This is a genomic window from Hymenobacter sp. HSC-4F20 (assembly GCF_019599275.1).
GTDB lineage: Bacteria > Bacteroidota > Bacteroidia > Cytophagales > Hymenobacteraceae > Hymenobacter.
Genome location: NZ_JAHZTD010000002.1, coordinates 173,015 through 230,209 on the forward strand (window position 1 = coordinate 173,015; position 57,195 = coordinate 230,209).

Sequence of the window (57,195 nt, forward strand, 5' to 3'; positions counted from 1 at the left end):
GCCGGCGGCAGTGCTGCCCGTCACGGTGGCCAGCTCCAGGCTTACCCCGTCGCTAAACACGTTGTCGGTGGCATTAGAAGTGTAACCCGACATGCCCTTGCTGTAGCCGTTGACGGCGGCTACGGCCGAGCCGCTGCCCTCAGGAAAGGCAATCTGGGTTACTTTCAGGGAAGTGCCCGTGGCCGAATACACGTGCACATGGATGTGAGTGGCCCGCCCCGAGTACCAGCCCGGGAAAATGGAGGTAAACGTTACTTGCCCGTTGGCGTCCGTGACCTGGCGCCCGCGCAAAAAGTGCACGCTCTGGTAGTTGGTCGACTGCATGCCGGTGCCGCCGTACTCAGAGTAGTTGCCCTGGGCGTCGCAGTGCCAGATGTCTACCAGGGCCCCGGCCAGGGCAGCGCAGCTGTTGTTGCTGTTGGTGATGGTAATTTTGGCCGTCAGCTTGTAGCCGGTGCGGCCGTCGGTAATATCGGAGCGCAGGTAGGAGGCCGGCACTTTCGTAGGGAAGGGGCCTTCGGTTTCAGTGGGGGCTACGGCGCAACTGCTGGAGCCCGTGGTGCCGCCTGTAGTGCCGCTGGTGCCGCTAGTGGCGGGCGTAACAGCATCAGCTTCCTCTTTGCTGCAAGCGGCCAGCACGGCCGGTGCAGAAATAGCTCCTACAAACAAGCTCTTGAGAAAATTCTTTCTTTCCATGGGACCAGACGGTTGAATCGAGTGAGTTAGTACCCGAATTTCCTCTGCCTCAGCCCGGTTACCAACCCCAATCGACTGTTTGCCCGCCTCAACCGACGAACTACTCGTTCCGGCAGCCCGGTCCGTTGTAAGGCCCCACTCCCACTTTTCTGCGTTAGCTAAAACTCCCCCGGCAACGCTGCTGGGGGAGTTTTTTCGTTCGCCATCAGGCCCCTTGGGGTGCTAGTTGCGCAGGCGCTTGAGCGTGAGGTAATCCAGGTAGTAAAGGATTTTGATGGATAGGTTATTGTTGTGCGGAGTGTTAATGGTATTGCTCAGATTGTTGAAGTAGAGCGGAGTGGCCTCGTTGGCTTCCAGGAACGTGGAGCCGGCATTCTTCCACACGATGCTTACCTGAGAGCCCGGGGCAAACCACCAGGAATACACCGCATCCACGTTGAAGGCATTAAAGGTATTGTCGCGGTTGCGGCGATAGTCCACCAGCGTTTCCTGGCCGTTTTTGCCGAGGCGGGCAAAGTCGCGGTAGTTCACGGTGCTGGTGTAGTGGCGCGTGCGAATGGTCAGGGACATGCGGTTGTTAAAGGTGTAGGCCCCCGACAGCGTATTCGTGACGGTCAGCACCCGGCGGCGGCCCAGCAGTACATCCACGGGCGGCATCCCCTTCGCCACATTGCCCCCCAGCACCCGAATCATAGTCGTATCCAGCGCCTGCCCGCCATCGAGCCCGCCGTTCACGTAGCCAATCTGGTTGTTGCTCAGGTTCCAGTCGAGCGAGTAGCGGAAGTTGAGTTGGTTATTCACGCGGTAGCGCGGCGAAATGCTCCAGCCATAGCCCATGCGGCGGGGGCGCACCAGCCGCTCGTCCTGGGCGTAGGTGCGCACGCCCCCGCTAATTTCCCCCGCCAGCTTCTTGCGGTAGTCCGACGAGAGGTAGCCGCTCGCGTTGACGTTGCCCGGCACCCGCACGTAGTAGTCGCCCAGCCGGTCTTGGCGCGGCTCGTAATAGTCGTGGGTGGCGGGGTTGGCCTCGAAGTTGGCTTCCACGGTCAGAAAATTCTTGGTAAACGTCGTATTAAAGCCCGCATTGAGGTTGACGTTTTGGTAGCGGGTAGGCTTGTACAGCAGCGAGTGGTTGATGTTATACCAGCTGTAAAAGTTATTGACCTTCCAGAAGGGCTTGTACTTATTGTAGCTGAGGTTGAGGCTCTGGCTGATGTTGTTGTTGCCGAACAGAATGCCCAGGTCGTTGGGGTTGTACTTATCCGACTCGATACCGTGATTCAGGCCCCAGGTGAAGTTGCCGCTGATTTTGCTGACTCCAAGCTGGTACTTGTAGCCGTCCTGGTCGTCGATCTGCTTATCGGTGCCGAATTCCCGGCCCCGCCGCCGCGAGTACACCAGCCGGCCATCGAGGGCGTAGGAGTTCTTTTTATTGGCAAAGCGAAACAACCCGCCCGTCACGTTGGCGTCGTAGGTGCTCCCCCAGCGCGTGACGTTGGTATTAATCAGCGAAACGTAGGAGTTGTTTTTCAGGCTCTGGTCCAGCACCACAATGTTGTAGTTGCTGAAGGGCTGGGTGAGTATCTGCCGCTCGCGCCCGTCTGCGGAGTCGCGCACGGTAGCATACACGTCGTTGCTAAGGGCGTTGAACACGCCCACGCCCAGCCCCTGCTTGGTGCGCCCCGAGACTTTGGTAGCGTTGAGCAGGCGCGTCACGCCGGGGTTGCTGACGATGACTTCCCCCGGCTGCCGCTGGCCGTCCGTACCCATTTTACTGGCGCGCAGCCGACGGGCCACGCTGCCAAACCCAATGGGCTGGGCCCCTACCCTGCGGGAATAGAACAGATTGCCTTTGTTGAACAGCTCGGTACCCTCGGTGAAAAACTGCCGGTTTTCCTGAAACTGCACTTCAAAGGGAGACAGGTTGAGCACCTGGTTATCGCTCTGCACCTGCCCGAAGTCGGGTACCAGCGTGGCGTCCAGGGTAAAGCTCTCATTGATGCCCCACTTTACATCGGCCCCGCCGTTGAAGCTGGTGTTGGCATTGCGCACGCCCTGCTCGTTGTAGGGGTAGTGATTCACGTAGCCCGAAACGTAGGGCGTGAGCGAGAGGCGGAGCGGGGGCTGAATGTCGCGCAGGCCGTGCAGCTCACCCCACTGGTTCACGAAGCCATCCACGGCGGGCTTTACCTCATTCCAGAAGAAGGCTTGGTTGTCGCGCTTGCGCTGGCGCATGAAGTTGAGGCCCCAGAGCTGCTCGGGCACCTTGCTGAAGCGAATGGCCGAGTAGGGAATCCGTAGCTCGGCAATCCAGTCGGTGCCGCGCAGGCTGGTGCGCGAGTCCCAGACGGCATTCCAGTTAAAATCTTCGCCCCCGGCCGGGGAGTAGCGCGAGTCCATCTGCACTCCGCCTGTCGTCACGATAAAGCCGTACCCGTTGATTTTGTCGTGGTAGGTATCCAGAAACACCCCGAAAAAATCGGTGTTGCCGGCATCATCCCGCGGCGAGAGTTCCCGCATAATGGAGTCCTGGGCCACGTCGTGCATCACGGCCCCGATGTAGAGGTTGGCGTCATCGTAGAGAATGCGCACCTCGGTCGGATGTTTTTCGTGCGGGCCAGGGTTAGGACGGTTCTGGATAAAGTCGGTGGCTACGGGAGCCTGCTGCCAGACAGCCTCATCCAGCACCCCGTCCAGCTTAATGGTTTCGGTGATGCGCACGGCTTGCAGGTGGCGCTTGGGGGCGGGCACGGCGGCTGCCGCAGCCGTTGTGCTTGGGGAAGGCGTCTGAGCGCGGGCCAGGCTGGCGCAGAGCGTGAGGCAAACCAGAAGGAGCGCACGGTAGCAGTTCACGACAAGAAGGCGGGAGTAGAGGTAGAGCAATCGGGTGGGAAACGAGGTGGGTAAAACACCCGACAATCAGCACGGGGTGAGGTACTGGCGTTGGGACGGGGGTAGCGCGGCCAGGCGGAGCGCCGGCGGAACGTAGCAATAGATGCGCTACTGCCTTCAACCGTTGCCTCATTGTATTCAGAAACTGCTATAAAAAAGCCGGCCGCCGTTGCAGCGGCGGCCGGCGAGGCAGAGCAACGCGTTACTCACTCACGGAAATCTGGATGTTGCTGCGGGTAGTACCCCCCTTCCCGTCGGGGGCTTCTAGCAGGCGGCGGTACTTTTCGGCTGTCTCGGCGGACTGTTTTTTCCCGTTTACCGTCAGGCCCGACTCATTTAACTGAAGCTGAAAGGCTTTGTCGGTGGCTCCAATCAGGCCATCCTTGCGCAATTCGGCCCGTACTTCATCCGAGTCTACGCGCGGTGCCCGGGGCGGGGCCGGGGGCAGCGGCACGCTCGGCGCACTCGGGGCGGGCGGCACTGGGGGCGCGGCCGGGGGTGCCGGCGCCAGCGGCGCGCGGGGTGGCCGGGGGGGCCGCCCCCCGCTAGTGTAGGTGGTGTTGCGCGAGGTTTGGGTGTTTAGTACGAAGGAGCTGCTGGCGCCCAGCTTCCGGCCGGTTTGCTTTTCCACCAGCCGCAGGTACTTGTCGCGCAGGGCCGTAGGCTGCTTCTTGCCGTTCACCGTCAGGGTGGTAGCCGTGAGGCTGAACTGGAAGTTATCCGAGTCTTTGATCAGGCCGTCCTTGCGCAGCTCCTGGCGCAGGGCATCTTCGGTAACGGAGCCGGGGCGGCGGGTAGAGCTGCTGGTGCCGGTGGCGCGCATGGTGCGCGCTACCCGCTCGGTTTCGCGGTGCGCGGCTTCCGTTTCGCGGTGGGCCGCCTCTGTGTCGCGGTGGGCCGCTTCCAGTTGCCGCTCCAGATCCTTCATTTCCAGCCCAAGCCGCGCAGCTTCGCGGGTGTCCTTGCGGCTTTCGGCAGCGGCTTGGCGGCGCGCCAGCTCCCCAATGCGGCGGGCAATATCGCCTTCCCGACGTGCCCGGTCGCCTTCCCGGCGGGCTACGTCGCCCTCGCGGCGGGCAGCTTCGCTGAGGCGGCGGGTGGCCTCCTCGTCCAAGCCGCCGTTCCAGCGGCCGTTGCCCAGGTGGCCCTCGGTAGCTTCCTCCCGGAGTCGCTCCCACTGGTCTTCCTGCTGTTCGCGCAGGGTTTCCTGCCGGTCGTGCAGGCGCTCCAAGGCTTCCTCCAGCTTCTCGCGCTCCTGGTCGGTGCGGGCGTTATTGGCAGCTTCCCGCAGGCTTTGCTCGGCGTGGCGCAAGGCTTCGGTGTGCTCATTGCGGAAGGTGAAGCCATTGCTGTGCCACTGTGGGTTTTCGCGCAGCTGGCGGCGGGCGTCGGCTACGGCCCGCTCGGCGTCGCGGCGGATACGGACGGTTTCGGCCTCGCTCAGCCCCCGGAACTGGAAGGAGCGGGCAAAGTTGTCATCGAAGTGGAAGTTGCTGTTCGACCAGCCGCTGGGGCTGGGTACCCGGATTACTTCTACCTGGCGCTCCGCCTTCTTGCTGTTCTTGCGGGCACCCTGGCCCGTGTCTACGGTTTGCCCGTTGACGGAAAGGTTGGTAAGGCGGCCTTTTTTATCTTTCTCGATAACCACCGTGCCCGCCCCACCCCGGCGCGGCTCCTGCACGATTACCACCTGGCGGGCATCTTTGCGCTTCTTCCTCTTCTCCTTGTCATCCTCATCGTCGACGTCTGCGAAGCTTGCGCCGCTGCCAGCGGCCAGGGCGGTTACTACCTCCTGCTCATCGGCTTCAGGGGCCTCCGGTGCTTCAGCCGGCGCCGGAGCTAAACTGGCAGCCGGGCTAAGCGGCTGTAGCACGTCGGCGTCGGGGATGGTAAATTCAGCGGCTATTTCGCTTTTTTTCCGGGTAGTATCGGGCTCGGCAGCCAGAAAAGGCAGCCGCGAGAGGGCACTGCTGCCATCCACCAACCCGGCCGCCGGGCGCGGGTCGGCTATGGCCACGGCCGAGGTCAGGAGCACCAGGCCGCCCAGCACTACGCAGGCTGCCATGAACCCCTCGGAGAAAGTAGGCGCCGTGCGGCCTTGCACCAGCCGCCGGATGCGGCCCAGCACCGACCCATCGGGCCCCAGCGCCGACATGGCAAACTGGTTGACGGGCTCCGGCGCGGCGCTTAGCTCGGCCAGGGCGGCCAGGGCGCGGGCCACGGTAAGCGGGTTGCCGCCTACCATTGCCGTGGCGGCGTCGTCGCAGCAGTTTTCGCGCTCCGTGCGCAGGCAAGCCGTGATAAACCACACGGCCGGATGGTAGAAGAACAGCGTTTCGGCCACGGATTGCAACAGGTTCATGAGGTAGTCGCGGCGCTGCACGTGGGCCAGCTCGTGAGCCAGGATGGCTTCCAGATAGGTGGTACTCAGGCCCGTGACAGTGCCCAGGGGGAGCAGCACCATAGGCCGCAGGTGCCCCACCACCACGGGCACCCGCACCAGCGCCGACTCCAGCAGTTCAATAGGGTGGTGCACTCCGGCGCGGGCAGCCAGAGTAGCCAGGCGCTCCTGCCACTCCTGGCCCAGAGGTTGCACCCGGTAGCGGCGCAGGCGCTGCACGTAGGCCAGCCCCCCCAGCAGGCGGAGCGTCATAGCCAGCAACCCCAGCAGCCATGCCGCCACCAGCACGGGAATGTTCTGGTCGAAGTATATCAGCCAGGCCCGCAGGCCGGTGGGGGCTACCTCGGTGGTCAGTACCTCCGGCGTGGTCACGATACCATCGGAAGGCACGATAGCCGCGCTGCTGGCTACCCCAGTCGTGACGATACCATCTGCCAGCGGAGTGGCTTCGTCCTCTACCATGTAACCAGCTACTGGCCTCACTTCTGGGGGCGCAGCCACGTAGTAGCGCACAAACGTAACGCCTGCCAGCAGCAGCAGCACGACCAGCCCGAGGCCGGCGGTGCGGTAGCGAACCTCCGCGCTATGCTTGCGCAACAGTAGCAGCAAACCGGCTAGGGCCAGGGCTACCACGGCGCCCTGCCACAACGAGTGCACTAACGTCCAGCCCAGGGCGCGTACCAGCGCGGGCGGCAACAATTGTTCGAGCCAGTTCATGGGGCTTCGTCGGTTGAGGGTGGGGTAGTATCGTTTTGAATTTCGATGTCGTTGAGCAGGCGCCGGATCTGGGCCAACTCCTCGCGGGAAGTGCGACGGTTGCCCAGCGCCTGCATCACCAGCTTCATGGCCGAGCCTCCGAAGGCCGATTCCACGAACTTATCGAGCAGCAGGCCCTGGGTTTCCTCTTCCCGCACAGCAGCGCGGTACACGTGGGTTTTACTTTCGTCGTCGCGCAGCACCAGGCCTTTGTCGAGCATTAGCTGGAGCAGCTTGAGCGTGGTCGTGTAGCCCACGTCGCGCTTGCGGCTTAGCTCGTCGTTCACGAACCGGACGGTGCTGGGGCCGTGCTGCCAGAGCACCTGCAAAATTTCCAGCTCCGATTCAGTGGGTTTAGGAAGGGGGGATTTACTCATTGCACAAGGGGTAAGCGGTACTAGATTAGACGTCTGCCTGACGCGCGTCCGTTGCCTGTGGTTGGTTTCCTTCGCGCCGGAAAGCAGGCAGCTGGTTGCTACGAATCAGTTCGTACATCAAACGTATACGAAACATATCGTAGAAGCAAGTTTAATCTACGATTTTTTTCGTATAATATTCCAAAGAAAAGAAAAGCAGCCTGTTACAGCTGCTTTTTTCAAACTCGCTCCCGCCTTCAGCCTACAGGCTGAAACCACCAGTACGGGGGGCTGCGAGCCAAGTGGCTTTCCTCCTGCTGATCAGCGCCGCCGCTCCAGCGTAATGCGGGCCCGGTGGCAAATACCGCCCAAGGGGGGGTTGAACTTCGACACACTGACCCGCACTCCGCTGATGTAGGGAAACTCCTCCAGCACCCGGTCCAGCACGCGGTGGCCCAGGTGCTCCAGCAGGCGGGCCGGAGCGCGCATTTCCTCCGCTACTACCCGATAAAGAATTTCATAGTTGACGGTTTCGCGCAGCTGGTCGGAGGCCCCGGCGGCGTGCAGATCCGTGTCGATGTAAAGGTCCACGCCGTACTTATTCCCGATTTTCTGTTCTTCGTCGTAGTATCCGTGAAAGGCGAAAAACTCCATGCCTTCCAGTGCAATCTGGCCCATGTGATAAACTGATGAGTGGTAAAACGTATGGCCAGAACTTCAGGCCAGAACTGGGGGTAGGCGTACGGCAAGCTGGCTAGTACCAACCCAAGCCTATCCTACAAAACAACGAAGCCTGCCCCGGAAGGCAGGCTTCGTGTTTGCGTATAAAGGAGGGAGCAAGCGACCCTACAGCTCATCGAAAAACGACTTTTCTCCGAGTGCAGCGGCCGTAGCGAAGCTCGGCTGGCCGGGGTGCGTCACGGGGGCGGGCTGATTAATTTCGGGGTGGCTGGGGCCGATGGGCTGAATATCGGGCGCCGGGGGCTCCACGCGCGGCGCATCGGGCTCGGGCACACGGGAGGGGCTCGGCGGATCGATGTGCGGGGCGGGCGAAATGCCGGGGTTTTCGCCTGGACTGCCGGGGCGCTCAATTTCGGGGCCGGGCTGCTGGGCTGGGGCGCCGGGGTCTGGCTGCTGGCCGGGCTTGGGATTGTAGCCGGTGGCCGCACCCGTTTCGGGCGGGGCTGAGCGTGCCGGAGCGGCGGCGGGCTCGTTGAAGAAAGCAGCAGAGCCGCCCGCTACAGCGGCGGCAGAAGAAGTAGAAGCAGTGGAAACGTACATGGTAGCGTCGGGGTTAGGTGAGTCGTCGGCGGGAGAGTGCGGACGGTTCACTTTTACGCTTGCGGCCCGGGAAAGGATGGCCGCCGTACTGGTTTTCGGCCGGCTACGGGCCTTTTCCACCTTATCCAAGGCATCGGAAGCTAACCGGTGCAAATCACGCGTGAGGCCGTCGAGCAGGCTCTCCAGGCGCTGGCACTCCTGGCCCAGCCCGTTCACCTCCTTCTGCATGTCGGCAATGGTGCGCTCGGCCTGCTGGTAGGCGTCATCTACCACACTGCGGGCTTTCTGGCGGGCATCGGCCAGCAGCTGCTCGGCCTGTAGCTGCGCCTCCCGGATGCGCAGCTGGGCATCGCGCTGGGCTTGCTCCGTGATGCTGTTGCCGGTGTCTTCGGCCGTTTTGAGGGTGCGGTAGAGGCTGGTTTCCACCTCCCGCATCTTTTGCACCTCCTGCGTGGCGTGGTCGAGCTTGAGGCGCAGTTCCCGGTTTTCGTCGCCCATCCGCTCCCACTGCTGGGAAAGCGTCAGCAGGAAAGCCTGTACTTCGTCCTTGTCTAATCCCCGAAAGGCTTTTTCAAAGGTTTTTTGCCGGATATCGAGGGCGGTAATTTTCATGGTTGATGGGGTAATGGGGGTAGTAGGCGCTGAGCAGGGGGCGGGCGGCAACCAAGGAAGAACCTCGGCCTATTGTACGGCGGTTTCGCGTTTTCACGCGTCGCACTCCTCGCTACTCACTACTAAGCTGCCACACCGCGAGGCTGCGGTCGTCGCTACACGAAACTAGCCGATTCTGCCTTCCCGGCCAAAACAACTTGTTCACGGAGGTGCCGTGGCCAGCGTGGCGGGCCCGGTCTACTACCCGCAGCAGCTCCCACGACTGAGCGTTCCAGAGCTTGATGCTTTTGTCCATGCTGCAGGTAGCTAGCAGCTGCGCATCCGGGGAAAAGGCCAGGTGGTTAATGGTGAACATATGGGCTACGATGCTGCGGTGCTCCTGGTAGCCGGCTGCTACATCCCAGATGCGCAGGTGCGCGTCGCGGCCGGCCGTGAGCAGGTAGCGCCCATCGGGGGAGTACTCGGCAGTAAACACGGAATTAGTAGCACCCTCAATGACGCGCTTAACCCGCAGGGAGCCGGCATCCAGCACCCGCACCCGCCAGTCGGAGCCTCCCACGGTTAGCTCCCCCCGCTGCTCGTGCAGGGCCAGGCAGCGCAGGCTTTTCTCGGAGAGGCGCAGCAACGTCTCCACCCTAAAGTCATCGGCCCGCAGCACGGCCAGCGTACCATCGGCCAAGCCCGCGTAAAGGCGCTGCTGGCGGGCCGAATATACTATAGCAAAAATGGCCGTGGCGGGCAGGGCGGTGGCGTAGACCAGCTTCTTCGCCGCTAAATCAATTACCTGAATGCCCTGGAAGTTATGGCCCAGCACCAGCAGGTTGCGCTCGGGCAGGTGCAACAGCGCATATACCGAATTTTCTACCTTGGCCACCAGTTCTCCGTCTTGCTCAGGCGCTGCCACATTCCAGGCCGCAACCAAGCCATCGGCGCCCGCCGAGTAGAATGTTTCCTGCCCGGCCGTACCCGCCAGGGCATACACACAGTCGCGGTGGCCGGTAAGGGTAGCGAGTTTCTGAACGTGGGGGCGAGAGGGCAATTGGGAAAAGAGTAGATGAGTGAATGAGGGCGTGAGGGCGCAAAGATACCGCCGAAGCACTACCCAGGCACAACATTGCTTTTTACGAAGCCCTGTCCTCCGAAGCAAAGCCAGGAAGCTGGTTTCCATCGAGTGGCTATTTGACGTCCTTGATCTTCGCGGGATGCGCAAAAGGCGGCGGATGGCAGTTTTTCTACGGAAGTGTACCTTCACCCACTCACTCATCCTCTTTTTCAGCCCTTGCCGCTCCACTCCCTCTCCCCTATTTCGCAGACCGCCGCCCTGGGCCTGTGGCACCTCACGGAAACCGCCGAGGAGTTGTGGCCTCTGCTGCCGGCCCAGGCGCACTACCTGGCCCGTTACCCCGATGGGCGCGACGAGTTGCGGGCCCGGCAGTGGCTGGCGGGCCGGGTGCTGGCCCATCAGTTGCTGCGGGAGCTGAACGATACGCCCGCTACCCTTCACAACGACCCCAATGGCCGTCCTTACTTCCCGGAGTTGCCCACCTATGGCGTGTCCCTCTCGCACTCAGGGGAGTGGGTGGCCGGCTTACTTTCTACCCAAGCGGCGGTTGGCATAGATATTGAGCTAGTACGCCCGAAAGCGCAACAGTTGGCCCGCCGGTTTCTATCGGAAGCGGAGCAGGCCAATGCCGGCAGCGAACCAGCTACCTATTGTCTCTACTGGAGTGCCAAAGAGACGCTCTACAAGCTGCACAGCCGCCGGGGCCTGGTGTTTAAAGAGCAGTTACTGCTCAGCCCGTTTGAGCTGCGGGAGGCAGGTGTATTGACGGGACACCTGTTGCTCGAAAACTTCCGCAGCCACCACCAGATTCACTACCTGCGCCCACATCCCGACTACGTGCTAACTTACGCCATCGGTGACGTGGTGAGGTAGTGAAATAGTGAGTCTGCCGGTCTTACGCGCTTATTCACGAGCACTACCTTTAACTCACTTCCTCACCTGCTTCCCTAATTCATCTCCCATGTCCCTTCGCCGCATTTCCATTGTTGCTGCCGCCGCTCTGCTTTTCTGCACCGTTGCGGTTGGGGTAGCCCGCGCGCAGGGCAGCCGCTCCGTCACTGATTTCAGCCTGAAAAACAGCGCTAATACCGAAGTAGCCCTGAAAAGCTACGCCGGCAATAAGGCAGTGGTGGTCGTCTTCGTAAATCCGGCCTGCGCTTTCTCCAAGCTCTACCAGAGCCGGCTGAGTGCCCTCAGCACCGAGTACGGCGCCAGGGGGGTGCAGTTTCTTTTTGTTAACGCTCCTATTAACCTGGAAGCCAGTGCCGATACCGGCGAGGCGGAGAAGCTCAAAATCAAGACCACTGGTAGCATCGACCTCCCCTTGCTGACGGACGAAGGTCAGAAAGTAAGCACCCTACTGGGGGCCACCAAAACCCCTGAGGTAGTGCTGCTCCAGCCCCTAGGGGACGGATTTGCGGTGCGTTACAAAGGCGCCATTGACGATAATCCGCAGGTAGAAAGCTACGTGAAGGAGCGCTATTTGGCACAGGCCCTCGACCAAGTGCTGGCGGGCCGCACAAGCGGTATTGCCGACAAGCGGGCAGCCGGCTGCCTGATCAAGAAATTCTAAGGCTTGCCGTAACCCCTCTAACAACACTGGGGCCGCTGATAATCTATCAGCGGCCCCAGTCTTTTGTAGGAAGGCTTATTTATTCTTCGCTTGGCTCGCTTCCAGCATCCGTAGCCTCGGACTCGTTGGTGAGGATGGCCAGTAGCTGCGCAACTTCCGCGGCTTTGGCGGGCTCCTGCAGCTTCTCGAAGCTGAGCTGCAGGTTGCGTAGCGCCCGGCGCACAATATCAATATGTGAGCAGGGCTCGAAGAACATCTCGTTGGGTGTGAGGTTCAGCTGACCGATATAGTGCTCAATATCCGTGCGCGAGAGTACCAGCCCCCGGTTGTAACAGTTGATATAAAACGGTTCAAGCGGCCCCTCCGGGCGGTAGGTAAGCACGAACAGGTTGGGCAGGTTTACACCGAACACCGGCATTTTGAGCCGCTGCGCCACTAGCAGATAGATAACACACAGCGTCAGGGGGTTGCCACGGCGGGTTTCCAGCACTCGGTGCAACATAGAGTTGGCCGGCGAATGAAAGTTCTGGGTGTTGGCGGCAAACTTGTGGGTGCGAAACAGCACATGATTGAGCGTTTGCACCTGGTCGGCGGGGTGCATCTCGGGCTGCAGCAGGGTCCAGGCTTCGAACCGCAGCTGCTCAATGGCGCGGTTCAGCACCTGAAAGTCCGCATCAGGGTACTGGTAGGAATTCAGCAGCCACATGCCCTCGAGCAGGTTCTCGCCACCGGAGTCGCGCCACACCCGCAGGCGTTGCTGCAGGCCCTCAAATTGCAGATGATGAATTAAATCTTCGAGACGCTGCTGCTGCTGCGTGTCCAGCGTTTCCTCCCACGACTCTTCGAGAAAGGGAATAATGCTTTCGCCCAAAGTCTGGATTTTCTCCTGAATCTGCGGGGCAATTTCCGGATCGTCGAGCAGGGAGATAAGGGCTTTGATTTCTTTATTGGTCATGGAACGACTAGGCCGGCGGGAAGCGGCCCCAAAAGGCGGAAAGAGCAAATAAACGCAACCGACGCAGTTTTTCGCCGCCGACTGCTGGTAGGTAACATAGCAAAAGGTCTAGATTGTTCAAACAACCTACCTCCGGGCTCTACTTAGCAGACCCAGTTTGGCCGCGCGAGCGGGTAGCACCCCAGTTCCAGCGTGATGGGCCTATCCAACACGATAGGCGTATCCTATCCCAAACCAGGCAGTTACATTACCCAGGTCAGCACAGACTATTATGCCCGGAAACACGGTGCCGCTACGCCGCTGCGCAACAACATTATCGTAGCAGGTTGGTTTTGGCGAGTTCCAACACCTCATCCCCGCGCCCGTTCATGATGGCTTTAAGGGTATAGAGGCTGAAGCCCAGCATCTGCTCCTTCTGAATAGTCGGCGGCATGGACAGCTCTGCACGTTTAACCACCGCATCAAGGATAACCGGGCCCGGATGGGCCAGCATTTCTGCAATGGCCGCTGAGAGGTAAGCCGGATCGGTGACCCGGATACCCCGCACGCCCGCCGCTTCGGCCAGGGCGGCAAAGTTCGGATTTTCCAGCTCGGTGCCGTACTCCAGAATGCCAGCGGCCTTCATTTCCAACTCTACAAACCCCAGGCTGTTGTTGTTGAAGATGACAACTTTTACTGGGGTGTTGAGCTGTTTCAAGGTTAGCAGTTCGCCCAACAGCATGGCAAAGCCTCCGTCGCCGGCCAGGGCTATTACTTGCCGGTTCGGGTAGGCCAGTTGCGCCCCCAGGGCCTGAGGCATGGCGTTGGCCATGCTGCCGTGGTTAAATGAGCCAACAAGCCGGCGCCGGCCGTTCATGCGCAGGTAGCGGGCCGCCCAGATGGTAGGCGTGCCCACGTCGCAGGTAAAAATGGCGTCTTCGGCGGCCTGCTCGTTAAGCAGGCGGGTTACGTACTGGGGGTGCATGCTGGTGTCGCCGGGCTCCCCGGTGGCCAGCTCATCCAGGTTCGCGCGGGTGCGGCGGTAGTTGTCGAGGGCTTTTTCCAGGTGCTCCCGGTTTTGCTTGTGGTTAAGCAGGGGTAGCAGTTCCCGGAGTGTAGCCGCTACGTCGCCGACCAACCCTACCTCTACCCGGGCCCGGCGACCGATATGCTCCCCGCGAATGTCTACCTGCACGGTGCGCACATCCTGGGGCAGGAACTGTGCGTAAGGAAAATCAGTGCCGAGCATCAGCATGGAATCGGCATCCATCAGGGCGTCGTACCCCGAGGTGAAACCCAGCAAACCAGTCAGGCCTACATCGTAGGGATTGTTGGGCTCCACGTATTCCTTGCCCCGTAGGGCATGCACGATGGGAGCACCCAGTAGCTCGGCCACTTGCAGCAGTTCGGCGTGGGCGTCGGCGCAACCCGCGCCGGCCATAATGGTCACCTTATCAGCGGTATTGAGCAAGTCGGCAGCCGCGCGCAGTTCCTCCATAGCCGGCACCAGAGTTGCTCTACTGCGCAGCACAGGCAGGCGCGGCTCGGGGGCTTCTGCTTTCTGATGGCTGATGTCGCCGGGCACTACTATCACGGCTACACCTCTCTGAACCAAAGCCGTCTGAATGGCTATTTCGGTGGTGCGTACCGTTTGGTCGGGGTGGCCGATCAGCTCGCAGTAGGCGCTACACTCTTTGAACGTGTTCTCGGGGTGCGTTTCCTGAAAATACTGAGTTCCAATTTCCACGCTCGGAATCTGGGCGGCAATGGCCAGCACCGGCACACGGCTGCGGTGGCAGTCATAGAGGCCATTCAGCAGGTGGGTGTTGCCAGGCCCACAGGAGCCCGCGCACACGGCCAGCGCCCCGGTCAGGTGAGCTTCAGCGCCAGCGGCAAAAGCCCCGGCTTCCTCATTGCGCACGTGTATCCACTCAATACCGTCGCGCTTCCTGATTTCATCGGTAATGCCGTTAAGGGAGTCGCCTACCACGCCGTACACCCGCGTTACGCCAGCGGCCTGCAGGGTATCCACTATAATTTCTGAGACAGTCTTCTTCGCCATATTCTTGCAGGTAATGTCCGAAGGCTATACGACGACCCGTCCCGAAAGGCCGCCGCTTCTTTCTGTTATTCCTTTCTGTTATTCGCTGGTGGCAGGCAGCTGCGTACAGCTTCGCCTGTACAAGCTCCCCCGGTATAGGCAGGTTTAAGCTATGACTTAGTTAGTGCCCAAGCTCCGGCCATAGCCAATTCCCGCAGTGCTTCGGCCGCTTCGTATTCCAGGGCTTTAATGCGCACAGTAAGGAGGGCCTGGGCGCCGGGGCCGTTGCGCTGCCACTGCTGCCGGGCTTCTTCAAGCAGTTGTGCCACCCACGCTTGGGCGTGCTCCTCGCTGGCAACGGGTAGGCTTGCGTGCAGGGTGGGTAGCACTTGCAGCCGGTGCTGGTATTGAACGGCTTTTTGCTGCATGCGGGCCAGTTCCCGGCGCAGCGTTGCAGCCTGGGCCTGGCACTGCTGCTGGTAGGCTTGCAGCGGGCCCCAGTCGGGGGCGGGCACGGCCGCGCCGGCCGAAGCCGCGGCGCTCATGGCCGCGACCAAGGGATGCAGGGCCTGCGCCGCAGCGGCCGGGAGCTTCCGCTGCCCGGTTTCGGTAAGGGCCACCAGCGCCCGTGACACCCCCAGCAGCTCCGACAGCTCCAGCTGCGACAAGCCGTAGTAAGCACGGATTTCGGGTAACCGGGGGTCAGGGGCGGGTGCGGCGGGCATATGATGCTGGTTGTAAGCTACGGCTACATACGCAGGGCTGTCCGTGCGGGACCATGCGGTGTAACTGTTTTTGCTTTACGAGTAGAATAGTCACACCGGCTACCCTGCTAGCTGGTAGCAACGTTTCGCCTACCCGGCCAGCCCCCTACTGCTACTGCCCTATTTAGTTTTAAAGTGCACAGTGTAATTCTCCCGCAACGGATAGCCCGTACGAGACCTGAAGCTGCGGGTAGTCACCACAAACTCGTACTCATGGTTTGGCTGCAACTCTACGCTAAGCCGGAACTGCTTACCGTCGGCAGAAAAGCCCACCGGTTTTTTCAGAGGGAAGTATTCTTGGCCCCGCGGCCCCATATTGAAGGACATGCCCTGCTCGTCCATTTCTTGGCTAAATTGGATTACCAGTTCGCGCACTCCGGCATCGACGGTGGTAGCGCCATTTCTGAACGGCGCCAGCCCGGCCACCACGGGGTAACGGGCCTGAAGCGCGGTAAGAAGCGCCGGTTTGTCCCAGCCCTCGGGGTAGTAGCCGGCCTGAGCGAGAAAGCGCTCCGTAGCTTCCGGGTTGGCGTAGTCCAGCTCAATGATGTCTTTGATGGCCTGCCGCTTGTTTTCGGCTTGGGCGTAGTAGCGTTTGCAAATGCTGTAACCGATGAAATAACCAAGGTCGGCGGTGGTGCCTACGCTAGTGCCGTTGTAAAGCCAGCGGCTCATATCGTCTCCAAACATTTCCTCCTTGAACCGGGCCTGCAGCTCAGGGGCGTGGGCCGCGCCGTAGCGGAGGTAGCTGGCTTGCAAAGGCTTTCGCACGACCAGCTCGGTAACAAAATCACAAGCGCCTTCTTTCAGAGCCTGCCCCAGCAAGTTGGTCTGGCCGGGGCGCTGCTGGGTGTGCACATACTCGTGCACGTTTAGGGGCACAATGTTATCGAGCGACTGGTGCCGGAACACGCCTGCCAACCACTGATTGGAAAACTCCGATACGTCGGTGGAGGGGGTACCCATAGTAATTTCCGTACCCACCAGCACAAGGTTGTCGCGCACGGTACCGCCCGAGCGCAGCCCTCCTACGGTAAAGTACATTTTCGCCTCGCGCAGCTCCGGATATAGGCGCCTTAACCGGTGGATACTGCGGTCAATATCTCGGGTTTTGGTTTTTACCACCAGGGTATTGGGCCGGATGGAAGTCCAGAACTTAGGCAGTTTGTTGATCAGGTCAACCCACTTTTCTGCCGTAAACTCCCGCGCTTCCATAAACGCGTGCAGCCCCTCACTGCCCGGCCGGATATATAGCCGGTTGAATACCGCTATTTGCCGGATGCGGTCTGGGGTAGCGCGCACGCTGTCATAGGCCACCCAAAACCGGTCGATGTCGTCGGTATAGATAGCAGATTTCGAGGTGCGGGTTTGCCCTAGACAAGTAAAGGCGTCCGTGACTAGCAGCAGGCAGAGTAGCCATTTTTTCATAGCAACAAGAGCAAACGTATACCTGACAGCGCGAATGACAACAAATAGTGGGTAAGCTCCAAGAGGTAGAGGAAGCCTCAGAGTCTGCAAGGAGCAGCTTCTGCCTGTCTACCCGCACCTGAAACGCCAACGGCCCGCCGCACCGGGTGGTGCCGACGGGCCTATGAATGGGTTTCAACTTGCTACCTAGTCAGGCAGCTTTTTGATCAGCAAAAGCTACAAAGCGTCTCGTAGCCAGGGGGTTTCCAGCCCAAAGGTTTCGTCAGCCGCCACTAGCTCCTGTAGCCGTGCTACCATTAACCGTCTGGCCTATACGCTCACGAGAGGCCCCGCGCTATTTCAATGGTATTGACGAACTCCCGGCACCCCAGCAGATTCGGCAGCAGCGCGTACGCGGCGGTAGTTTTGCCTGCACCGTTGCAGCCCGCTAGGAGGTAGAGGGGTTTCATAACTAGGAATTCATTTGGCAGAAGCTATCAATGCGAGTTTTTTCACCAGCCATGCTTCGGTGTCTGACATCGGTTTGAACACCTTAACATAGCACAGTACTGCACAAATGCTCAGTGGAAAGAGCGTATATACTACCCTTTCCCAAAGCTCCAGTGTACGATATACCCCATTCACCTTCATTTCGTCACTCATTAATATACTAATTGACAGTATTCCACTAATAACTACACAAAGCAGAATAACAAAATAACCTTCGGTAGTTGGCTTGATCGTCAAATCAACCTGTACTGGACTTCCATCCGTTATTGCACCGCTAACTACAGGAAAGACAGGTCCATTTTGCGTACTACTCCGGCGCAATACAGTGAAGTATCCCTCGCTAATTTCCACTTTATACTTCTCTGTCTTTAGAATCCAGAAGCCAGCTTCTTCCCTGCTCAAGTGAGAAATGATTGAATTTATTTCTTGAGCCGATAACGCCGATTGATAGACTCTATTCTGAGAGAGCAGCATGTCTTGTTTACGGTATTATTGCTAGCAGCTTGCTTACACCTGAATCACGCCCACGTTATACGCCTTCTCAATGGGCGCGTGGTTGGCCATGCTGATGCCCTGGGAAATGACCTTGCGGGTTTCCAAGGGGTCGATGATGGCATCGACCCAGAGGCGGGCGGCGGCGTAATAGGGCGAGAGCTGCTCGTCGTAGCGGGCTTTGATTTTGTCGAACATCTCCTTCTTGGCCTCGTCGGTGAGCGTTGAGCCTTTGGCCTCGGCAGCGGCTACTTGTATCTGAAGCAATGTATTGGCGGCGGCGGCTCCGCTCATTACGGCCAGCTGGGCGGTAGGCCAGGCCACAATGAGGCGGGGGTCGTAGGCCTTGCCGCACATGGCGTAGTTGCCGGCCCCGTAGGAGTTGCCCACAATCACCGAAAACTTGGGCACCACGGAGTTGCTCATGGCATTCACCATCTTGGCTCCGTCCTTGATAATGCCGCCGTGCTCCGACTGGCTACCCACCATAAAGCCCGACACGTCGTGCAGGAACACCAGCGGAATGCGCTTTTGGTTGCAGTTCATGATGAAGCGCGCGGCTTTGTCAGCCGAGTCGGAGTAGATAACGCCGCCCATCTGCATGGCACCCTTCTTGGTTTTCACGATCTTGCGCTGGTTGGCCACGATGCCCACGGCCCAGCCCTCAATGCGCGCCAGCCCGCAGATCAGGCTCTGTCCGTAGAGGTCCTTGTAGGGCTCAAACTCTGAGTCGTCCACCAAGCGCCGGATGATGTCCATCATGTCGTAAGGCTTCACCCGGTCGGCGGGTAGCAGGCCGTAGATTTCCGCTGGGTTTTCCTTGGGCGGTGCGGGAGCTTTGCGGGAGAATCCGGCCGTAGCCTGCCCGCCCAGCTTATCGAAGATGTTGCGGATGTGGTCGAGACACTCTTCGTCATTCTGGAACTTGTAGTCCGTCACGCCCGAAATTTCGGAGTGGGTAGTAGCCCCGCCCAGCGTTTCGTTGTCGATACTTTCGCCAATGGCTGATTTCACGAGGTAGGAACCCGCCAGAAACACCGAGCCGGTGCCATCCACAATCATGGCCTCGTCGGACATAATGGGCAGGTAGGCGCCGCCCGCCACGCAGGGGCCCATGATGGCGGCCAGCTGCACGATGCCCATGCTGCTCATTACGGCGTTGTTGCGGAAGATGCGGCCGAAGTGCTCCTTGTCGGGGAAAATTTCGTCCTGCATGGGCAGGTACACGCCCGCCGAATCGACGAGGTAAATGATGGGCAGCTTGTTTTCGATGCTGATTTCCTGAGCCCGCAGGTTTTTCTTGGCTGTTATCGGGAACCAGGCGCCAGCCTTCACGGTGGCATCGTTGGCGACAACCACGCACTGCCGGCCTTGCACGTAGCCGATAACTACTACTACCCCTCCGCCGGGGCAGCCGCCTTCTTGCGGGTACATACCTTCGCCGGCAAATGCCCCGATTTCCACGGTTTCGGCATCCTTATCGAGCAGGTAGGTAATACGCTCCCGGGCCGTGAGCTTGCCCTTGGCTTTGTGGGCCGCAATGCGCTTCTCGCCGCCCCCGAGGGCTACGCGCTGCAAGCGCTGCTGCAATTGAAACGTGAGTTGCTTAATGCTGTCTTCGTTTTTGTTGAACTCGAGGTCCATTAGGGGTGGGATGAAAGTGGGTGGTGGGATGGGTGGGAAAGCAAAAATCCGCCCCTATGGGGGCGGATTTCAAAGGTACGTTTTGTGCAAGAAGCCGGCACAACATTAGGGCGTAACTACGGCACCGGTAGCGGGTGTCACCGTTTTGGTTTCCTTTTCTACCTCGCCGTTGGGCTTAGTGGTCGTTTCGGTTTTCTTTTTCTCCTTGCCTCCGCCAAATACCGAGAAGTGCACGTAGCGCTTGGGGTTGGCCTGCAGGTCCTTAATCAGGTTATTGGAGCTAGCGGCCGTAGCGTTGAGATTGTTGTAGAGCAGCGTATCGCTGATGAGCTTACCCAGAGAGCCTTTCTGGTCGGTGAGGGAGCGGTTCAGGGTGGTCATCGTGCCCTGAGCTTCCGTCATGGTGGCGTTGAGCTTGCGCATGGCTGGGCCTACGGGCGCGTTCTTTAGCGAGTCGCTGAGGGTAGAGAAATTAGCGGCAATCCGGTCGAATTTAGCGCTGGTCTTGTTCAGGTCGGCCGTGAGGCGGGCCATGTTGGTGGTAATCTGGTTGATGTTGCGCTGGTTCATCAGCAGCAGATTTTTCAGCGCCTCGGTGCTACCCTGAGCGTTTTGCAGGGTAGCCTGCAGGCTCACCTTGGCGTCCTTGTTCAGGAAGCCGTTTACCTTAATCAGCGTGGAGTCCACGGTGCCGAGCACGGGTAGGGCCTTAGCCTGGAAAGCGTCGGTAATGCTGGCCACAGTATAGGATTTCAGTTCCTCGCCCCCGTCAAACACTTTCGTATTCTTACCCAGGAAGAGGGTAATGGTTTTGGAGCCCAGCAGCGAGCCGCTGAGGCTAGCCACGGTAGAGTCGCCGACGGTAACGCCTTTTTGCAGTTCCACGGCTACTTTCACCCGGTTGCCTTCCTCCGGGACCAGCATCATTTCCTTTACCTGGCCTACTTTAATACCGTTCAGGATGACGGGGTTGCCCACGTTCAGGCCGTCCACGTTATCGTACTTAGCGTAGTAGGTCCGGTCCGACGATAGAATATTACTACCCTTCAGAAAGTTGAAGCCTACAATAAGCAGGGCTACGGCCACAATGCCCAACAGGGCCACTTTGATTTCTTTTGACACGGGGGTCAGCGGTTGGTTGAAGAGGGAGTCGGAGAGGCATTTACCGGGCCTGTACAAGGCCGGCAAGGAGTTATTCGCCGGTGGTAGCTTCCAACTCGTTTTTATAGTCGCGGAAGGCCCGGTAAATCCCCGAGGCCATATACGACTGCCCGGCTTTATCGTTCAAGTATTGCTCTTCCTGACGGTTCGTCAGAAATCCCGACTCGATAAGGACCGAGGGCATAGTAGATTTCCAAAGCACCAGAAAGCCTGCCTGCTTGACGCCGCGTGAGGGGCGGCCCACCGTAGTGCGGAACTGGCGGTCTACCTTTTGGGCAAACCGGATGCTGTTGACCATGTGCGCGCTCTGAAACAAGGAAAACAGAATGTGGCTTTGGGGCGAGGTGGGGTCGAAGCCGTTGTAGCGCTCCTGGTAGTTTTCTTCCTGCAGAATTACGGCATTTTCCCGCTTGGCTACCGAGAGGTTGGCGTCGGTCTTGTGCGGGCCCATCGTCCAGACCTCAGTGCCAATAGCGGCCGGAGCACTGGCGTTGCAGTGCACGGAGATAAACAGGTCGGCGTTGTTCTTGTTGGCAATGCCTGCGCGGTCGGCTAGTTCCACAAACACGTCGGTTTTGCGGGTGTACACCACCTTCACCTCGGGCATGTTCTCCTCGATCTGCCGGCCCAGCTCCAGAATAATTTTCAGGGCCACGTCAGCTTCGCGCGCCTTCACACCGGCGCAGCCCCGGTCTTTGCCGCCGTGGCCGGCATCGAGCACCACCGTGCGCAGGCGGTAGCGCGCAGGCGCCGCCCTGCCGGGCAGGGAAGGGCGCGGCGAGGAAGAAGAAGAGCCGGCGAGAAATAACAGGGCCGCCGCGCCCAGAGCGACAATATTCCGCACGGAGTTCGTTAGTTGGGGTAGCGACCCGCTACCTTTGCAAACCGCCACAAAATAAACGATAAAAACTACGTGGCCCCACTCGCGCCTGTGTTCAATTCTATGAGGAGTGCGCTAGCCCCCTTGCGGCCACTACTACTTACTTTGTTCTTTACGCTGCTGCTGCACGCTGGCTGGGCCCAGCAGCGGCCGCGCACTACCAACGTGCCCGACGATGTGCGCCCGCAGCCCCAGATTCTGAACCCGCCCCAGCCCAACGCCCCCGTCCGTGATACAACCGGCCTGGTGCGAGGTACGGCTGATTCGTTGCGGGTAGGCGCTGGTGGCCGCAAGGGAGCTGTGGAAACTACCGTGAAGTACAAGGCCCAGGACTCCATTCGGTTTGAGGTGCAGAACAAGAGGGCCATCCTCTACGACAAGGCTACCGTCGACTACGGCGACATGAACTTGAAGGCCGCCCTGATTACCGTCGACTACAGCAAAAACCTGGTCACAGCCGAGGGCGCCAAGGACTCCACGGGCCGGGTGCAGGACCGCCCGCTGTTCAAGCAAGGGGCCGAAACCTATCAGGCCGGCCGCATCGACTACAACATCAAGAGCAAGCGGGGGCGCATCACCGACGTGGTAACCCAGCAGGGTGAGGGTTTCATCCACGCCGAAACTATCAAGAAGAATGCCCTGGGCGAGGCCTTCGGCCGCCACGCGGTGTACACCACTTGCAACCTGGAGCACCCTCACTTCTACATTAACGCCAGCAAGATGAAGCTGGTACCGGGCGAGCGGCAAAAGGTGGTAACGGGTCCCTTCAACCTGGTTATTGGCGATATTCCTACCCCTCTGGGCTTTCTGTTTGGGTATTTCCCAAGCCCCAAGAGCAACAAGCGGGCCTCGGGCCTGATTATTCCCACCTTCGGGCAGGCTGCCGACCGGGGCTTCTTCCTGCGCAACGGAGGCTATTACTGGGCGGCCAACGAGCACATTGGCGTGCGCCTCACCGGCGACATCTACTCGGGTAACGCCGACCGGTTTGGGGGCTGGCGGGGCACGGCGGAGGTACAGTACATCACGCGCTACCGGTACAGTGGTTTGTTCACGTTCAACTACAGCTCCCAGCCTACCGAGCGCCTGCTCGGCTCCACGGACGTTAACACCAACCCCAACTACGTGATTCCGCGGGCCTCCCGTACGTTCGCTCTGGCCTGGAATCACACGCCGGTGGCCCGCCCGAACGGAGGGCGCTTCTCGGCCAACGTGAACATTAGCAGCAGCAGCGGCAACTACTACCGCCAGAACGGCTACAACCCACGCCTCTACCTGACGCCGGCGTTTCAGTCGACCATCAGTTACGCCAAGCAGCTGCGCTACGCTCCCATCAACTACAGCATCAACCTGAGCCAGAGCCAGAACACGCAAACCGGCACCATGGACTTTACCCTGCCCGATGTATCGGCGCAGCTGGCCCGCCAGTACGTCTACGAGCTGCTGGGCCTGGAGTCGAGGGGGAAGTTTTACGAGCAGTTGGCTTTCTCCTACGACCTAACCTACCAGAACCGGCTTTCCAACTCGCTGCCGGCCCGCCAGCTCAACAGTGGCGCTATCCCGCTACTGGGCGGCTCCAACCAGGTTACGCTGTTACCCGTGCGCTTTTCCAACGTCAGCAAGCTGCTGCGTAACTCCCAAACGGGCATGCAGCACCGGTTTGGCATTACGCTGGGCAGCTACACGCTGCTGAAGCACCTCAACTTCAATCCCAGCGTGACTTACGGCGAAACCTGGTACTTCAAGCGGCTGCAGTACAGCTACTTGTCCGAAGCCCGGGCCGTCCGCATCGATACGGTGCGCGACTTTAACCGCCTCTACAGCTACACGGCGGGCGCCAGCCTGGCCACCAACATCTACGGTACCTTTGTGCGGAAGGGCACGCACAAGATCCAGGCCCTGCGCCACAAAATCACTCCTTCGGCCACTTTTAGCTACTCGCCGGCTACCCGCCGCGATAATCCCGCCTTCCAGCGCCTGGAGCTGGAAGGCCTACGCGACCCCCAAACGGGGCAGCTTTACTCCGAGGGTCAGGTATACCGCGACAACCGCGGTTTCCTGCTGCCCCGCTTCAGCAACTCACTTATTGCCCCTACCACTTCCACCGACGTCCGGCAGCTAAGCTTCCAGCTGCAAAACTCGGTGGAAATGAAAGTGCGCAACTCCAACGACACTACGGGAACTACCCCCTTCACCAAAGTCAGCCTCATCGACGGCCTGGATTTGAGCACGGGCTACGACTTTGCCAAGGACACCTTCCAACTGGCGCCCCTCAATGTTACTTTTCGTACCCAGGTGGCGCGTAAGCTGGGCGTCACCATCAATGGCAACTTCGAGTTTTACCAGCAGGATTCCCTGAAGCGGGACATCAACCGCTTCCTGTGGCAGCAGAAAAATTTCCGGCTGGCGCGGCTGGCTACGGCCAACGCCTCGCTGAGCTACCAGTTCAACCCCGCGCAGGGCAAGCGCAAGTCCACTATCCGCCGCGACGTAGCGCCCGTCAACGACCCTACCCTGGGCTCCCCTACCCGCATTGACCCCTACGAAGACTACGTGGACTTCAGCATTCCCTGGGATTTGAGCACCAACTTCACGTTGTCCTACGTCAACCAGGGGCCGCTGCCGGCTCGCGTTAACCGCCCCCGCAGCAGTGCCTATACTGCCGCCTCGCTCAACCTAAATGGCTCGGTGAAGCTCACGGAAACCCTGCGCTTCGGCTTTAGTACCAACTACGACTTCGTCAATCAGACTCCGGCCTTCACTAACCTGGATATTACCAAGGATTTGCACTGCTGGCAGATTACCGGCAACTGGCGCCCGTTTGGTCCCACCCGGGGCTACTTCGTGACCATTGCCGCCAAATCGGCCCTGTTGCAAGACCTCAAGCTCAGCCGCAACAAAACGTTCCTGAACTACTAAAGCAAACAGAACCGCTCGAAGCGGGAGGGCGAAAAGGCAAGGCTGCCTAGCTTAGTTTTTTTGCTGCCCCAAGAGAGCTAAACGGATAGATTTTCTAAAAAATCCGCAGCTTTGGCCCTGGATCAGGCGTTACCCGGTGTCCGTCAGAGCCCTCTTTTCAAGCCTCCTACCCCCTACCCCATGTCTCAGCACAAAGAAGTCAAGCTCGTGACCACGCACCAACTGCTGGCCATGAAGCAACGCGGCGAGAAAATATCCATGCTCACGGCCTACGACTTCTCCATGGCGCAGATTCTGGACGGCGCGGGCATCGACGTGCTGCTAGTCGGCGACTCGGCCTCCAACGTAATGGCCGGCCACGAAACCACCCTGCCCATTACCCTGGACCAGATGATTTACCACGCCCAGAGCGTGGTGCGGGCCGTGAAGCGGGCTTTCGTAGTGGTAGATTTGCCCTTTGGCTCCTACCAGGGCAACTCATCGGAGGCCCTGCGCTCCGCCATCCGCATTATGAAGGAATCGGGGGGACACGGCATCAAGCTCGAAGGCGGGGCCGAAATCAAGGATAGCATCGTGCGTATTCTGACGGCGGGTATTCCTGTAATGGGGCACTTGGGCCTTACTCCCCAAAGTATTTATAAATTTGGCACCTACTCCGTGCGAGCCAAGGAGGAAGCCGAAGCGCAGAAGCTAATCGAGGATGCGCAGCTGCTCGAAGAAATAGGCTGCTTTGCCCTCGTGTTGGAGAAAATTCCCTCGTCGCTGGCCAAGCGGGTAGCCGAAACGCTCACCATTCCGGTTATCGGCATCGGCGCCGGCCCCAACGTGGACGGGCAGGTGCTGGTAGTGCACGACATGCTGGGCATTACCAAGGAGTTCAAGCCCCGCTTCCTGCGCCGCTACGCTGACCTGGGCAACCTCATGCACGACGCCGTGCAGCGCTACATCCAGGATGTAAAGTCGCGCGACTTCCCTACCCAGGAAGAAGCGTATTAGTTTTAATTAGTAATGAGTAGTTGATAATTAATAATTAGAAGCGAGGCGGCTCTTTTTCCGATGAGTAGAGAACAGCGTCAATTTCTAATTGCTAATTATGAATTATTAATTCTCCCCCAGTGAATCGTCCGAATCTGTGGTCGGAGCGGAAGGAAATTCTGTTCGAAGACAATCACCTGCTCATCATTAATAAGCCCGCCGGCTTGCTGGTACAGGGCGACGCCACGGGCGATGAGCCCCTGTCGGCCAAGGCCGAGGAGTACCTGCGCTTCAAGTATAAAAAGCCGGGGGCGGCCTTCGTGGGCGTGGCTCACCGCCTCGACCGGCCGGTAAGTGGGGTAGTAGCCCTGGCCAAAACCAGCAAAGCGCTGAGCCGGCTGAACGAAATGTTCCGCGACAACAAGGTGCACAAAACTTACTGGGCCCTCACGGGCAAGTGCCCCGAGCCCACGGCCGGCCACCTCACGCACTGGTTGGTAAAAGACCCCATTCGCAATACCACCAAGGCCTATACCGAGCGCCACAGCCAGGGCCTGAAGTCGGAGCTGGACTACAAGGTGCTGGGTCAGGCCGGCACGCGGTGGCTGCTGCAGGTAAACCCCATTACGGGTCGGCCCCACCAGATCCGGGTGCAGCTCAGCTCTGGCCTGGGCACCCCCATCGTGGGCGACGTAAAGTATGGCTTTCTGGCCCCCCTGCCCGACGTGAGTATTGCCCTACACGCCCGGCAGCTCGAGTTTCAGCACCCGGTTACCAAGGAGGAAATGTGCTTTATTGCTCCCCTGCCCGAGGTAGCGCACTGGGAAGCCGCAGCGGTATACTATTAGATCAGTTTTTGCATGAGTAAGAGGGTAGCCGATGACCATACGCGCAGGTCGTCATCGGCTACCCTCTCCGCTTTGTAGCACCTGAATAACATTTTGGCCTTTTAGAGAGGGAAATTGGACACCGGGTACCCAGGGCCCTAATTTTGCAGACCGGCTACTGAACTTATGCCGAGCTTTTGCGCTTTGCGCGTCGAGGCATCGGCCACCTCTGGTTTCGACCTCTAACCTCTTGCCCCATGGCGATACTCTTCTTTTTCGTAGCGCACTACTACCTGTCGCTCTTTACCCAGACGTTCTACCTGCACCGGTATGCGGCTCACAAGATGTTCACGATGAACAAGTTCTGGGAGAAATTCTTCTTCCTGTTCACCTACATCTGTCAGGGCTCCTCTTTTCTCTCGCCGCGGGCCTACGCGCTGCTGCACCGTATGCACCACGCCTACTCCGATACCGAGCTGGACCCCCACTCGCCGTTGTACTCTTCCAATGCTTTCACGATGATGTGGAAGACCAAGAACATCTACAACGACGTGCTCAACCGCCGCCACGAGCTGGCCGCACGATTTGAAGGCGACTACCCCGAGTGGAACGCTATTGAAAAGCTCGGCGACTCCTGGATGTCGCGCGTGGGCTGGGGCACGCTTTACGTGCTGTTCTACGTAAACTTTGCCACGGCTTGGTGGCAGTTTCTGCTGCTGCCGCTGCACTTCCTGATGGGTCCTATCCACGGCGCCATTGTGAACTGGGGCGGCCACAAGTATGGCTACCAGAACTTTGATAACCACGACCACTCCAAAAATACGCTGCCCTTCGACTTCTTGGCGTTCGGCGAGCTGTTTCAGAATAACCACCACAAGCTGCCCATGCGCGTTAACTTCGGGGTGAAGAAGTGGGAGCTGGACCCCACTTATATGTTTATCTGGGGCTTGGATAAGCTAGGCGTAGTAAAAGTAAAACGCAAGTGGCAGCAGCCCGTAAACGTGGCAGCTTAGTCAAACTGTACAGGCGCGAAAAGTGAATTCGTGACGTACAACTCATCTTGCATACAGCAGTAAGCCCTTCGTATTGAGGTACGAGGGGCTTGCTTTTTCTCGGGATTATACGCCATCCTGCCACTTACAGACCTTTTCCGGGCGTCGACTACCTGGATTCACAACTTCACCTTTCACAACTGCGCCATTTTCCTTACCTTTGCACCTCATTTTCAACCAGACGCACGGGATGCGTCGCTTAACCAAACCGGTTTATGGCAGTTAAAATCCGCCTCGCCCGTCGCGGCCGCAAAAAGGCCGCTCAGTTCGACATCGTTGTTGCCGACTCCCGCTCGCCCCGCGACGGCCGCTTCATCGAGAAAATCGGTACCTACAACCCCCAGACCAACCCTGCTACCATCAACTTTGATGGCGACAAGGCGTTCGACTGGATCATGAAAGGTGCCCAGCCCACGGATACCGTGCGTGCCATGCTCTCCTACCGGGGAGTTCTCTACCGCAAGCACCTGCAGCTGGGTGTAATCAAAGGCGCCATCTCGCAGGAAACTGCCGACCAGCGCTTCACCGAGTGGAAAGAGCAGAAAGACGCTAAGATTGAAGGCAAGCGCACCAACTTGGGCAATGCCAAGGAGGAAGCCCGTCAGCAGCGTTTGGCCGCTGAAACCAAAGTAAAAGAAGCCCGCGCCGAGGCCCTGCGCCAGAAGCAGGCAGCGGCTGAAGCTGCTGCTGCTCCGGCTGCCGAAGGCGAAACGACCGAAGCTGAAGCCTCGGCCGACACGACCGAAGAAGCCGGCGCTTAATTCAGGTGAAAAGGAAAGAGTTTGGAAAATAGGGAATGGGTGGGCGGTTGTATGAACATACCGCCCCTACCCTTTTCTTCTTTCCAAACTCTTTGACTTTCTGATTTCCCCCTGCCATGACGCTCGACGACTGCTACGAACTCGGTTCGGTAGTGAAGCCCCACGGCCTGAAAGGCTTTGTGGTTGCTGCCTTCGACGTAGACGACCTCAACGAATACCGCAAGCTTAAATCGGTGCTGCTGGAGTTGCCCACGGCGCCGGGCAAGCTGGTGGAATACGGGGTGGAAAAGCTTCAGCCGCAGTCCGACGAGCGGGCCCTGCTTAAGCTCACCGGTATCAACCGCATTGAAGACGCCGAGCCGCTACGCAATGCCAAGCTATGGCGTCCTCTGGCAGATTTGCCGGCTCTGCAAAACGACCAGTTCTACTTTCACGATGTCATCGGCTACACAGTAGTTGATGAACAGTTAGGTGAGCTGGGCGTTGTAGAGACGTTCTACGAGCTTCCGCAACAGGACGTGCTAGCGATGCGCTATCAGGAACAAGAAGTGCTGATTCCAGTAGTAGACGAGCTGATTCTGCACGCCGATCAGGCGACGCGGCAGCTGCACGTTCGGCTGCCGGAAGGGCTGCTCGACGTGTACCTGATGCCTCCTTCACGTGAGCGGGATGAGCCCGACGAATTCGTAGCGCCCTAACCTGCCCGCCACCATGCGTATCGACATCGTTACGTGCCAGCCGGATTTGCTGGCCAGCCCCTTTGCGCACTCTATTGTGAGGCGCGCCCAGGACAAAGGCTTGGTCGAGATTCACCTGCACGATCTGCGTCGTTACGCCATCAATAAGCACGGTCAGATTGATGACTACGTGTTTGGAGGTGGAGCCGGGATGGTGCTGCGCGTGGAGCCAATTGCGGCCTGCTTTGATGAGCTATTGGCGCAGCGCACGTACGAGGCAGTCATCTATATGACCCCCGATGGGGAAACGCTGCGGCAGCCGCTGGTTAATCGTTTGTCGTTGGCAGGCAATCTGCTTATTCTCTGCGGCCACTACAAGGGCGTGGATGAACGGATCCGGCAGGCTTACATCACCCACGAAATCAGCGTAGGCGACTACGTATTGAGCGGGGGAGAATTAGGCGCGGCCATCCTGACAGATGCAGTAGTGCGGCTGTTGCCGGGCGTACTCGGCAACGAGGAATCAGCCCTGAGCGACTCGTTTCAGGACAATCTGCTGGCGCCGCCCGTGTATACCCGGCCCGCCGAATGGCGCGGCCTGGCAGTGCCAGAGATTCTGCTTTCGGGCAATACCCCGAAAATTGATATCTGGCGCCATGAGCAGGCGTTAGTCCGCACCCAGCAGCGCCGGCCTGATTTATTACCCGAGTGATGTGGTGGAGTTGTGCAGAGCGAACTGGTTGTACTACCCACGTAAGTGGCGCAAACAGAACGACAAACTCACAATTTCACGAACTCACCATTTCACAATTCAAAAATAGAGGGCTATATTTGCGCCTCTTTACCCGAAACCTCTTCGGACGGCGCGGCCGTCCTTTACAGTTTTTCCAGCCATGAGCGTACTACTCGATTTTATCCAGCAGGAATCCCAGGAGCGCCGCGCCAGCTTCCCCAACTTTGCCGCCGGCGACACGATTAACGTCCACGTGAAAATTCGCGAGGGCAACAAAGAGCGTATCCAGCAGTTTCAGGGCGTAGTTATCCAGCGCAAGAACACGAACTCGAACGGTGAGACTTTCACCGTTCGGAAGATTTCGAACCAGATCGGCACCGAGCGTATTTTCCCGCTGCTCTCGCCCAACATCGAGAAAATCGAGCTGGTGCGCCGCGGCAAAGTACGCCGCGCTCGTTTGTTCTACCTGCGTGGCCTGTCGGGCAAAGCTGCTCGCATCAAAGAAAAGCGCACGAACGTAGCAGCCAAGGCTACGGCCTAAACTGCGCGTTTAACCTAAGTCAAAACGCCGGCTTTCCCTTGCGGGAGGCCGGCGTTTCGCGTTACTAAGCAGAGCGGCAAACGGCTTGCAACCACTGCTGCCTGCTAGCGCAGCTTATGATTTTTGAGCCGAGTTCTGTTGCAGATCCTGCTCGGGGCTGCTTTGACCACCCGTGCTTACCTGCCGGGCTGCAGCGCTAAGCGCGTCGCCGAGCTTGGTAATGCGCTCCGCCGTGTTGGGGTTATCGGCGAAGATGGCGGCTTTGCTGGTGTTAGTGCCTAGGCGGCTCAAGAGCTGGCTCACCAGCGCTTTATCAATAGCGCCACCGCCGAAGTGCGCTTTCAGAGCCTGCATATCCACTACTATCTGGTGCAGCTCCGGGTTGTTGACGTCCTTGAGGTCTTCAATCCAGCGCTGGAAGTGGTTATCGAGGCCGGCGCGGCTGGCCTCCTCCTGCAGATTGCCGGTGAGGATGGATACAGCGCCATCCAGGTGGTTCTGGTGTTGGGTATCGTCTTTGGGCAGCTTGTGAAAAGACATAGGTAGAATGGTTAGTAGTTAGGCTGCTTGCGCGAGCGGAACGGTTGGAAATATCCGTGCAAACGCGCCTACCGGCTAAAGGTTGTGGCGTATGTTCCACTCCGAACGGCTACTTTCGCTGCCACTTCCCACCCTTGCCTCTGGGTTTATTCTTCTATGAAAAAATTTCTAAGCGTGAGCGGCCTGGCTCTGGTACCCGGGCTACTCCTGGCCCAGCGCCCGGCCCCGGGTTGGCAGCAGCAGACTACTTATTCCATTGATGTAACCCTCGACGACCAGCAGCACACCCTCAGGGGGCAGGAAGAGCTTACCTATACCAATAACTCCCCTGACACCCTCCCCTACCTTTGGTTCCACCTCTGGCCCAATGCCTACCGCAACAACAGCACGGCCTTTGCCCGGCAGCTGCTGCGTAACGGCAGCCGCAAATTCCAGTTTGCTTCCGCGGCCCAGCGCGGCTTTATTGACGGACTCGACTTTCGGGTGAATGGGCAGCCAGCCGTACTGCAGTACGACGGCCAGAACCCCGACATGGCCAAGCTGATTCTGCCCCAGCCCCTGGCGCCGGGGGCCAGCATTACCATCACTACGCCCTTCCGGGTGAAGGTGCCGGATTCATTTTCCCGGTTCGGGCACGTAGGCCAAGCTTACCAGATTACGCAGTGGTACCCCAAGCCGGCCGTGTACGACCAGAAAGGCTGGCACCCGATGCCCTACCTCGATCAGGGCGAATTTTACTCGGAGTTCGGCTCGTTTGACGTGCGCATTACCTTGCCGGCCAACTACGTGGTAGGCGCTACCGGCGTGCTGCAGAACCCCGATGAGCAGCAGCACCTCGCTCAGCTGGCTGCGGCCACCGCCGCCAAGAAAACCCAGCAGGATTTCGGCAACGACCTGAAATTTCCGGCCTCGGCTGCCCAGACCAAAACCCTGCGCTACGTGCAGGATCGGGTGCATGATTTTGCCTGGTTTGCTGATAAGCGCTTCAACGTGCTCAAAAGCGGGGTTACACTACCCTCCGGCAAGCAGGTAACCTCGTGGGTGCTGTTTACCAACAAGGACGCCGAGAAATGGGTGAAAGGCTTGCAAGACATTAACAAAGCCCTCACGTATTACTCGCAGTGGGTGGGCGAATATCCTTACGCCTCGGCTACGGCCGTAGACGGCGCCCTAAGCGCCGGCTCGGGTATGGAGTACCCCATGGTGACGGTGACCCAGCCCGCGGCCATTGTGCACGAAGTGGGCCACAATTGGTTTTACGGCATTCTGGCCTCCAACGAGCGGGACTTTCCGTGGCTGGATGAGGGCGTGAACTCCTACGTAGAAAACCGCATAGCCGAGTTGGACAACCCTGCTGCTGGCCAGTTGGAGTTTCTGGCTAAGTCGCCGAAGCTGGCGGCGACTTTTGGCGTGGAGGGCCTGCCGGCCGCTGCGCTCAACCAGGTACCCTACCAGGCCCTGGCCTCCCGCGGCCTCGACCAGCCCGTCAGCGGCGTATCCTCGGGGGAGTACAGCAAGCTGAACTACGGTCTGGTGGTGTACGGCAAAACGGCCTCTCTGCTCAAGTACCTGGCCGGCTACCTGGGCCAGGAGAAGTTCGACGCGGCCATGCAGGCCTACTACCAGCGCTGGCAGTTCCGCCACCCCTACCCCGAGGACATGCAGGCGGTATTCGAGGAAGTTAGCGGCCAGGACCTCGACTGGTTTTTCCAGAAGATGCTCACCACCCAGCACCGCTACGATGCGGCCGTATCGGATATTCTGGTGGAGCAGGATGCGGTAAAGGTGTTGGTACGTAACGATTCGCCCGCGCCGTTGGCCGTGCCCGTTGCTACCCTCGACGCCCAGGGCCAAGTGCTGGAAACCCAGTGGACGCCCGTGTTCGGGGGTACGGAGGATGACGAGCAGGACGAAACCCAGCTCAACTTCCGCCGGGCCGGGGTGGCCGCCGTGGTGGTGGACCCCGCCTACCTCACCCCCCAGCTTAACCGCCGCGACGACCGGATCAAAACCAGCGGCTCGCTGCGCACCTGGGAGCCCCTGCGCCTGAAGCCGCTGGCCAGCGTGGAGCGCTGGGACCGGCAGACGATAAACTGGGTGCCAGTGCTCGGGGCCAACACCTCGGACAAGTTTATGCTGGGTGCGGCCTTTTACAATAACGCCCTGGCACCCAAGCGGCTGAACTTTCTGGCCATGCCCATGTACAGCTTCAACCGCAATGAAGTGAATGGTATTGGGGCGCTGAGTTTGAACGTGCTACCCCGCAGCACTGCCCGGCAACTGCTCACTGGTATTCAGGTGCAGCGCTTCGAGCGGTACCGCAAGGTGGAGCCCAGCATCACGCTTCTGCTGCCCCACTCCGCTTACAATACCCCCCAGCACTTGGTGCGCCTGGCCAACACCACCGTTCGGAGCCAGGACCTCGACCGCACCAGCAGCTTCCAGACCCTGGAGTATGCCGTGCGTGCCAAGAACGCCCTGCAGAGCTGGTCGGCCCACGTAGAATTTAACTACCTAACCCCCGACGCTGAAGTCGATAATACGGCGCGGGAAGCGGCCCTGCTGCGGGCTACGGCCACGTACAGCCGCTATTACAACGCCAAAAAGCAGATTCGGGCCCGCTTGTTCGGTGGCCACTTCCTGAAGTCAGGCTCGGAGAGTCCCTTTGTCATCGGCCTCAGCGGCAGCCCCGACTACCGCCGCCAGACGGCCTTCCTCGACCGCCAACGCATTTCTGACACCTTTACCGCCCAGGTACACCAGACCGATGACCGGGACGGCGCCTTCAAAGCCTACCTGCCTGTGAGCAGCCGACGCTGGCTGAGCACCTTGGGCGTGGAGGCGGACCTACCCGTTACGCCACTGGCCGTGTTTGCCGACTTCGGCGCCACTGCGGAATACCGGTTCATTGTCCGGGCTCCCCAGCGGCTGTACTACGATGCAGGCCTGGTGCTGCCCCTGGCCAAGAATATTCTGCGGCTCTACCTGCCCGTGGCGGGCTCCCAGTATGCCGATGGTTTGCCCAGCAGCCGCCAGGATTTTACCAACCGTATCCGCTTTGTGCTGCACCTGGAGGAGCTGAATCCTTTCCGCGTCCTCAACGAGCAGCTGGCCCAGTAACTTCCTTTCTCCCATATCTGCCCTGCCGATGCCGTTGCGCTGGTTGCTGTTGTTTACGGGGCTGAGCGCCGGCCTCCTGCTGGCTGGCTGCCAGACCAACTACGCCGATTTGCCGACTTACTCCGCCGAGCGTCACCTGCTGCAGGTAGTGGTGGAAATGCCGGCCGGTACCAACCAAGAGCGGCGCTACAACGCCGAAACCCATCAGTTTGGACCCGTGCAGCAGGCCGGCGCCAGCCAAGCGGTGGAGTTCCTACCCGTACCCGGCAACCTGGGCTTTATTCCGGGCACCCGGACCAGCGGTACTAGTTCGGCTACTCCGCATCCCGTGCCTGCCCTAGTGCTGGCCGAGAGCCAGCCGGCGGGGACGGTGCAGGAGGTATTGCCCGTGGCTTTGCTGCTGCTTGATGTAGGCGGCAGCTTGGAGCAGGTAGTGCTAGCGGTTCCTGCCCGTCCCGCTCAGCGCATCCTGCCCGATGCCACGGACTGGGTGACGCTTAACCGCCGCTACCCCGGCGTACGCCAGTCCTTGAGCATGTGGTTTCAGCGCCGCAGCCGGCCTGGCGAAACCCGCATTGCGGGCTGGAAGGATGAAAAAGCCGCTGAGCAGTTTGTCCGCCGGTGGCTGGAGTAACCAGCAACAAAAAACCCGTCGGCTAGCCGGCGGGTTTTTTGTTGGGAGAGAGTCTAGTTGTCTGACTACTCAATCTTGTTCATGCGCTCCTTTACAGCTTCCAGGGCTACGCGCATGTTCACAATGTCGGCGCGGGCAGCTTCCTGCTCCTTCAGGTTCATGTCCACTTGGTTGTTGTACTGCTGCAATTCAGCGGCGTTCTGGGCCAGTTGCTGCTGAATTTCAATTTTCCGGGCTTTGTTTTTCTCGATGTCCTTCTTGATGGCATCGGCCTTGGCAATTACCGCCATGTGGTTATTCTGCGACGATACCAGTGCTTTCTCAGCTTCGGCTACCTGCACGGCCAAGTCTTCGCGGTAGAGCTTACGGGCAAAATCTTTCAGATAGCCCTCGGCCGCTTTCCACTGTACCGGCGTAGCTTCCTTACCCAGGTAGGCGTTGCCCAGGTCAATCGACCACCAAATGGTGGTACCGGTGGGCACAGCGTCTACTTTGCTGATAACGCGCACCGGCGTTTTGGAAATAGCGTCAATTACGACACCATCCATGGTGTATACGCCTTTATCGGCCTTTACTTTGCTACCGAATTGCTCGTCCAGCTGCTTTTTCCAAGAGTCTTCCACGCGCTTGCTGTCCAACTGCACGGAAACTCGCTGCCCCTTGCGCGGAATGCCTTTTACGGCCATATCCGTTTCATCAACAGGCGACTTTTGCGCCAGGCTAGTCACCGACGTTGCCAACATCAGCAGCAGAGAGAAGAGTACGCCTCGTTTCATAGAGAATGAAATAGGTTGAAAAGAAATGATTTGCAGGTACAAATGCCGGTGAACTAACCTCCGACTCATCAAATTTAACTAGCCGGCCAGCATCTTACCAGACCCCGGATTGTTTTTTTTTAAGAAAGCCTACTTTTGTTGGAATAGTAATATTCATAATAATTTATATACCACTAAGTAGACTTTATTCCTGTTGAGCTTCCCACTCTCTTGGCAGTCAACTAGCTGATTGTCTCCCCTATGCTTGAAACAAAAGCAGCCATTTTGAGTTACTTCCGACTATGCCCATTACTGTTTGCCGCAAAGAGCACTTCAACGCCGCCCACCGCCTGCACAACCCGGCCTGGGACGATGCGCAAAACGAGACGACGTTTGGCAAGTGCAATAACCCTCATTATCACGGACATAACTACGAGCTGATTGTACGCCTGACCGGCGACATCGATCCGGCCACTGGGTACGTCTATGATATGAAGCGGTTAAGTGACCTCATCAAACGCGAGATTCTGGATACCTTTGACCACCGGAATCTGAATCTGGACACGGAGGAATTTCGCCACCTCAACCCTACGGCTGAAAATATTGCCGTAGTGATTTGGAACCGGCTGCGCCCCCACGTGGAAGAACGCCTGACCATGTCGGTCACGCTGTACGAGACCGAACGCAATTTTGTAGAATACCATGGATAACACCGCTGCTGCGGCTTCCGCCGCGGACGATGCCGCGGCCCGTCCCGCCGTCGACGCTCAGTTGCCGGCTGATTTACGCACGCCTCTCCGCCCCGATGCATTTGAACTCAGCGACGAGGACAAGATTACGGGCATTGCCGAGCACTTCCGCGAAATCATGCACCTGCTAGGGCTGGATTTGACGGACGACAGCCTGAGCGGCACCCCGAAGCGGGTAGCCAAGATGTACGTGCAGGAGTGGTTTAAGGGCCTTGACCCCAAGCACCGGCCCGATGTGAAGCTGTTCGAGAACCGCTACCAGTACCAGAATATGCTGGTGGAACGAGATATTACCTTGTTTTCGTGCTGTGAGCACCACTTCGTACCCATTATTGGTAAAGCGCATGTGGCGTACCTACCCGGCGAGCATGTGGTGGGACTGAGCAAGCTCAACCGCGTGGTGCAGTACTTTGCCCGCCGGCCGCAGGTGCAGGAGCGCCTTACCCGCCAGATTGCCGAAGAGCTGAAAACCACCCTGCGTACTGAGGACGTGGCAGTGCTGATTGAAGCCGACCACCTGTGCGTGATGAGCCGCGGCGTGAACGACACGAGTAGCAGTACGCTCACGGCCGAGTACGGCGGCGCCTTCGGCCGCGACGAGAGCCTGCGACGGGAGTTTCTGCGGCTGCTCGGCAAGTAAAAAGCTGTTAGCTTTCCGCCTCTTTTCGCACCTGTTGTATCTGGCCGGCCGCTGCTACCGCTGGCAGCGGCCGGCAACCAGTTCCCACCCATGTCACGCAAAGTTCTGATTACCGGGGGCACCGGCATGATCGGTACCCGCCTCGCCGAAATGCTCATCGACGGGGGCTATGAGGTGGCCCTGCTCAGCCGCACGCCCGGCAGCGGCCGCTACCGCAGCTTCCGCTGGGACCCGCTGGCCGGTACCATCGACGAAGCCGCGGTGCCCTACGCCGACTACATTATAAACCTGGCGGGTAGCAGCGTATCGGACGGCAAGTGGACCCAGGAACGCAAGCGCGAAATCTTATCCAGCCGCTTGGCAGGCACCCAGCTTATGGCCCGGGAACTGGCCAAAGGCACTCACCACGTACAGGCGTTTATCTCGGCTTCAGCCATTGGCATTTACGGCGACCGGGACGACCAGATTGTGACAGAGGAAACCACGCCTGCCCCCGACGACTTTCTGGCCGAAGTATGCCGGCAGTGGGAGGCCGCGGCCCAGGACGTAGCCGACGATGGCATCCGCACCGCCATTTTCCGCATTGGCATTGTGCTGAGCCCCGAGGGCGGCGCGCTCGTGCCGCTGGCCCGCACGGTAAAGCTCATGGCCGGTGCCCCACTGGGCTCGGGCCGGCAGTATATGTCCTGGATTCACCTCGACGACTTGTGCCGCCTGTTTATCCAGGCTATGGAAGAGCCGCAGTGGCAAGGTGTTTACAACGCCGTTTCGCCTACCCCCGTCACAAACAAGGAGTTTACAGAAACCCTGGCCGGGGTGCTGCACAGGCCTCTGGTACTACCTAAAGTGCCCGAGTTCGGCTTGAAGCTGGTGATGGGCGAGATGAGCGAAATAGTGCTGGCCTCCCAGCGGGTAAGCGCCGGGAAGACCCTGAGGCAAGGCTTCAAATTCGAGTACCCTACCCTGCGGGAAGCGCTGGAGTCGTTTTACGGGGAGCAGTAATACCCGCACTAGCGCACTAAATAGATGCAGCTTGCCGGACGAATTGCCGCCCTTCTACTTGCAGTAGGAACAAGCGCCTGTGACACCGTTACGCAACGAATGTGCGGAGAGTCTACCGGACAGCATAAGCAATACATAGCCGCACTAAATCGGGTGTATACCGGGCGCTTGCACGCCCAACAGGTCCCCTGTTACCCCGGCTATTTGCAGATTAATTGTCTAGCCGCTGTATCACGTCAGGCACTTGACTCTATCAACGTGTCGGCCAACAAGGCTGGGTGGGTGGAAGTGCTAGTGTATGACCCGCGCAATAGGCTCCTGCACGGTAGTACTATCTCGATGTAGCAACACTTGCCACTTACAAGCTGTCCGGCACGGGCACGGTGCCGTTGTTGAGATTTTCCAGCAGGTTGTCGACTACAATGGTGTCCACAGATTCGGCCTCACGGCGGCGGCGCGGTTCGGCGGTTACGCACACGTATTTCTTGCTGATTTTGACGGTAGGCTGCGGGAACGGGCCCATGCGGATGTCCAGCTCGGGGTCCTGGTAGAGCTTTTCCATGTAGGTGCCGAAAATAGGCAGGGCCGTGCGGCCGCCCTCTCCCTGTTGGGAGTTCAGGAAGTGGATGCTCCGATCCTCACCGCCTACCCACACGCCGGTTACCAGGTCTTTAGTGATGCCCATGTACCAGCCATCGGAGTAGTTGCTGGTGGTGCCGGTTTTGCCGCCAATCTGGTTGTTTTTCTTCCACAGCTCGTAGTCCCAGAGGGCCTGGGAGGTGCCGCCGGGCTCCTCCATGCCACCGCGCAGCATGTAGGTCATCAGCCAGGCCGTTTCGGCCGGAATCACGCGCTTCTGCTGGGGGTCGAACTGCACGAGCACGTTGCCGTTCTGGTCCTCGATGCGGGTGACCAGCATGGGCTCGGGCCGGAAGCCTTGATTAACGAAGGTGCTGTAGGCATTTACCATCTCGTACACGCTCACGTCGCCGCCGGACCCCAGGCCGATGCTGGGCACCGGCAGCAGCTTGCTCCGGATACCTACCTTGTTGGCGTACTTGGCCACGTTGTCCCAGCCGACTTTCTCGGTGAGCTGGGCCGTGACGGAGTTCACCGAGCGGGCCATGGCGTAGCGCAGCGTCATGTTCATGCCCGTGTACTCGCGGGTGACGTTGTCGGGCTTCCACTCCATGGGCTGGCCGTTCTCCACGTAGTTAATAGTCACGCGCTCATCCCGGATTCGGTCGCAGGGCGAGTAGCCGTTGTCGAGGGCCGTGAGGTAGACGAAGGGCTTGAAGGTAGAGCCGGCCTGGCGCTTGCCCTGCTTCACGTGGTCGTACTGGAAGAAGCGGTAGTTGAGCCCACCCACCCAGGCCTTGATCTGGCCGGTGAAGGGGTCCATGGTCATCATGCCCGCGTGCAGGAAGTGCTTGTAGTAGGCCAGCGAATCCAGCGGCGACATTACTAGGGTAGTATCCCCGTCGCCCTTCCAGGTAAACACCTTCACGGGGCGCTTGCGGTGCAGGGCCGAGTCGAGCAGATCGGGGCGGCCCTTGTAGCGGGCCGCCAATTCCTTGTACTGCTCGGTGCGCTTCATCTGAGTTTCAATGAAGTCAGGAATTTCGTTGCCCTCCTCATCTACCCAGGGGTTTTTGCCGCGGTTGCGCCAGAAGTTGTCGAAGGAGCGCTGCAGGGTCTTCATCTTCTTCTGCACCGCTTCCTCCCCGTAGGCCTGCATCCGGGAGTCGATGGTGGTGTAGATGCGCAGTCCGTCGCGGTACATATCGTAGCCGTTCTTCTTGCACCACTCATTCACGAACTGGCTCACGGCCCCGCGGAAGTAGGTTTCCGGCCCGTCGACGTGCTTTTCTACCTGGTACTGGAGCACGATGGGCGTGGCCTGCTCCTGCTGCACCTGGGCTGCCGTGAGGGCTCCGGCCTGGCCCATACGGGTAAGTACCAGGTCGCGGCGGCGCTTGGAAGCTACGGGGTGAAACTTGGGGTTGTAGGCCGTGGGGTTATTGAGCATGCCCACCAGGGTAGCGGCCTGCTCAATAGTGAGACTATCGGGGGAGGTGCTGTAGAAGGTTTTGGCCGCCACCTTAATGCCGTAGGCTTGGGAGCCGTACTCTACGGTATTAAAGTAGAGGGCCAGAATTTCGTCCTTGGTGTAGCGGCGCTCCAACTCCACGGCCGTGAGCCACTCCTTCGTCTTACTGATGAGCGTGCCCACCAGCGGCACGTGGCCCAGCAGACCGGTGTTTTCCTTGCGGCGGGTTTTATAAAGGTTTTTGGCCAGCTGCTGGGTGATGGTGGAGCCCCCGCCCCCGCTGCCGCCGGTGGCTACCCCCACCACGGCCCGGGCAATAGCAATGGGGTCGATGCCGGAGTGCTCCTGGTAGCGCACGTCTTCGGTGGCCACCAGCGCCTTAATCAGCCAGGGCGACATCTTACTCAGGGGCACCGGGGAGCGGTTCTCGCGGAAGTAGCGGCCAATCAGCACCCCGTCGGCGGTAAACACCTGGGAGGGCTGCTCCACCCGCGGGTTCTCCAGCTCCTCCAGGCTCGGCGACTTGCCGAACAGGAACATAAAGTTTATGCTCACCAGAATGGGGTAGAGCAGAAACGTACCAGCGCCGAGCACGAAAATTCCCCACAGGGTGCGTGAGAGAATATTGGGCCAGTTCCGGGCGGGGCGGGGCGGGGAAGTTGTTTTCGACGACTGGGGAGCAGACATGCAGAGCGCAGTGAAGCAAACGAAGCCAGGCGGACCGGCAACAGAGCCGCAAATATACCAGTTCAGGGCGGCCGGGCACGACGAAACCATCCTCGTGCTCTTGCATTATAGTACAGGACCTATCTTCTGCTGCAATTTGTATCCTTTCAGGTATGACTGGACTACCCCTTGCCCCTGCCACGCTTACGCGACGGGTGTACCAGCACACCTGGCTCACTAGGGAGGGCGGCGTTGCATTGCGCCCGCCGTTGCTGCTTGGTTTTGCCCGTAGTAGGAGGTCACAATCTTCCGTTACTTAATACCTGAAGCTGCAGCCTACCCAGCGGTAATATTCGCCTGGCTTCGGGAGGGCGCCATCGGGAAGCTTTTTTAGCAAGTGCGCCTACTGCCGCGTCCCTGGCAGCGCAGGATGCATATTGTGCTGGTGACCTTCCTGATGTTCCTGATGTTTGTGGCCCTGGCAACGGGTGCTATCTAGTCCGCCATAGCCCTAGCTTCGGCCTGGTGCCTTCACCGCGACTTGCTGGCCTGATTTCTCAGCACGGCCCAAAGCCCAAACTCTGGCCGGCGGAAGCAGGTGCGAAACAAGCAGCTTTCATGGGGCGAGTGTTGCTTCAGCTTCGGTATTCCAGGATTCAGCCTCAGCCAGGCTCACTGCACTGATTGCAGCCCCCAGCAGATACCCGCTTCCTATCCAACTAGCGTAGCTTCCGAGTTCTTGCTGTATTTCCTGGGAGAAAAACAGCAAGGCGCAGAGTAATTCATGGCCAAGACTTAGGCTCCAGATCCGGAGAGCCTGCGGGCGGGTTGCCTTTCCGCGTACCAGCCGCCAGCGCAGGGCGTAAAGTATAAGCCCGGGAATGGGCAGGCCGAAAATCAGGAGGCCGAAGAGCAGCATGAAATTCAGCCCCACAATAGTCAGGGTATCCTTGAGCTGCTGGGCACCGGCCAGCCAGCGCCCAAGCGAAGTGCCGGCAGGTGCAGGCGCCGCGTTGAATGTGCTTTCCATAAAGGTCGATTAATCCGTAGAATGGAGTAGAAAAAGCTCTGGGTAGCTTCGTATTGGCCCAGGGCGTTAACGCGCGGCTACGGCCGTGGCCGCGCCGGGGGCCCACAGCAGCATCACGTGCAGCAGCGTCCAGAGCAGCACGCCCAGCAGTACTGCCGCGCCGGGCACTACTACTACTATCAGGCGCTGCCACCGTTCCGGGGAGGAAGCGGCCCGTTCCCGCCAGGTCAGGAGCACGGCCAGGGCGCCAATGCAGGTGGCGCAGACCACTATCCCCGCCAGGGTAAGGCCAAGTTGAGCAAGGTTCATAAGGGCAGCACTAGGTGAGAAGAAAAGAAAAAGATGAGTTCGCGCAGCCAGGGTAAGGCCCGGTAGCTGCTTGGCAGCCATAATCGAAGAACAGGGATAAGAAGAACGAGTAATAACCAGAACGAATTAGCTAAGCATAGTAAGATAAACACGTGGCTACCAAGCATAAACCAAGGAGACCTACCAGGACCGTACGCCCGTCTGGCCTGTTTTAGCGCCGCAGCTGCTCGTGGGCCGCGGCAGCGGCGTGCGTCCAGCTTTGCCAGCTGCGGGACTCAGTGTACTCCTGGTCCCAGGCGGCCACACGGGCCCGGATGGCCGCTTGGGCTTCGGCGGGAGTAGCACGCACCTCGGGGGAAGTGCCAGGCGGGCTGATGACGATGCGTCTCATGCCGGTGAGCACACTTTGGCGGGCGGCCAGTTCGGGCAACACCCGCCCGGGCATTTCCAGCAGAAACCCCAGGTCTATTTGCTGGAAGCGTGGGCTCATATTGTAGCGTACTATCCAGGCTTCCCAGTTGCCCAGGGCCAGCAGGAGTAGCACCCCATAGGCAGCTAGTCCGTTGAGGCGCACCAGGGAGAAGGCCGAGCGGCGTTGCCAGACTTTCAGCAGCACCGTGCCCAGCCCAAACAAAGTCAGGAGCAGAAACCCGTACACCCCAATGCGCTTATAAGCTAGCCCCGTATAGGTGATGTAGTAATAATTGCGCAGGGCTACTGACCCCACCAGCACCGCATTCTGCAGCACCCACACCGTGGCGCCCCACCGCAGGGCCGGCAGACCGGGCTCGTAGAAGTTGAGGTTGCGGCGGAAAACCCATAGCATGATGCCCATAGCCACCAGAATACTGAGAATTAGCACGTAGGTACCCTCGTGCACGAACTGCGTTAGGTCGAAGCCAGGGCTGGGCGTGAAGCCTAGCCAGATCCAGTTAATGTCGATGAGGTTGACTACCAGCAGCAGGGCATTTACCAACCCAAATATGGCCAGGGCCGCCAGGTACTCCTTGCGCAAGTCAAGGGCGCGGAAGGCGCGCAGGCGGAAGTTGGGATGGCGTACCGCCAGCGAGGCTACCCCGTCGCGCTGCCGCCGCACAAACTCCCCAAAGCGCGACTCCTGATCCAGAAAGAAATGAAAAGGCACCACCACCAGCGCCCCCGCCGTGAGCATGAGCCCCAGCAGAAAAAACAGCAGATGCGGCAGGGATATAGCCGGTAGCAGTGCCAAAAGCCACTCCCCTACCCGCGTTAGCACAGTTGCCGCCAAGGCATTGTAGCGCGGATTTGCTAAGCTGAACAGCACGTGGAAGACACCCAACACTACCAGGGGCAGCACCAGCAAGCGGCCGTAAAAGCGGGTGCGGCTCCAGCTTCCGGCGCTCCGCTGCGGCAGGCGCAGGTAGGGCAACAGGCCGGGCAAGGCCTGCGCCGCGCCACCTAGCGCCGTGAGCAGGGCGTGCACCACCACCTGCAGGTGCGGCTGATTCACGTAGCCCAGCAACATGCACAGGGAAGTCACGCAGGCCAGCTTCGCCGCGCCCGAGCCCAACAACACTACGCTACCCGCGCTTAGCAGTGTCCCGCCCAGCATCAGCCGGAAGTAGCCCGAACGCCAGACGGCCGCGTGCCGCGGCAGCCCCGCCAGCGTAGCTCCTACCACGAACAGCGTGTACACGGTCAGATTCAGCCCAAGCTCCTGATTCCAGAACAACACGTCGAAGAGCAGCGCGCCCAGGGGTAGCAACAGCTTCTGCAAAGCGGTAAGAGGTACGGGGGGGCGGCGCAGCCTGGAGCGCCCGGGAGCAGGAGCAGCAACGGAGACGAAAGACATACTTTTCTTTTTTAAAAGAACTTTGTATTTCAAAGTTTATAGTTAAAAAAAAGGCTACGCCCCGCGCAGCAATTTTTCCAGCGCCGTCAGATGCTCCTGAAAGGCAGATTTCCCTTCGGAGGACGCGGCGTAGGTAGTATTGGGTTTCTTGCCCACGAACTGCTTGCTCACCACCACGTAACCAGCCTTTTCTAGCGCAGATACATGGCTGGCGAGGTTGCCGTCGGTGAGGTCCAGGGCCTCTTTCAACTCATTAAAGCTTACCGACTCATTGGCCATTAGCACGGCCATCACGCCCAACCGGACCCGATTGTCGAAAGCTTTGTTGAGCGTATGGATGAGGTGTTTCACTGAATGGGGTAAAGAGGCTGGATAACGGTCCGGCGCGGTCTACTGCCGCTCGTAACGGTTGTACATAAGCAGGCCGTAGCCCATATGCCCAAGTCCGAAACCAAGCGCAAAGAACGCCAACCCAAAGCCGGGGAACAACACGGCTACCAATCCCAGGCCGATCTGGGTGAGTCCAAACCACCGGATTTCGTCCAGGGTGTACTTGCTGGCGTTGAGCAGGGCCAGACCGTAGAACAGCAGCAGGCCCGGCACCACCAGCCCCACCGCCCCCTGCAGAAACAGGGCTATGCAAAACAGGCCGCCCGCCGCCAACGGAATAAACAAGCTGAGCGCCAGGCGCCGCCCCAGGGCGCTCCACAAGGGCTGACCGGCCCGGCGCGCCCGGCGCAGCGTAAAGAAAAAGGCTACTGCCAGCGCGGCCCCAATCATGCCTACTGCCAGCAGCAGCAGGTAGGGCAGCACCAACTCTCGCTCCTGGGGAGTGCTTTGCAGCAGGCGAAGATACCCCGCGTTAGGGTAGCGCTGCTGCAAATACCAATGCCCCGCCGCCGTGCCAGCCAGCGCAACTACCCCCGCTCCTACCCCCGAAAGGCCACTAAGCGAAATAAAGCGGGAAGAGCGCTCCATGATGGCGCGAATCTCGGTAAGCTGAGCAAGCGGGTCGGTGGCGGGCCTTGACATAGCGTAAAAGAACTTTGCGCTACAAAGCAACAGACAATCGAGCAACTTTCCTAGCCATGCTTTCTGCTATTTTTATTTTTCTCACCCGATAGACTACTTCTCAGCCCCGCGCCGACGTGCTGGCAGTGCCAAGCCTTGATCAGCACACTGTCGCGCAAAGCCGGCGCGCAGGCGCAGTCCTGTGCTGTTTCACGGACTGGCTAAACCAGTACCCGGACCTTACTTGGTATAGAGCTGGCGCAATAAACACCGTACTAAATTGAGAATAATACTTTGGAACTCGGTAGCGTCAGCGTGGCACTAGGGTTGGCTGGTCGGAAAGCAGGCGTATTTTGTGGCTAGCGGCAGCACTGCGGGCCTCAGGTGCATGAATGCCTCTACAATCTTCTTACTCACTGATGCAGAGGAACTTTGTAAGGCACCGTGTACTACCCAAAGACCTCGACGCTGACTCAGGCAGTGAGGGCACCTATACCTGCTCGTTCGCAACGGCTCATTTCGGGATAGTACTTTCCCAACAAAAAACTGTTCTTATAGCAATCCAAGCCCTTTTTTTAGGCGTATTGTCTGGTGGCGCGGCCCCGTTGGAGGTGCTGACGCCGCCTTTTGGTACCATCCCGCTTAGGTGCTTTGCTATGCTACTACTTACTACGTCCACGTACTCCACCATCACTCGCGCTTTCATTCTGTGGGCCTTGGCTAACCTGGGCGGCACGCTGTGGCTTCTGCTGGACTTTTCCCTCGACCGGGTCGACGACTACCCTATTGCCCTGATGACGGGGTTAATTGCGGCCCTGATTTCCCTGGCGATTGTACCGCTGGTGATTCCGTTTTTTAGCCTGATGTGCCGACTGCGGGTAGGTTTGTCGCGCCGCTCGCTGGCGCTGGGCGGGGTTACGTTGTTTTTTCTGCTGGCTAATTGGCTGCTTGAGTGGCTGTTGCCCGTGGGCTCCAGCGCCAGCCTCCTGAGCATGTCGCTGCCGTACTGGGCCGCAGCCATGCTCACGGTTCTCTGGCTCTACAGCCCCGGCCAGCGCGATGCCGACCGTACCTCGGCCTGCGACTAGCGTATTTCTTAGGCACACCATAGCTGAACCGGGCGGCTGCGCGTAGGGAGACGTATGAAGCTGCGCCTCCAGTTATTTGAGTTTGAAGATTTGTCCTGGTTTCCGGCCGTAATCCGGTCGGGGATGATGGACTACCTCCGGTTCATGATATCCGCCCTGGCAACTTACCAGCCCATTGTGCCACTGCTCCGTGCGGCGCTGCTACGTACAGGTCAGCAGCGGGTACTGGAGCTGGGGGCTGGGGCGGGAGGGGGTACGGCCGGCGTACTGCGTAGCCTGCAAGCGACGGGCCTGCCGGCTGCCCGCGTTACGCTCACAGACCTGTACCCACAGCCTGCTACGTGGCAAGCCCTGCAAGCCCACACGCCCGGCCTCGACTACGAGCCCGGCAGTGTAGATGCCACGGCCGTTTCGGCTACGCTGCCCGGCTTCCGCGCTATCTTCTCCGCGTTTCACCATTTTGCACCCCCAGCCGCCGAGGCTATTCTGGCCGATGCCGTGCGGCAGCGGGCAGGCATTGGCGTGTTTGAGGGCGCGGGCAAACACTGGGCCGAGTTGCTACTGGCCTGCACAGTGCTGCCCGTGGCCCAGTTGCTTATCACGCCCTTCATTCGCCCTTTCCGCCTGAGCCGCCTGTTTTTTACGTACGTGGTGCCGCTGATTCCCCTGTTTACCATCTGGGACGGCTGCGTATCCATTCTGCGCCTCTACCCTCCCGAGCAGCTGCTGGCCCTGGCCCACCGCGCCGATCCAGCCGGCACGTTTCACTGGCGCGCCGGGGTAGTGCGCCACTGGTGGGGCCCGCAAGTGACGTACCTGGTGGGAGTACCGGCCGAAACTACGGGCTAAGCTGTAGCTTGCGCTGCTCCATCGGCTACTCTGGTGGTTTGCCATCCCCTCCCTGCTGCTTACTCCCATGCCTTTTGCCGCTTACCGCCGCACTCTACCGCTGCTACGCATTCCGTTTTCGGTGTACCTGATGCCCGTGTTCTGGTTTGGCCTGAGTGCCCTGCGGCAGCCCTTCAGCGGGTGGCGCGCGGCGGCCGTGTTTGGGGTGCTACACCTGCTGGTCTACCCTGCTTCCAACGGCTACAACAGCTATTACGACCGGGATGAGGGTAGCATCGGGGGCCTGCGCCGGCCCCCGAAAGTATCGCGGGAGCTGCTGCATCTGGTGTGGCTCTTCGATGCGCTGGCCATCCTCGGGGCCTGGCTGTTGAGCTCCCTGTTTGCCGGGTTGGTGGCCGTGTATCTGCTAGTCTCCAAAGCCTACAGCTACGAAGGAATCCGGCTGAAAAAGTATCCTCTGCTGAGTACGGCAGTGGTAGTGGTGTTTCAGGGAGCCTATACTTTCCTGATGACCCAGGTAGGCGTGGGCACCCGGCCGGCCGAGCTGCTAGCCCCCGATAACTTGGTGCTAGCCCTGGTCAGCACTTTGTTTCTGTGCGGCTCCTACCCGCTCACGCAGGTATACCAGCACACCGAGGATGCTCGCCGCGGCGACCGGACCCTGAGCCTGCGCCTGGGCATCCGGGGAACGTTTGTGTTTGCCGGACTGGCGCTCAGTGCAGGCGCGGCCGTGCTAGTGGCCACTTACCTCTGGCGGCAGGAGCCCCGTAACGCCCTGCTTTTTCTGGTGGCTACTGGCCCCGTGGTGGTATTATTTCTGCACTGGGTTCGGGCTGTGTGGCAGCAGGCGTCTGCCGCCGATTTCGATCATACCATGCGCATGAATCAGGTTTCCTCGCTGTGTTTGAGCGCGGCCTTTCTGCTGATGCTGCTCTGGTAGCGGCCGGGCCAACACCTGCCGTTCAGCCTGCGTACCTTTCCATATTCGGTTCTCACTTGCCTTGCTATGCGCACCTTGTTGCTGCTTTCCCCCCTGCTGCTGACCGTAGCTTGCTCCTCACCCAATACCGAGTCTGCCTCTTCGGCCACTACCCCACCCTTGTCCGATACGGCGACCTTGCCCGAGCCACTGGATACGGCCCAGCCCGTCCCTATCGATGCTCAGGCCGACACGCTGCTCACCAGCCGCAGCCGCCACATCTTTTCCTCTCCGGGCACACCCGACGTATTTTCGCTGGTGTTGCGCGGTGCTTCCGTGCTGACAAGCGAGGCTACCTTCACTATCACCACGGCCGGAGGGCAGGTTATTTTTCGGGAGATGCTATCGGCGGCTGACCTGGAAGCGGCCATGGTGTACGAGATGCAAGGCCCTACCGCCACCCAGGCCGAGCGCGAAGCCTACGTGCGCCGACGCATCCGAGAGTTTTTTGCCGAGAAGAACTTTCGCCGACCAGCGGTAGCCGCCTCTGCTACCTTTCCCGCCGCGGCCGAAGCTCCGGCCGGCACCGACCGCGCTGCCTGGGACGATTTGCGCCGCCGCCCCGATGCTGTGGGCTTCCAGTACCTAGTGGGCAAGGAAGACCGCCGCACTATTGCCTGGTCGGCGTTGCGCAAGCAAGTGGTACGGGTCCGCTAACTACCCGCCCTCCCACTGCTTGCCTCATCAGAAAGCAGAGCAGGCAGCCAGAGGTGCTGGCATTACCCAGGCTATACAGTTCGGCATGTAGTGCGCTTACTCGGCGCCTGCTTGACGTAGGGCTTCTTCCAGGTCAGCGCGAAGTGCGTCAAAGGGGTGAAATCCGCGGGCCAGTACGTAGCCCTGGCTGCCTACCCGTAAAATTGTGGTAGGAAAGCCCTGCACTCCAATCTTACCAACGGCCGCAAACTCCAACTGCGTACCCCGCATGATTTCGGGGCGGGTGAGCTGCCCCCGAAACACAGCGGGCTCAATGCCGTAGGCGGCGGCCAGCGGCTCGTAGGTGGCCAACTCGTTGAGGTCGGCGCCATCGTGGAAGTAAGCGCGCTGCACGGCGTGGGCGAAGGCCGCCGTCTGCTCCTGCCGTAGTTGGCGAAACGCGTGAATGGCCCGGCACGGTGGCTCCGAGTTCTGTACGTAGCTGCCCTCTTGCCCCCGCGCCCGGAAGGCGGCCCCAAACTGCACGCCCGTTACCCGTTCCACCTGCTCCAGTGCTCCTGCCAGGTAGGGCCAGTTGTTGCTGATGGGGCCCACTTGCTCCCCCGTGACCATCCCTCCACAGAGCACCGATACTTCCAGGCGCCCAGCCAGTTCCTGCTGCACCCGCTGAATTACGGGGCTCATGCCGTAGCACCAGCCGCAGAGCGGATCAGAAATGTAGAGTAGTTCAGGGAGGTCGTGCGCGTGTGGTTCCATAGCCTGCAAAGAACCGAGGTTACAGCCCTAGGTGCAAATCAGACTGAGGAACAACCCAATTAAATACTATAGTTATAAAATTTCTTTTTTTACTTCTATACAATAAGATGTTGTATATTCGTTGACAGTCCCAGAATGGAACGCATAAAACTCGGTTTGGCAACGGGTTAAGCTAGCGTACTGCGAGGCTAGGAATGTGTAGGCATGGCGCTTTACTCCTCTTAACGTGCGCAGTGCCACGGCCTCAGTACTGTCCCATCGAATTTCTAACGGCTAGCTAGTATGAGGATGTCAACGTTTTACTCCCAAATTAAGAACTCAGCCTTCAGTAAGCTGGCTTTAGCTACTTTGCTAGTGGGCATAGTTCCGCTAGCCGGTTGGGGACAGTCTAACTTTGTTACTCAGAACTTTGATTCAACACCCAACGCCGGATATGGATACACTGTAACAGGAATAAATGGAGCAACTACTGCCGAAGCAGCTGTAAGCGGTACCAACTCATACGGTATCACGAATAATACAGGAAATAACAGCCTTGAAACCGCTACTCTAGAATTCACCAACCTTTCCTTCACTAACTTTTCCAGTAACACATTCAGCTTTCGCTTGGCAGTTACCCAACCTAGTGGAGGAGGGGGTGCCGGCCTTGATCGGAATGGCTTTGTTCTAGTCAGTATTAGTATCGACGGGGGTCGAACATATGCCGATGCTTTACGAGTTACTGGCAGTAACAATACAGGCAGAACCTATAACTACGCTACCATATCTAACACGAATACTTCTGCTTCTACAACTTTTCCTGGGAGTACAGCTACAGCATTGGCTGATGGCACCCGGACCCCAAGCTTTATTACTATAAATTTTGCGAGCACGGTAACTCAGGCAAAAGTCCGCATTACACTGGCGGCAAATGCTAAGACCACCTTCCTGATTGATAACGTTACGCTAGCAAGTGCTGGTCCCCTACCCGTTACGCTTACCAGCTTTTCGGCGGCACGGCAGGGGCAAAACGTGGCGCTGCACTGGGCTACGTCTATGGAAAAGAACAATGCCTATTTCGAGGTGCAGCGCAGCCCGGACGGCAAAACTTTCGCGACTATCGGGCGGGTAGCGGGCCGCGGTACTACGGCCGCGGGGAGCATCTATTCTTTCACCGACCTTGCGCCCCTACCAGCCCAGACCTACTATCGCCTTCGGCAAGTAGACACGGACGGAACAGAGGCGTTTTCCTCTGTAGAGCCAGTAGCGGGCCTGGAGTTGCAGGAAAATATGGCCGTGTATCCCAACCCGAGTGCCGGCACCATCACGCTGCCGGTGGGGGGTAGCCTGCTGAAATACCGCATTTACTCAGCTACTGGCACCACACTAGCTACCGGCGAAGCCCAGGGCGGCAGCACCATCAACGTGCAGCAGTTGCCCACCGGGCAGTATTTCGTGGAGCTTACTACGCCCGGCGGGAAACGTAGCGTGCAGCGTTTCGTGCGGAAGTAGCGTACCCTCTTTCACGTATAGCAAAAGGCCCGTTCCGCAACTGCGGAACGGGCCTTTTGCGTAGGGCCTTCCAAGAAAGAAGAGCGCTGCTTAGCCGTTCATGGCCATCAGGAACTCCTCGTTGTCGCGGGTTCCTTTCATGCGGTCCTTCAGGAACTCCATGGCTTCGGAGGCCGTCATGTCGGACATGAACTTGCGCAGCACCCAGATGCGGTTCAGTTCGTCCTTGCTCATGAGCAGATCTTCGCGGCGGGTACCGGAAGCGGGCACGTCAATGGCCGGGAAGATGCGCTTATTAGCCAGCTTGCGGTCCAGTTGCAGTTCCATGTTGCCAGTGCCCTTAAACTCTTCGAAGATAACCTCGTCCATTTTGGAGCCGGTTTCGATAAGGGCCGTGGCAATGATGGTGAGCGAGCCGCCATCTTCCACGTTGCGGGCCGCCCCGAAGAAACGTTTGGGCTTGTGCAGCGCGTTGGCGTCCACACCACCCGAGAGAATCTTACCGGAAGCCGGTTGCACCGTGTTGTACGCCCGGGCCAAGCGGGTAATCGAGTCGAGCAGAATTACCACATCGTGGCCACACTCCACTAAGCGCTTGGCCTTTTCCATGGCAATGGTGGCAATTTTCACGTGGCGGTCGGCCGTTTCATCGAAGGTCGAGCTAAGCACTTCCGCCTTCACCGAGCGGGCCATGTCGGTAACTTCTTCTGGGCGCTCGTCGATGAGCAGAATCATCAGGTACACCTCGGGGTGGTTTTCCGAAATGGCGTTGGCAATTTCCTGCAGCAGCACCGTTTTGCCAGTTTTGGGCTGAGCCACAATCAGGCCGCGCTGGCCTTTGCCAATAGGAGCAAACAGATCCAGAATGCGGGTGCTGTACTGGGCCGACTTGGTCGTCAGCTTCAGGCGTTCCTCAGCAAAGAGCGGCGTGAGGTTATTGAACGGGATACGGTCGCGGGCCTCCTCCACGGAGCGGCCATTGATGCCCTCTACCCCGACGAGGGCGAAGTACTTCTCCCCGTCGCGCGGCGGGCGGATGGTGCACTTTACCGTGTCACCGGCTTTTAGGCCGAATTGCTTTACCTGCTGCGGGGCCACGTAAATATCATCCGGCGAGGCCAGGTAGTTATAGAAGGGGCTGCGCAGAAAGCCGTAGCCTCCATCAGGCATCATCTCCAGGGTACCGTCGCCCGGAATGGTGATATCAAAGTCCTGGCGGTTGGTACGCTGCTGGTCTGGGCGGGGCTGCTCGGCTACGGCCACACCTGCCTGGCGCTCAGACTGGCGCTGTTCCTGGCGCTGCTGGCGCTGCAACTCCCGGGCGGCATACCGCTCTTCCCGGCGCTGCTCGCGCTGTTCACGGGCATCCGGGCGGCCACCTTCGCGCAACGGCCGAGGTTGGTCAGCGCGGCCGTCACGACCGTCACGATTAGCGCCATCCTGGCGGAAATCAGCCCGGGGAGCATCATTGCGCAACTCCCGCGGTTGGTCGGCGCGGCCATTGCTTTCAGCACGGGCCCCACCATCCGGCCGAAAATCGGCACGCGGTGCATCGTTACGATTTTCGCGGGGGGCATCATTGCGATACTCCCGACCCTCCCGGAAGATGCGGGGCTGCTCGGGACGGCCTTCCCGGACCGGAGCCGGGGTATCCGCCGACCGGGCTTCGCGAGTAGGAGCTGCCACCGGAGTTTCCAGCGGAACAGGGGCAAGCTCAGCCACACCAGCAACCGGCACGTCAACAGCGGGAGCATCGACACGTGGTGCTTCCACGACGGCAGCTTCTGCGCCGGTATCGGCACCGGTGGAGGCGGCTACAATAGGCCGGCCAGCTCGGTCGGTACGGGTACGGCGCTCGGGGCGCTGGTACAGCTTTACGGGCCGGTCCTCACCTGTAACGACTTCCGCAGCTACCGGAGCAACCTCCGCAACGGGAGCAGTTTCTGCGGCCGGAGTGGGTTCCGGGGCAGGGGTAGGCTCGGGAGCCGCGGGAGTGGGAGCAGCCTGGGCTTCGGGCAGCGTAACGGCGGGGGCTTCGACTGGAGCTTCCGGGGTGGCCGCTTTTGTGCGGGCCGCCGGTTCCCGGCGCGGGGTCGCGGCGCGGGGAGCTCGGGGGGCTCGCGCCGGCGCTGCTTTGGCAGCAGGGGCCGGAGCAGCCTCCGGCGTTGGGGCGTCAGCCGGCGCGGCAGCAGTTTTCACTTTTTGGGGAAGCTTATCCGGAGGTGTAATAGCTTGCTGGTCGAGAATCTTGTAAATCAGATCCTGCTTGCTGAGTTTTTTGAAGTTGCCAACGTTCAGTTTTTCAGCAATTTCCTTTAGTTCGGACAACAACCGGTCCTTCAACTCGTCAATAGTGTACATATAAGAAGCAGAGCGAAAAAATCAGGCGGGGCGGCGGGTAGCCAACAGAGGCAGCACAGGGCCTTCCGGACACAATGGGCAACCGCAACGCGGGGCCAAACGCGAGAAAGAAGCGAGGGGTAAAAACCGTGGGTGGGCCAGGTGACGCAGAATAAACGTGGGGGCCAGGTGTGGGACAGAATACCCGACAAACCCAGCGGCCAACACCGGCTACTACTTGCAATGTTAGCGTAATGTGCCGGAACTGCCAAATCAGAAGAAAGATTTTGCAGCTAGGCTAGAATACGGGCCATCTAGCGAAAAGGATGCACCCTGCCAGCCTATTACCTTCTAACTTTCTCTGGGAACTTATCATTCCGTCTGCCGAAAATTATCCTGTAGCGAAGCGCAGGTGAGGCAAGGCAGATTTGATCTTCGGACCGGATTTTTCAGTTTGGGTCGGCATCTATTAAATAAGCCGTTTACTTTTGTCTTATTCCATTCTGCGTTTTCTGCCGTTATGCTGCAAGTTTCTGTCCTGAGAGAGCACACCGATGCGGTGCTGGCCGGTCTGGCCAAAAAACATTATAAAACCGCCGAAGCCGACGTGCAGGCCATTCTGGCACTCGATCAGCGCCGCAAGGACCTGCAAACTGCCCACGACTCGGCCCAGGCCGAGGCCAATGAACTGGCCCGGCAGATTGGCGGCCTGATGAAAAGTGGCGACAAAGCCGGAGCCGAAACCCTGAAGCTGCGCACTGCCGAGTTGAAGCAGCAAACCAAGGTACACGCGGAGGAGTTGAGCCAAGTGGAAGACGCCTTGCTGCAAACGCTCTACAAGCTGCCCAACCTGCCCCACAGCAGCGTGCCCGAAGGCCGCTCCGCCCAAGATAACGAAGTGGTACGCGAGGTGGGCCAGCAGCCTACCCTACCGGCAAACGCCCAACCCCACTGGGAGCTGATTAAAAAGTACGATATCATTGACTTCGATCTGGGCGTCAAGATTACTGGGGCGGGCTTTCCGGTATACAAAAAGCAGGGCGCCCGTTTGCAGCGCGCCCTCATCAACTTCTTCCTTGATGAGGCCCGCGACGCCGGCTACACCGAGATACAGCCCCCGGTACTGGTAAACGAAGCTTCAGGCTACGGCACCGGTCAACTCCCCGACAAGGAAGGCCAGATGTACCACGACGCCCAGGACAACCTTTACCTTATCCCAACGGCCGAGGTGCCCATCACCAACCTCTACCGCGACGAAATTGTCGCTACTGATCAACTACCTATCCGTAATGCGGGCTACACGCCTTGCTTCCGCCGCGAGGCTGGCTCCTGGGGTGCCGATGTGCGGGGCCTCAACCGCCTGCACCAGTTCGACAAAGTGGAAATCGTGCAGATTGCCCACCCGGAGCAGAGCTACACGCAGCTGGAGGAAATGCTGGCTCACATTGAAGGGCTGCTCCAGAAGCTACAGCTCCCCTACCGCGTGCTGCGCCTCTGCGGCGGCGACATGGGCTTCACCTCGGCCCTCACCTACGACCTGGAAGTATGGTCGGCGGCGCAGGGGCGCTGGCTGGAAGTATCCTCGTGCTCGAACTTCGAAACCTACCAAGCCAACCGCCTGAAGCTGCGCTACCGCGCCGAGAACGGCAAAACCCAACTGCTGCATACGCTCAACGGTTCAGCGCTGGCACTGCCCCGCATCGTGGCTGCCCTACTCGAAAACAACCAGCAGGAAGATGGCATTCACTTGCCGGAGGTGCTGCATAGCTACTGCGGCTTCAGTAAGATTGGTTAAAAAGTAGCGCATGTTTCGCTACAACGGCCTGCCCCGGTAAAAACTGGGGCAGGCCGTTTCTTTTTAAGAAAAGCAAAGCTCTTTACAAGTACGTTTCTGCCAAACTAAAAACTAATACTCAGCTACTGCCTGATCCAGGTAGCACCAAGCCCATTGCTCGCCGGGCTCAGCGGAAGTAACCACAGGGTGCTGGGTAGCGTGAAAGTGGCGGGTAGCGTGTTTGTTTTTGGAGGAGTCGCAACAGCCGACGTGGCCGCAGGTCTGGCACACGCGCAGGTGCACCCAGGTGTCGCCCAGCGCTACGCATTCGGGGCAGATGTGTTCGGCGGGGGCGGGCAGAATAGTGTCAACCGCCTGGAGGTGGGAGCAAAGAGCCATGCAGGGAAGATACACAGGCGCCGGCAATAGTCTATTCTACCACCGTAGTCAGAATACGCAGGGCACCGCTGGTCAGGGTTTTCTGCACAGGGCACTTCTCGGAAATAAGCTTCAGGCGCTGGCGCTGTTCGGGGGTTAGCGGGCCCAGCAGGCGCAGCTCCTTCCGAACTTCCTCCAGCATTTGGCCGGGCTGCTCACACTGGTCGCAGTCGAGGCGGTGGACGCGCTGATGGTGCAACCGCACTTCTATCCCTTCCAACGGCCAGTTCTTCTGGGTTGCGTAGAGCCGTAGGGTTATAGCCGTGCAGGCACCCAGCGCCGAGAGCAGCAGGTCATAGGGTGTAGGGCCCCGGTCCTGTCCGCCGGCAGTAACCGGCTCATCGGCTACGTACGTATGGAGGCCCGCCTGAATTTCGGCCAGCAGGGCTTCGGGCCCCACTCTGACAACGACGGCGGCAGATGATTCAGGTAGCATAGCGCAAGGACATAAACAAGTAACTCAGCCATAGCATACGGTTATGGGCTGCGGATAGCTGTCTTGCGGCCACCAGTCCCGTGCCAGGCAGTACCGATGGCCGTTGGTATACTGCTCTTCCCCGCCGCCCGGACGGGCCTTAATCAACAAAAAAGCCGCTCCTGCCGGAGTACGGCAGAAGCGGCTTTGCGGTAACAGCGGCGGTCAGGCAGAGCTGCTTAGTTCTTGGGGGTATAAGGAAATTTCTTGGAAGCGTTGCGCATCAGCAGGTCCACGATGTTTTCGGTGGAGCTGAATACCGAGCCCGAGGCTACGTAATCGTATTTCCAGAGCAGCTTGCCAGCTTCGCCTTCGTTGATGTTCACGGTAATGTTGGCTTGGTTAGTAGCACCCCAGGCACCTACCAGCAGGCCTACGGCTACAGCGGCCCCGTCGCTCATGGGCTTGGTGGTGCGCACGCTCGTAGTCAGCACGGCGTCTACGCCCAGCACCTTGGCCAGCTCCTGCGGGGAGTGGCTGCGCAGCTCGGCGTAGGGAATACCACTTTCGCGCAGCTTGGCATTGGTTTGCATCACATCCTGAAAGTCAACGGTATAGCCGCGCTGGGTTTTGCGGCGCAGCAGCCAGGAATAGATTTTTTCTTGGAAGTCGGTACCGCTTTTCTGCTCCATGTCCTGCAGCTGAGCCGGCGTGGTGTTCTTCATTTGATTTGGACGCAGCTGCATGGTAACTGCCGCCGGCAGGATGGCTACCGTTTTGTGCTTGGGAGCATAGGCACGGAAATCCTGCGCCATATAAATGCTGGGTCCGCAGGCCGTTACCAGCACGGATACGCAGAGCACCATCAGCACCCGAAGGGTAAAAATTCGCATAGACTGAAAAGAAGAAAATGGATGATTTTAAGATACTGCCTGACCAATCAGCTTACAAGTATACTAGGTCTGGCGGCAACTTCATACATTCTTCTCTTTCCTTGAAATTGAATTTTAACGTCCGTCCGGGGCGGGTGGCAGGTCCAGGTTAAACGCAATGTCGCGCATGCACCGGAAGTGGCCCTGGGGGCACTTGGCGTAGCCAATCTTGGAGCACGGCCGGCAGGGCAGGCCCGGCACCTCCAATACCCGGAACTCGGTGCGGTAGGGATACATCCCAAATTCCGGCACAGTATTGCCCCATACGCTGAATATCTCCTTGCCAAACGCCGCCGCAATGTGCATCAGCCCGGTGTCGTGGCTGACCACAAAGCGCGCCTGCCGCACCAGCGAGGCCGACTGGTTCAGGTTGAACTTGCCGCAGGCGTTGTAAATCAGGGTTTGGGCCGGCTCCGGGGCGGGGCGGGCAGGAAAGTAATACGGACTTTCCGGAATGCGGCCGGGCGCGGGCGGGGAGGTAGCGGTCTGACTATCAAACGCCAGCTCAATAACGTGGCCGTTGCTTTCGTCTTCGGGGCCGCCTAGCAGCACCACGGGCTGACGCAGCAGACCGCACAGCTCAATAATACGCTCCACGGGCAGGCGCTTGGTAGCGTGCTGAGCCCCAATGGCAAAGGCCACGTAGCCGCTCTGAAACGCCGGGGGCAGGGCCGCACTGAGCATAACCTCATCCTGGGCCGGAATAAAGTAGTCGAGGCCCTGGCCGTCGTTTCTAACGCCTAGCGGAGCCGCCGCTGCCAAGTACCGGTCCACAATATGCACACGAGGCAGCGTATTCACTTTCAGGTTGACGAGCAGCCACTTGCGCCAGTTCAGCTTGTCGAAAGAGGCCGACCGGACCCCGAGCTGGGCCTTGAGCAGCGTTGTGCGCAAGTTGTTATGCAGGTCTACCACGAAATCAAACTGCTCGGCTTTCAGCTCCGCCACCAACTCGCGCAGGGAGCCGGTGAGGCAGTGCACCTTGTCGATGTAAGGGTTGGGCTCCAGAAAGCTGCGGAAGCCCGGCTTGGTGGCAAAATGCACCTGCGCCCCCGGTACCTGCAGCTTTAGGCAGCGTACTACGGGAGTAGTCAGCACAATATCCCCGATAGAGGAAAAACGCAGCACCAGAATTTTCATACAAGTAAGTGGCCGGTTGCTAGTTACCGGTTGCCAGCTCACCCGGGGCAT

51 protein-coding genes (1 of these 51 running past the window's edge) are annotated in these 57,195 nt (G+C 59.3%); 21 read left to right on the forward strand and 30 right to left on the reverse strand.

Annotation, left to right across the window (positions count from 1 at the left end):
* The 7 genes from K3G63_RS10395 to K3G63_RS10425 all read right to left on the reverse strand — a co-directional run.
* Positions 1-696, reverse strand: partial view of an intradiol ring-cleavage dioxygenase gene (locus K3G63_RS10395; protein WP_220614063.1) — the 5' portion only. It extends 36 nt beyond the left edge of the window; only the first 696 of its 732 coding nucleotides appear in the window; its start codon is at positions 694-696; its stop codon lies beyond the left edge, outside the window.
* A 222-nt stretch (positions 697-918) separates the two neighbouring features.
* Positions 919-3,579 carry a DUF5916 domain-containing protein gene (locus K3G63_RS10400; protein WP_220614064.1) on the reverse strand — a complete coding sequence of 887 codons (2,661 nt, stop codon included), beginning with the start codon at positions 3,577-3,579 and terminating at the stop codon, positions 919-921.
* 211 nt (positions 3,580-3,790) lie between these two features.
* Positions 3,791-6,706 (reverse strand): M56 family metallopeptidase, encoded by a 2,916-nt coding sequence (locus K3G63_RS10405; RefSeq protein ID WP_220614065.1) that lies wholly within the window; start codon positions 6,704-6,706, stop codon positions 3,791-3,793.
* Positions 6,703-7,122, reverse strand: coding sequence for a BlaI/MecI/CopY family transcriptional regulator (locus tag K3G63_RS10410; protein WP_220614066.1), 420 nt, complete (start codon positions 7,120-7,122; stop codon positions 6,703-6,705). The genes K3G63_RS10405 and K3G63_RS10410 overlap by 4 nt, the downstream gene beginning before the upstream one ends.
* A 300-nt stretch (positions 7,123-7,422) precedes the next feature.
* Positions 7,423-7,779 carry a dihydroneopterin aldolase gene (folB, locus tag K3G63_RS10415; protein WP_220614067.1) on the reverse strand — a complete coding sequence of 119 codons (357 nt, stop codon included), beginning with the start codon at positions 7,777-7,779 and terminating at the stop codon, positions 7,423-7,425.
* Positions 7,780-7,947: 168 nt separating this feature from the next.
* Positions 7,948-8,994, reverse strand: coding sequence for a DivIVA domain-containing protein (locus tag K3G63_RS10420; protein ID WP_220614068.1), 1,047 nt, complete (start codon positions 8,992-8,994; stop codon positions 7,948-7,950).
* Positions 8,995-9,106: 112 nt separating this feature from the next.
* Positions 9,107-10,033 carry a WD40 repeat domain-containing protein gene (locus K3G63_RS10425; protein ID WP_259404409.1) on the reverse strand — a complete coding sequence of 309 codons (927 nt, stop codon included), beginning with the start codon at positions 10,031-10,033 and terminating at the stop codon, positions 9,107-9,109.
* 240 nt (positions 10,034-10,273) lie between these two features.
* Here K3G63_RS10425 and K3G63_RS10430 point away from each other — a divergent pair, with 240 nt between their 5' ends.
* Both K3G63_RS10430 and K3G63_RS10435 read left to right on the forward strand, forming a co-directional pair.
* A complete protein-coding gene (locus K3G63_RS10430; protein ID WP_220614070.1) occupies positions 10,274-10,930 on the forward strand; it encodes a 4'-phosphopantetheinyl transferase superfamily protein in 657 nt (218 codons plus the stop codon).
* Positions 10,931-11,018: 88 nt separating this feature from the next.
* Entirely contained in the window at positions 11,019-11,630 is a 612-nt protein-coding gene (locus K3G63_RS10435; protein WP_220614071.1) for a redoxin domain-containing protein, read from the forward strand.
* 79 nt (positions 11,631-11,709) lie between these two features.
* Here the strand turns inward: K3G63_RS10435 and K3G63_RS10440 are convergent, their stop codons facing one another.
* From K3G63_RS10440 to K3G63_RS10475, 9 genes are all read right to left on the reverse strand, one after another.
* On the reverse strand, positions 11,710-12,585 hold the full coding sequence (locus tag K3G63_RS10440; protein ID WP_220614072.1) for a transglutaminase-like domain-containing protein: 876 nt from the start codon (positions 12,583-12,585) through the stop codon (positions 11,710-11,712).
* Between the two features lie 313 nt (positions 12,586-12,898).
* On the reverse strand, positions 12,899-14,626 hold the full coding sequence (gene poxB / locus K3G63_RS10445; protein WP_220614073.1) for a ubiquinone-dependent pyruvate dehydrogenase: 1,728 nt from the start codon (positions 14,624-14,626) through the stop codon (positions 12,899-12,901).
* Between the two features lie 149 nt (positions 14,627-14,775).
* Positions 14,776-15,330 (reverse strand): hypothetical protein, encoded by a 555-nt coding sequence (locus K3G63_RS10450; RefSeq protein WP_220614074.1) that lies wholly within the window; start codon positions 15,328-15,330, stop codon positions 14,776-14,778.
* 159 nt (positions 15,331-15,489) lie between these two features.
* Positions 15,490-16,797, reverse strand: coding sequence for a DUF2268 domain-containing protein (locus K3G63_RS10455; RefSeq protein ID WP_220614075.1), 1,308 nt, complete (start codon positions 16,795-16,797; stop codon positions 15,490-15,492).
* A 317-nt stretch (positions 16,798-17,114) separates the two neighbouring features.
* The gene (locus K3G63_RS22795) at positions 17,115-17,246 is read right to left on the reverse strand and encodes a hypothetical protein (protein ID WP_259404410.1); all 132 of its coding nucleotides are present in this window, start codon (positions 17,244-17,246) and stop codon (positions 17,115-17,117) included.
* 10 nt (positions 17,247-17,256) lie between these two features.
* Positions 17,257-17,760 (reverse strand): hypothetical protein, encoded by a 504-nt coding sequence (locus K3G63_RS10460; RefSeq protein WP_220614076.1) that lies wholly within the window; start codon positions 17,758-17,760, stop codon positions 17,257-17,259.
* Positions 17,761-17,793: 33 nt separating this feature from the next.
* Entirely contained in the window at positions 17,794-19,422 is a 1,629-nt protein-coding gene (locus K3G63_RS10465; RefSeq protein WP_220614077.1) for an acyl-CoA carboxylase subunit beta, read from the reverse strand.
* 105 nt (positions 19,423-19,527) lie between these two features.
* Positions 19,528-20,544 carry an MlaD family protein gene (locus tag K3G63_RS10470; protein ID WP_220614078.1) on the reverse strand — a complete coding sequence of 339 codons (1,017 nt, stop codon included), beginning with the start codon at positions 20,542-20,544 and terminating at the stop codon, positions 19,528-19,530.
* Between the two features lie 70 nt (positions 20,545-20,614).
* A complete protein-coding gene (locus K3G63_RS10475) occupies positions 20,615-21,427 on the reverse strand; it encodes an N-acetylmuramoyl-L-alanine amidase (protein ID WP_220614079.1) in 813 nt (270 codons plus the stop codon).
* A gap of 141 nt (positions 21,428-21,568) precedes the next feature.
* Between K3G63_RS10475 and K3G63_RS10480 the strand changes: the two genes are divergently transcribed.
* From K3G63_RS10480 to rplS, 8 genes are all read left to right on the forward strand, one after another.
* Positions 21,569-24,382, forward strand: coding sequence for a putative LPS assembly protein LptD (locus K3G63_RS10480; RefSeq protein WP_220614080.1), 2,814 nt, complete (start codon positions 21,569-21,571; stop codon positions 24,380-24,382).
* A gap of 180 nt (positions 24,383-24,562) precedes the next feature.
* Positions 24,563-25,378 (forward strand): 3-methyl-2-oxobutanoate hydroxymethyltransferase, encoded by an 816-nt coding sequence (gene panB / locus K3G63_RS10485; RefSeq protein ID WP_220614081.1) that lies wholly within the window; start codon positions 24,563-24,565, stop codon positions 25,376-25,378.
* A 119-nt stretch (positions 25,379-25,497) separates the two neighbouring features.
* Positions 25,498-26,205, forward strand: a complete 708-nt coding sequence (locus K3G63_RS10490) for an RluA family pseudouridine synthase (protein ID WP_220614082.1) — start codon at positions 25,498-25,500, stop codon at positions 26,203-26,205.
* 236 nt (positions 26,206-26,441) lie between these two features.
* Positions 26,442-27,197, forward strand: coding sequence for an acyl-CoA desaturase (locus K3G63_RS10495; protein ID WP_220614083.1), 756 nt, complete (start codon positions 26,442-26,444; stop codon positions 27,195-27,197).
* A 254-nt stretch (positions 27,198-27,451) separates the two neighbouring features.
* Complete coding sequence (locus tag K3G63_RS10500; protein ID WP_220614084.1) at positions 27,452-27,997, forward strand: 30S ribosomal protein S16; 546 nt, start codon at positions 27,452-27,454, stop codon at positions 27,995-27,997.
* Between the two features lie 116 nt (positions 27,998-28,113).
* Complete coding sequence (rimM, locus tag K3G63_RS10505; protein ID WP_220614085.1) at positions 28,114-28,695, forward strand: ribosome maturation factor RimM; 582 nt, start codon at positions 28,114-28,116, stop codon at positions 28,693-28,695.
* Between the two features lie 13 nt (positions 28,696-28,708).
* Entirely contained in the window at positions 28,709-29,386 is a 678-nt protein-coding gene (gene trmD, locus K3G63_RS10510; protein WP_220614086.1) for a tRNA (guanosine(37)-N1)-methyltransferase TrmD, read from the forward strand.
* A 181-nt stretch (positions 29,387-29,567) separates the two neighbouring features.
* Entirely contained in the window at positions 29,568-29,948 is a 381-nt protein-coding gene (gene rplS / locus K3G63_RS10515) for a 50S ribosomal protein L19 (RefSeq protein ID WP_220614087.1), read from the forward strand.
* Positions 29,949-30,062: 114 nt separating this feature from the next.
* Here the strand turns inward: rplS and K3G63_RS10520 are convergent, their stop codons facing one another.
* Positions 30,063-30,488, reverse strand: coding sequence for a hypothetical protein (locus K3G63_RS10520; protein ID WP_220614088.1), 426 nt, complete (start codon positions 30,486-30,488; stop codon positions 30,063-30,065).
* Positions 30,489-30,644: 156 nt separating this feature from the next.
* Here K3G63_RS10520 and K3G63_RS10525 point away from each other — a divergent pair, with 156 nt between their 5' ends.
* Together K3G63_RS10525 and K3G63_RS10530 are read left to right on the forward strand one after the other, a co-directional pair.
* A complete protein-coding gene (locus tag K3G63_RS10525) occupies positions 30,645-33,608 on the forward strand; it encodes a M1 family metallopeptidase (protein WP_220614089.1) in 2,964 nt (987 codons plus the stop codon).
* Between the two features lie 28 nt (positions 33,609-33,636).
* A complete protein-coding gene (locus K3G63_RS10530) occupies positions 33,637-34,242 on the forward strand; it encodes an inorganic diphosphatase (RefSeq protein ID WP_220614090.1) in 606 nt (201 codons plus the stop codon).
* Positions 34,243-34,307: 65 nt separating this feature from the next.
* Here K3G63_RS10530 and K3G63_RS10535 read toward each other — a convergent pair whose 3' ends face one another.
* Positions 34,308-35,018, reverse strand: a complete 711-nt coding sequence (locus K3G63_RS10535; protein WP_220614091.1) for a DNA repair ATPase — start codon at positions 35,016-35,018, stop codon at positions 34,308-34,310.
* A gap of 281 nt (positions 35,019-35,299) precedes the next feature.
* Here K3G63_RS10535 and K3G63_RS10540 point away from each other — a divergent pair, with 281 nt between their 5' ends.
* The 3 genes from K3G63_RS10540 to K3G63_RS10550 all read left to right on the forward strand — a co-directional run bounded on the left by K3G63_RS10540 (position 35,300) and on the right by K3G63_RS10550 (position 37,388).
* Positions 35,300-35,707, forward strand: a complete 408-nt coding sequence (locus K3G63_RS10540) for a 6-carboxytetrahydropterin synthase (protein ID WP_220614092.1) — start codon at positions 35,300-35,302, stop codon at positions 35,705-35,707.
* On the forward strand, positions 35,700-36,386 hold the full coding sequence (folE, locus tag K3G63_RS10545) for a GTP cyclohydrolase I FolE (protein ID WP_220614093.1): 687 nt from the start codon (positions 35,700-35,702) through the stop codon (positions 36,384-36,386). The genes K3G63_RS10540 and folE overlap by 8 nt, the downstream gene beginning before the upstream one ends.
* Before the next feature lie 90 nt (positions 36,387-36,476).
* Positions 36,477-37,388 carry a TIGR01777 family oxidoreductase gene (locus K3G63_RS10550; RefSeq protein ID WP_220614094.1) on the forward strand — a complete coding sequence of 304 codons (912 nt, stop codon included), beginning with the start codon at positions 36,477-36,479 and terminating at the stop codon, positions 37,386-37,388.
* Positions 37,389-37,746: 358 nt separating this feature from the next.
* Here the strand turns inward: K3G63_RS10550 and K3G63_RS10555 are convergent, their stop codons facing one another.
* From K3G63_RS10555 to K3G63_RS10580, 6 genes are all read right to left on the reverse strand, one after another.
* Positions 37,747-40,125, reverse strand: coding sequence for a transglycosylase domain-containing protein (locus tag K3G63_RS10555; RefSeq protein WP_259404411.1), 2,379 nt, complete (start codon positions 40,123-40,125; stop codon positions 37,747-37,749).
* A 595-nt stretch (positions 40,126-40,720) separates the two neighbouring features.
* A complete protein-coding gene (locus K3G63_RS10560) occupies positions 40,721-41,134 on the reverse strand; it encodes a hypothetical protein (protein ID WP_220614095.1) in 414 nt (137 codons plus the stop codon).
* Positions 41,135-41,200: 66 nt separating this feature from the next.
* Positions 41,201-41,443 (reverse strand): hypothetical protein, encoded by a 243-nt coding sequence (locus K3G63_RS10565; RefSeq protein ID WP_220614096.1) that lies wholly within the window; start codon positions 41,441-41,443, stop codon positions 41,201-41,203.
* A 211-nt stretch (positions 41,444-41,654) separates the two neighbouring features.
* The gene (locus K3G63_RS10570) at positions 41,655-43,274 is read right to left on the reverse strand and encodes a DUF4173 domain-containing protein (RefSeq protein WP_220614097.1); all 1,620 of its coding nucleotides are present in this window, start codon (positions 43,272-43,274) and stop codon (positions 41,655-41,657) included.
* 54 nt (positions 43,275-43,328) lie between these two features.
* Positions 43,329-43,625, reverse strand: a complete 297-nt coding sequence (locus tag K3G63_RS10575) for a transcriptional regulator (protein WP_220614098.1) — start codon at positions 43,623-43,625, stop codon at positions 43,329-43,331.
* Between the two features lie 39 nt (positions 43,626-43,664).
* Positions 43,665-44,306, reverse strand: coding sequence for a hypothetical protein (locus tag K3G63_RS10580; RefSeq protein ID WP_220614099.1), 642 nt, complete (start codon positions 44,304-44,306; stop codon positions 43,665-43,667).
* A 635-nt stretch (positions 44,307-44,941) separates the two neighbouring features.
* Between K3G63_RS10580 and K3G63_RS10585 the strand changes: the two genes are divergently transcribed.
* The 4 genes from K3G63_RS10585 to K3G63_RS10600 all read left to right on the forward strand — a co-directional run bounded on the left by K3G63_RS10585 (position 44,942) and on the right by K3G63_RS10600 (position 47,858).
* Positions 44,942-45,373: a hypothetical protein gene (locus tag K3G63_RS10585; RefSeq protein WP_220614100.1), complete on the forward strand. Its 432-nt coding sequence runs from the start codon at positions 44,942-44,944 to the stop codon at positions 45,371-45,373.
* Between the two features lie 54 nt (positions 45,374-45,427).
* On the forward strand, positions 45,428-46,222 hold the full coding sequence (locus tag K3G63_RS10590) for a class I SAM-dependent methyltransferase (protein ID WP_220614101.1): 795 nt from the start codon (positions 45,428-45,430) through the stop codon (positions 46,220-46,222).
* Between the two features lie 67 nt (positions 46,223-46,289).
* Complete coding sequence (locus K3G63_RS10595) at positions 46,290-47,162, forward strand: UbiA family prenyltransferase (protein WP_220614102.1); 873 nt, start codon at positions 46,290-46,292, stop codon at positions 47,160-47,162.
* Positions 47,163-47,228: 66 nt separating this feature from the next.
* On the forward strand, positions 47,229-47,858 hold the full coding sequence (locus K3G63_RS10600; protein WP_220614103.1) for a hypothetical protein: 630 nt from the start codon (positions 47,229-47,231) through the stop codon (positions 47,856-47,858).
* A gap of 96 nt (positions 47,859-47,954) precedes the next feature.
* On the opposite strand, the gene K3G63_RS10605 is transcribed toward K3G63_RS10600, so the two are convergent.
* Positions 47,955-48,614, reverse strand: a complete 660-nt coding sequence (locus K3G63_RS10605) for a DsbA family protein (protein ID WP_220614104.1) — start codon at positions 48,612-48,614, stop codon at positions 47,955-47,957.
* Between the two features lie 1,035 nt (positions 48,615-49,649).
* Here K3G63_RS10605 and K3G63_RS10610 point away from each other — a divergent pair.
* Positions 49,650-50,105 carry a T9SS type A sorting domain-containing protein gene (locus K3G63_RS10610; RefSeq protein ID WP_220614105.1) on the forward strand — a complete coding sequence of 152 codons (456 nt, stop codon included), beginning with the start codon at positions 49,650-49,652 and terminating at the stop codon, positions 50,103-50,105.
* Positions 50,106-50,195: 90 nt separating this feature from the next.
* On the opposite strand, the gene rho is transcribed toward K3G63_RS10610, so the two are convergent.
* Positions 50,196-52,466, reverse strand: a complete 2,271-nt coding sequence (gene rho, locus K3G63_RS10615) for a transcription termination factor Rho (protein ID WP_220614106.1) — start codon at positions 52,464-52,466, stop codon at positions 50,196-50,198.
* 499 nt (positions 52,467-52,965) lie between these two features.
* On the opposite strand from rho, the gene serS reads away from it, so the two are divergent.
* Positions 52,966-54,240, forward strand: a complete 1,275-nt coding sequence (serS, locus tag K3G63_RS10620; RefSeq protein ID WP_220614107.1) for a serine--tRNA ligase — start codon at positions 52,966-52,968, stop codon at positions 54,238-54,240.
* 111 nt (positions 54,241-54,351) lie between these two features.
* On the opposite strand, the gene K3G63_RS10625 is transcribed toward serS, so the two are convergent.
* From K3G63_RS10625 to K3G63_RS10640, 4 genes are all read right to left on the reverse strand, one after another.
* The gene (locus K3G63_RS10625; RefSeq protein ID WP_220614108.1) at positions 54,352-54,618 is read right to left on the reverse strand and encodes a UBP-type zinc finger domain-containing protein; all 267 of its coding nucleotides are present in this window, start codon (positions 54,616-54,618) and stop codon (positions 54,352-54,354) included.
* Between the two features lie 31 nt (positions 54,619-54,649).
* Positions 54,650-55,093, reverse strand: coding sequence for an OsmC family protein (locus K3G63_RS10630; protein WP_220614109.1), 444 nt, complete (start codon positions 55,091-55,093; stop codon positions 54,650-54,652).
* A 218-nt stretch (positions 55,094-55,311) separates the two neighbouring features.
* The gene (locus tag K3G63_RS10635) at positions 55,312-55,965 is read right to left on the reverse strand and encodes a hypothetical protein (RefSeq protein WP_220614110.1); all 654 of its coding nucleotides are present in this window, start codon (positions 55,963-55,965) and stop codon (positions 55,312-55,314) included.
* 114 nt (positions 55,966-56,079) lie between these two features.
* Positions 56,080-57,144, reverse strand: coding sequence for a glycosyltransferase family 9 protein (locus K3G63_RS10640; RefSeq protein ID WP_220614111.1), 1,065 nt, complete (start codon positions 57,142-57,144; stop codon positions 56,080-56,082).
* Positions 57,145-57,195 lie beyond the last annotated feature (51 nt).

Bases quoted from the DNA above. Each gene is read 5' to 3' on its own strand.
- K3G63_RS10405 (WP_220614065.1), bottom strand. From the start codon at position 6,706: ATGAACTGGCTCGAACAATTGTTGCCGCCCGCGCTGGTACGCGCCCTG.
- K3G63_RS10410 (WP_220614066.1), bottom strand. From the start codon at position 7,122: ATGAGTAAATCCCCCCTTCCTAAACCCACTGAATCGGAGCTGGAAATT.
- folB (WP_220614067.1), bottom strand. From the start codon at position 7,779: ATGGGCCAGATTGCACTGGAAGGCATGGAGTTTTTCGCCTTTCACGGA.
- K3G63_RS10420 (WP_220614068.1), bottom strand. From the start codon at position 8,994: ATGAAAATTACCGCCCTCGATATCCGGCAAAAAACCTTTGAAAAAGCC.
- K3G63_RS10435 (WP_220614071.1), top strand. From the start codon at position 11,019: ATGTCCCTTCGCCGCATTTCCATTGTTGCTGCCGCCGCTCTGCTTTTC.
- K3G63_RS10440 (WP_220614072.1), bottom strand. From the start codon at position 12,585: ATGACCAATAAAGAAATCAAAGCCCTTATCTCCCTGCTCGACGATCCG.
- poxB (WP_220614073.1), bottom strand. From the start codon at position 14,626: ATGGCGAAGAAGACTGTCTCAGAAATTATAGTGGATACCCTGCAGGCC.
- K3G63_RS10450 (WP_220614074.1), bottom strand. From the start codon at position 15,330: ATGCCCGCCGCACCCGCCCCTGACCCCCGGTTACCCGAAATCCGTGCT.
- K3G63_RS10455 (WP_220614075.1), bottom strand. From the start codon at position 16,797: ATGAAAAAATGGCTACTCTGCCTGCTGCTAGTCACGGACGCCTTTACT.
- K3G63_RS22795 (WP_259404410.1), bottom strand. From the start codon at position 17,246: ATGAAACCCCTCTACCTCCTAGCGGGCTGCAACGGTGCAGGCAAAACT.
- K3G63_RS10460 (WP_220614076.1), bottom strand. From the start codon at position 17,760: ATGCTGCTCTCTCAGAATAGAGTCTATCAATCGGCGTTATCGGCTCAA.
- K3G63_RS10465 (WP_220614077.1), bottom strand. From the start codon at position 19,422: ATGGACCTCGAGTTCAACAAAAACGAAGACAGCATTAAGCAACTCACG.
- panB (WP_220614081.1), top strand. From the start codon at position 24,563: ATGTCTCAGCACAAAGAAGTCAAGCTCGTGACCACGCACCAACTGCTG.
- K3G63_RS10495 (WP_220614083.1), top strand. From the start codon at position 26,442: ATGGCGATACTCTTCTTTTTCGTAGCGCACTACTACCTGTCGCTCTTT.
- K3G63_RS10500 (WP_220614084.1), top strand. From the start codon at position 27,452: ATGGCAGTTAAAATCCGCCTCGCCCGTCGCGGCCGCAAAAAGGCCGCT.
- rimM (WP_220614085.1), top strand. From the start codon at position 28,114: ATGACGCTCGACGACTGCTACGAACTCGGTTCGGTAGTGAAGCCCCAC.
- trmD (WP_220614086.1), top strand. From the start codon at position 28,709: ATGCGTATCGACATCGTTACGTGCCAGCCGGATTTGCTGGCCAGCCCC.
- rplS (WP_220614087.1), top strand. From the start codon at position 29,568: ATGAGCGTACTACTCGATTTTATCCAGCAGGAATCCCAGGAGCGCCGC.
- K3G63_RS10520 (WP_220614088.1), bottom strand. From the start codon at position 30,488: ATGTCTTTTCACAAGCTGCCCAAAGACGATACCCAACACCAGAACCAC.
- K3G63_RS10525 (WP_220614089.1), top strand. From the start codon at position 30,645: ATGAAAAAATTTCTAAGCGTGAGCGGCCTGGCTCTGGTACCCGGGCTA.
- K3G63_RS10530 (WP_220614090.1), top strand. From the start codon at position 33,637: ATGCCGTTGCGCTGGTTGCTGTTGTTTACGGGGCTGAGCGCCGGCCTC.
- K3G63_RS10535 (WP_220614091.1), bottom strand. From the start codon at position 35,018: ATGAAACGAGGCGTACTCTTCTCTCTGCTGCTGATGTTGGCAACGTCG.
- K3G63_RS10540 (WP_220614092.1), top strand. From the start codon at position 35,300: ATGCCCATTACTGTTTGCCGCAAAGAGCACTTCAACGCCGCCCACCGC.
- folE (WP_220614093.1), top strand. From the start codon at position 35,700: ATGGATAACACCGCTGCTGCGGCTTCCGCCGCGGACGATGCCGCGGCC.
- K3G63_RS10550 (WP_220614094.1), top strand. From the start codon at position 36,477: ATGTCACGCAAAGTTCTGATTACCGGGGGCACCGGCATGATCGGTACC.
- K3G63_RS10555 (WP_259404411.1), bottom strand. From the start codon at position 40,125: ATGTCTGCTCCCCAGTCGTCGAAAACAACTTCCCCGCCCCGCCCCGCC.
- K3G63_RS10560 (WP_220614095.1), bottom strand. From the start codon at position 41,134: ATGGAAAGCACATTCAACGCGGCGCCTGCACCTGCCGGCACTTCGCTT.
- K3G63_RS10565 (WP_220614096.1), bottom strand. From the start codon at position 41,443: ATGAACCTTGCTCAACTTGGCCTTACCCTGGCGGGGATAGTGGTCTGC.
- K3G63_RS10570 (WP_220614097.1), bottom strand. From the start codon at position 43,274: ATGTCTTTCGTCTCCGTTGCTGCTCCTGCTCCCGGGCGCTCCAGGCTG.
- K3G63_RS10580 (WP_220614099.1), bottom strand. From the start codon at position 44,306: ATGTCAAGGCCCGCCACCGACCCGCTTGCTCAGCTTACCGAGATTCGC.
- K3G63_RS10585 (WP_220614100.1), top strand. From the start codon at position 44,942: ATGCTACTACTTACTACGTCCACGTACTCCACCATCACTCGCGCTTTC.
- K3G63_RS10590 (WP_220614101.1), top strand. From the start codon at position 45,428: ATGAAGCTGCGCCTCCAGTTATTTGAGTTTGAAGATTTGTCCTGGTTT.
- K3G63_RS10595 (WP_220614102.1), top strand. From the start codon at position 46,290: ATGCCTTTTGCCGCTTACCGCCGCACTCTACCGCTGCTACGCATTCCG.
- K3G63_RS10600 (WP_220614103.1), top strand. From the start codon at position 47,229: ATGCGCACCTTGTTGCTGCTTTCCCCCCTGCTGCTGACCGTAGCTTGC.
- K3G63_RS10605 (WP_220614104.1), bottom strand. From the start codon at position 48,614: ATGGAACCACACGCGCACGACCTCCCTGAACTACTCTACATTTCTGAT.
- K3G63_RS10610 (WP_220614105.1), top strand. From the start codon at position 49,650: ATGGAAAAGAACAATGCCTATTTCGAGGTGCAGCGCAGCCCGGACGGC.
- rho (WP_220614106.1), bottom strand. From the start codon at position 52,466: ATGTACACTATTGACGAGTTGAAGGACCGGTTGTTGTCCGAACTAAAG.
- serS (WP_220614107.1), top strand. From the start codon at position 52,966: ATGCTGCAAGTTTCTGTCCTGAGAGAGCACACCGATGCGGTGCTGGCC.
- K3G63_RS10625 (WP_220614108.1), bottom strand. From the start codon at position 54,618: ATGGCTCTTTGCTCCCACCTCCAGGCGGTTGACACTATTCTGCCCGCC.
- K3G63_RS10630 (WP_220614109.1), bottom strand. From the start codon at position 55,093: ATGCTACCTGAATCATCTGCCGCCGTCGTTGTCAGAGTGGGGCCCGAA.
- K3G63_RS10635 (WP_220614110.1), bottom strand. From the start codon at position 55,965: ATGCGAATTTTTACCCTTCGGGTGCTGATGGTGCTCTGCGTATCCGTG.
- K3G63_RS10640 (WP_220614111.1), bottom strand. From the start codon at position 57,144: ATGAAAATTCTGGTGCTGCGTTTTTCCTCTATCGGGGATATTGTGCTG.